This is a genomic window from Mediterraneibacter glycyrrhizinilyticus (assembly GCF_015560805.1).
Lineage (GTDB): Bacteria > Bacillota > Clostridia > Lachnospirales > Lachnospiraceae > Schaedlerella > Schaedlerella glycyrrhizinilytica_A.
The window spans coordinates 288,357-330,309 of record NZ_JADMSO010000003.1 but is presented as its reverse complement, the minus strand read 5'-3'; the positions used below and the strand labels follow the sequence as shown (position 1 = coordinate 330,309).

General features: G+C 46.1%; 44 protein-coding genes (1 of these 44 running past the window's edge). All 44 read right to left on the bottom strand.

Translation table 11 applies throughout. From position 1 onward, the window contains the following. Positions 1-184 precede the first annotated feature (184 nt). Positions 185-2,797: a cation-translocating P-type ATPase gene (locus I2H87_RS05200; protein ID WP_009266031.1), complete on the bottom strand. Its 2,613-nt coding sequence runs from the start codon at positions 2,795-2,797 to the stop codon at positions 185-187. Between the two features lie 292 nt (positions 2,798-3,089). Then, positions 3,090-4,424 (bottom strand): NADP-specific glutamate dehydrogenase, encoded by a 1,335-nt coding sequence (gdhA, locus tag I2H87_RS05195; protein ID WP_009266030.1) that lies wholly within the window; start codon positions 4,422-4,424, stop codon positions 3,090-3,092. 220 nt (positions 4,425-4,644) lie between these two features. Next, positions 4,645-4,821, bottom strand: a complete 177-nt coding sequence (rpsU, locus tag I2H87_RS05190) for a 30S ribosomal protein S21 (protein ID WP_004054229.1) — start codon at positions 4,819-4,821, stop codon at positions 4,645-4,647. A gap of 169 nt (positions 4,822-4,990) precedes the next feature. Further along, the gene (gene alaS / locus I2H87_RS05185) at positions 4,991-7,630 is read right to left on the bottom strand and encodes an alanine--tRNA ligase (RefSeq protein ID WP_195609465.1); all 2,640 of its coding nucleotides are present in this window, start codon (positions 7,628-7,630) and stop codon (positions 4,991-4,993) included. Positions 7,631-7,699: 69 nt separating this feature from the next. Further along, positions 7,700-9,211, bottom strand: a complete 1,512-nt coding sequence (locus I2H87_RS05180) for a 4Fe-4S dicluster domain-containing protein (protein WP_009266027.1) — start codon at positions 9,209-9,211, stop codon at positions 7,700-7,702. 24 nt (positions 9,212-9,235) lie between these two features. Beyond that, on the bottom strand, positions 9,236-11,707 hold the full coding sequence (locus I2H87_RS05175; RefSeq protein WP_195609464.1) for a homocysteine S-methyltransferase family protein: 2,472 nt from the start codon (positions 11,705-11,707) through the stop codon (positions 9,236-9,238). Next, complete coding sequence (locus tag I2H87_RS05170; protein WP_009266025.1) at positions 11,704-12,372, bottom strand: vitamin B12 dependent-methionine synthase activation domain-containing protein; 669 nt, start codon at positions 12,370-12,372, stop codon at positions 11,704-11,706. The genes I2H87_RS05175 and I2H87_RS05170 overlap by 4 nt, the downstream gene beginning before the upstream one ends. After that, on the bottom strand, positions 12,366-13,235 hold the full coding sequence (gene metF / locus I2H87_RS05165) for a methylenetetrahydrofolate reductase [NAD(P)H] (protein ID WP_009266024.1): 870 nt from the start codon (positions 13,233-13,235) through the stop codon (positions 12,366-12,368). The genes I2H87_RS05170 and metF overlap by 7 nt, the downstream gene beginning before the upstream one ends. Before the next feature lie 6 nt (positions 13,236-13,241). Next, positions 13,242-14,690, bottom strand: a complete 1,449-nt coding sequence (glgA, locus tag I2H87_RS05160; protein WP_009266023.1) for a glycogen synthase GlgA — start codon at positions 14,688-14,690, stop codon at positions 13,242-13,244. Positions 14,691-14,828: 138 nt separating this feature from the next. Beyond that, positions 14,829-15,620, bottom strand: a complete 792-nt coding sequence (spo0A, locus tag I2H87_RS05155; protein WP_009266022.1) for a sporulation transcription factor Spo0A — start codon at positions 15,618-15,620, stop codon at positions 14,829-14,831. A 259-nt stretch (positions 15,621-15,879) separates the two neighbouring features. Continuing rightward, positions 15,880-16,977 carry a SpoIVB peptidase gene (spoIVB, locus tag I2H87_RS05150; RefSeq protein ID WP_195609463.1) on the bottom strand — a complete coding sequence of 366 codons (1,098 nt, stop codon included), beginning with the start codon at positions 16,975-16,977 and terminating at the stop codon, positions 15,880-15,882. 198 nt (positions 16,978-17,175) lie between these two features. Further along, entirely contained in the window at positions 17,176-18,852 is a 1,677-nt protein-coding gene (gene recN, locus I2H87_RS05145) for a DNA repair protein RecN (RefSeq protein WP_022152248.1), read from the bottom strand. Positions 18,853-18,861: 9 nt separating this feature from the next. Beyond that, entirely contained in the window at positions 18,862-19,320 is a 459-nt protein-coding gene (gene argR, locus I2H87_RS05140) for an arginine repressor (protein ID WP_117549450.1), read from the bottom strand. 4 nt (positions 19,321-19,324) lie between these two features. Continuing rightward, positions 19,325-20,158 carry an NAD(+)/NADH kinase gene (locus I2H87_RS05135; RefSeq protein ID WP_022152246.1) on the bottom strand — a complete coding sequence of 278 codons (834 nt, stop codon included), beginning with the start codon at positions 20,156-20,158 and terminating at the stop codon, positions 19,325-19,327. Between the two features lie 42 nt (positions 20,159-20,200). Beyond that, positions 20,201-21,043 carry a TlyA family RNA methyltransferase gene (locus I2H87_RS05130; RefSeq protein ID WP_009266017.1) on the bottom strand — a complete coding sequence of 281 codons (843 nt, stop codon included), beginning with the start codon at positions 21,041-21,043 and terminating at the stop codon, positions 20,201-20,203. After that, positions 21,040-22,899, bottom strand: a complete 1,860-nt coding sequence (dxs, locus tag I2H87_RS05125) for a 1-deoxy-D-xylulose-5-phosphate synthase (RefSeq protein ID WP_195609462.1) — start codon at positions 22,897-22,899, stop codon at positions 21,040-21,042. Before dxs ends, I2H87_RS05130 begins: the two co-directional genes overlap by 4 nt. Before the next feature lie 29 nt (positions 22,900-22,928). Beyond that, on the bottom strand, positions 22,929-23,819 hold the full coding sequence (locus I2H87_RS05120) for a polyprenyl synthetase family protein (RefSeq protein ID WP_009266014.1): 891 nt from the start codon (positions 23,817-23,819) through the stop codon (positions 22,929-22,931). Next, positions 23,809-24,024, bottom strand: coding sequence for an exodeoxyribonuclease VII small subunit (gene xseB / locus I2H87_RS05115; protein ID WP_054703089.1), 216 nt, complete (start codon positions 24,022-24,024; stop codon positions 23,809-23,811). Before xseB ends, I2H87_RS05120 begins: the two co-directional genes overlap by 11 nt. Then, positions 24,012-25,220: an exodeoxyribonuclease VII large subunit gene (xseA, locus tag I2H87_RS05110; protein ID WP_117549441.1), complete on the bottom strand. Its 1,209-nt coding sequence runs from the start codon at positions 25,218-25,220 to the stop codon at positions 24,012-24,014. The genes xseB and xseA overlap by 13 nt, the downstream gene beginning before the upstream one ends. A 30-nt stretch (positions 25,221-25,250) precedes the next feature. Next, positions 25,251-25,649 carry a transcription antitermination factor NusB gene (gene nusB / locus I2H87_RS05105; protein ID WP_009266011.1) on the bottom strand — a complete coding sequence of 133 codons (399 nt, stop codon included), beginning with the start codon at positions 25,647-25,649 and terminating at the stop codon, positions 25,251-25,253. A gap of 99 nt (positions 25,650-25,748) precedes the next feature. Further along, positions 25,749-26,132: an Asp23/Gls24 family envelope stress response protein gene (locus I2H87_RS05100; RefSeq protein WP_009266010.1), complete on the bottom strand. Its 384-nt coding sequence runs from the start codon at positions 26,130-26,132 to the stop codon at positions 25,749-25,751. A 74-nt stretch (positions 26,133-26,206) separates the two neighbouring features. Continuing rightward, the gene (locus tag I2H87_RS05095; RefSeq protein ID WP_117549439.1) at positions 26,207-27,796 is read right to left on the bottom strand and encodes a peptide chain release factor 3; all 1,590 of its coding nucleotides are present in this window, start codon (positions 27,794-27,796) and stop codon (positions 26,207-26,209) included. A gap of 88 nt (positions 27,797-27,884) precedes the next feature. Then, entirely contained in the window at positions 27,885-28,496 is a 612-nt protein-coding gene (locus I2H87_RS05090; protein ID WP_195609461.1) for a SpoIIIAH-like family protein, read from the bottom strand. A gap of 29 nt (positions 28,497-28,525) precedes the next feature. Next, complete coding sequence (locus tag I2H87_RS14080; RefSeq protein ID WP_334299421.1) at positions 28,526-29,050, bottom strand: stage III sporulation protein AG; 525 nt, start codon at positions 29,048-29,050, stop codon at positions 28,526-28,528. Further along, positions 29,019-29,468 carry a stage III sporulation protein AF gene (locus I2H87_RS05080; protein ID WP_009266005.1) on the bottom strand — a complete coding sequence of 150 codons (450 nt, stop codon included), beginning with the start codon at positions 29,466-29,468 and terminating at the stop codon, positions 29,019-29,021. The genes I2H87_RS14080 and I2H87_RS05080 overlap by 32 nt, the downstream gene beginning before the upstream one ends. A 33-nt stretch (positions 29,469-29,501) precedes the next feature. Continuing rightward, the gene (locus I2H87_RS05075; protein ID WP_009266004.1) at positions 29,502-30,752 is read right to left on the bottom strand and encodes a stage III sporulation protein AE; all 1,251 of its coding nucleotides are present in this window, start codon (positions 30,750-30,752) and stop codon (positions 29,502-29,504) included. After that, on the bottom strand, positions 30,749-31,135 hold the full coding sequence (locus I2H87_RS05070; RefSeq protein WP_009266003.1) for a SpoIIIAC/SpoIIIAD family protein: 387 nt from the start codon (positions 31,133-31,135) through the stop codon (positions 30,749-30,751). The genes I2H87_RS05075 and I2H87_RS05070 overlap by 4 nt, the downstream gene beginning before the upstream one ends. A gap of 38 nt (positions 31,136-31,173) precedes the next feature. Next, positions 31,174-31,368 (bottom strand): stage III sporulation protein AC, encoded by a 195-nt coding sequence (gene spoIIIAC / locus I2H87_RS05065; protein WP_009266002.1) that lies wholly within the window; start codon positions 31,366-31,368, stop codon positions 31,174-31,176. Positions 31,369-31,377: 9 nt separating this feature from the next. Further along, complete coding sequence (locus tag I2H87_RS05060; RefSeq protein WP_243273878.1) at positions 31,378-31,896, bottom strand: stage III sporulation protein AB; 519 nt, start codon at positions 31,894-31,896, stop codon at positions 31,378-31,380. After that, positions 31,884-32,825: a stage III sporulation protein AA gene (gene spoIIIAA / locus I2H87_RS05055; protein WP_195609460.1), complete on the bottom strand. Its 942-nt coding sequence runs from the start codon at positions 32,823-32,825 to the stop codon at positions 31,884-31,886. Before spoIIIAA ends, I2H87_RS05060 begins: the two co-directional genes overlap by 13 nt. Before the next feature lie 134 nt (positions 32,826-32,959). Then, on the bottom strand, positions 32,960-34,345 hold the full coding sequence (locus I2H87_RS05050; protein ID WP_195609459.1) for an MATE family efflux transporter: 1,386 nt from the start codon (positions 34,343-34,345) through the stop codon (positions 32,960-32,962). Further along, positions 34,338-34,790 (bottom strand): MarR family winged helix-turn-helix transcriptional regulator, encoded by a 453-nt coding sequence (locus I2H87_RS05045; protein ID WP_195609458.1) that lies wholly within the window; start codon positions 34,788-34,790, stop codon positions 34,338-34,340. The genes I2H87_RS05050 and I2H87_RS05045 overlap by 8 nt, the downstream gene beginning before the upstream one ends. A 573-nt stretch (positions 34,791-35,363) precedes the next feature. Continuing rightward, positions 35,364-35,477: a ClbS/DfsB family four-helix bundle protein gene (locus I2H87_RS05040; protein ID WP_456299354.1), complete on the bottom strand. Its 114-nt coding sequence runs from the start codon at positions 35,475-35,477 to the stop codon at positions 35,364-35,366. A 162-nt stretch (positions 35,478-35,639) separates the two neighbouring features. After that, positions 35,640-36,059: a nuclear transport factor 2 family protein gene (locus I2H87_RS05035; RefSeq protein ID WP_195609457.1), complete on the bottom strand. Its 420-nt coding sequence runs from the start codon at positions 36,057-36,059 to the stop codon at positions 35,640-35,642. 32 nt (positions 36,060-36,091) lie between these two features. Next, entirely contained in the window at positions 36,092-36,454 is a 363-nt protein-coding gene (locus I2H87_RS05030; RefSeq protein ID WP_022152670.1) for a VOC family protein, read from the bottom strand. A gap of 95 nt (positions 36,455-36,549) precedes the next feature. Next, the gene (locus tag I2H87_RS05025; RefSeq protein WP_195609456.1) at positions 36,550-37,074 is read right to left on the bottom strand and encodes a transposase; all 525 of its coding nucleotides are present in this window, start codon (positions 37,072-37,074) and stop codon (positions 36,550-36,552) included. Between the two features lie 87 nt (positions 37,075-37,161). Beyond that, complete coding sequence (locus I2H87_RS05020; protein WP_243273877.1) at positions 37,162-37,938, bottom strand: hypothetical protein; 777 nt, start codon at positions 37,936-37,938, stop codon at positions 37,162-37,164. A 162-nt stretch (positions 37,939-38,100) separates the two neighbouring features. After that, positions 38,101-38,598, bottom strand: coding sequence for a P-loop NTPase family protein (locus tag I2H87_RS05015; protein WP_022152667.1), 498 nt, complete (start codon positions 38,596-38,598; stop codon positions 38,101-38,103). A 15-nt stretch (positions 38,599-38,613) separates the two neighbouring features. After that, complete coding sequence (locus I2H87_RS05010) at positions 38,614-39,144, bottom strand: ClbS/DfsB family four-helix bundle protein (RefSeq protein WP_009265992.1); 531 nt, start codon at positions 39,142-39,144, stop codon at positions 38,614-38,616. A gap of 16 nt (positions 39,145-39,160) precedes the next feature. Continuing rightward, positions 39,161-39,607 (bottom strand): GNAT family N-acetyltransferase, encoded by a 447-nt coding sequence (locus tag I2H87_RS05005; RefSeq protein WP_022152665.1) that lies wholly within the window; start codon positions 39,605-39,607, stop codon positions 39,161-39,163. A 166-nt stretch (positions 39,608-39,773) separates the two neighbouring features. Further along, positions 39,774-40,226 carry a GNAT family N-acetyltransferase gene (locus tag I2H87_RS05000; RefSeq protein WP_022152664.1) on the bottom strand — a complete coding sequence of 151 codons (453 nt, stop codon included), beginning with the start codon at positions 40,224-40,226 and terminating at the stop codon, positions 39,774-39,776. Positions 40,227-40,282: 56 nt separating this feature from the next. Further along, on the bottom strand, positions 40,283-40,885 hold the full coding sequence (locus tag I2H87_RS04995) for an alpha/beta hydrolase (protein ID WP_195609455.1): 603 nt from the start codon (positions 40,883-40,885) through the stop codon (positions 40,283-40,285). 66 nt (positions 40,886-40,951) lie between these two features. Further along, positions 40,952-41,095, bottom strand: a complete 144-nt coding sequence (locus I2H87_RS04990) for a hypothetical protein (RefSeq protein ID WP_009265986.1) — start codon at positions 41,093-41,095, stop codon at positions 40,952-40,954. 191 nt (positions 41,096-41,286) lie between these two features. Beyond that, on the bottom strand, positions 41,287-41,953 hold the final stretch of the coding sequence (locus I2H87_RS04985; RefSeq protein WP_117549413.1) for a polyribonucleotide nucleotidyltransferase. The gene runs 1,421 nt beyond the window's last position; 667 of the gene's 2,088 nt are visible here — the last part of the coding sequence; the start codon falls outside the window, past its right edge — the gene reads right to left on this strand; the stop codon is at positions 41,287-41,289.

Genomic DNA, 41,953 nt, shown 5'->3' with positions numbered 1-41,953 from the left:
AATGGTAATTTCAGCTGACGAGCTGTATAATTATCATTGGTATTTTGATTTAGTAGCATAATTCATTATACCAAAAAATCGCCCAGACCGTAAGGTCTGAGCGATTTTCTATTAGGGGAGTTTTTTTACAGCCCCTTATTTAGAACTATCTATTTCCCGATAGCCCCTTTTATTCACTTCATTTTTATATCCAGTGTAATTTCTGGTTGATCGCTTTGATAAACTGGATCACCGGAAGATTGACAAGCGCCAGACCATACACGGTCATCAGCTGTGTAAACGTCAATGTCTGTACCTGGAAAAGAGAATGCAGTCCCGGGATCATCATAACCGCTGTGATCAGCGCCAGACCGAGAACAAATGCTCCGATCAAGTAAATGTTGTTAAAGAAACGGTTTGTGAAAATAACCGGTTTATCTTCTTTACAGTTAAACCCATGCACAAGACGCGCCGTACATAATGTTCCGAACGCCATTGTACTTGCCAGCACAGCGTTTCCGCCCTGATATCCGATCATAAATGCGATCATCGTCGTCACACCGATCGAAAGACCGCCGATACCGATCCGTTTCAGGAAACTTGGCGTCAGAATCGACTCATTCATCGGTCTCGGTTTCTCATTCATCACATCCATCGAGTGCGGCTCCAGTCCCAATGCGATCGCCGGCAGACTATCTGTCAGCAAGTTGATGAACAACAGATGCACCGGTGCAAACGGTACCGGAAGACCTGCGATCGAAGCATACAATACTGCAAGGATCGCGCCGAAGTTACCGGAAAGAAGAAACAGGATCGCATTCTTGATATTCCGATATACATTCCGTCCGTTTTCAACGGCTTTTACGATCGTTGCAAAGTTATCGTCCGTCAGTACCATAGATGCAGCGTCTTTGGAAACTTCACTTCCGGTAATTCCCATTGCAACACCGATATCCGCCTGTTTCAACGCCGGTGCGTCATTGACGCCGTCCCCTGTCATGGAAACAATATTTCCTTTTTCCTGCCATGCACGCACGATCCGGATCTTATGTTCCGGTGACACACGCGCATACACGGAAATCTTCTCCACAAAGTTTTTCAGTTCTTCATCTGTCATCGAATCGATCTCAGCGCCCTCACATGCTTCGGACTCATCCTGAAGAATGCCGATTCGTTTTGCGATAGCTGCCGCTGTGACTTTATGATCTCCTGTGATCATGATCGGGCGGATTCCCGCACGCTTACATTCTTCAACTGCCGCTTTGGACTCCTCTCTCGGCGGATCCATCATATCGATCAGACCAAGGAAGATCAGTCCATCCTCATGATCCACTGTCAGTTCCAGATCAGCCGGAACTTCTTTATATGCAAACCCGAGCACTCGCAGACCCTCTCTTGAAAATTCCTGATTCTGCGCCTCGATCTTCTGCTTATCCGCTTCCGTGATCGAACGGATCTCTCCATTAATATGGATCCGGTCCATACGGTTTAGTAAGACATCAACCGCACCTTTGACGATCATCAGATGTCTGCCCTCGATCGTATGTTTCGTCGCCATCAATTTACGGTCACTGTCAAACGGATTTTCACTTTCCCGCGGATAACGTTCTCGAACATCCTGCGCCTCTACTCCGATCTTGCTTCCAAGATTGATCAAAGCGGTCTCCGTCGGATCTCCAACCTCCACCCCATCTACATTGGTAGAATCGTTGCAGAGAATGCTGCTGACAAGAAGCAGTCTCACATCATCATCTTTAGGATCGATCTTGTCTGCCGGAATTCTTGATTCATTGACATAATAATCTTCCACCGTCATCTTATTCTGGGTCAAAGTACCTGTTTTATCCGAACAGATGATCGATACGCTTCCCAGTCCCTCGACTGCCTGCAGTTTTCGGATGATCGCGTGTTCTTTTGCCATCTTCTGCGTGCCGAAAGAAAGTACGATCGTCACGATCGAACTGAGTGCTTCCGGGATTGCCGCAACTGCAAGTGCTACAGCAAACATAAATGCATCACCGATCTCACCGCCGCGGAATACATTGATACCAAACAGAATACCACAAAAGATCAGTATAATGATGGAAAGCTTCTGTCCAAACTGATCCAGATTGATCTGGAGTGGTGTTCTCTTTTCCGAAGTTGTCTTCAGAAGACTGGCAATTTTACCAACTTCTGTTTCCATTCCGATTCCGGTTACAAGGAATCTTCCTCGTCCGTAAGTTACAAAGCTTCCGGAATATACCATATTCACACGATCTCCGAGCGGTACTTCGCCTGAGATCGTATCGATCGTCTTTTCAACTCCGAGGCTTTCTCCTGTCAGCGCACTTTCGTCCACTTTCAGGCTGGCACATTCCAAAATCCGACCGTCCGCCGGGATATAATCTCCCGCATCTAAGATCACCACATCGCCGACCGTCACTTCTGATGACGGAACCGGTACGATATTTCCATCACGGAGCACTTTTGCCTCCGGTCCGGATAATTTCTTCAAACTGTCAAGAGACTGTTCTGCCTTTACGGTCTGTACGGTCCCAAGGATCGCATTCATTGTGATAACGATCAAAATAACAAGGGTACTCTCCATGTCTCCGAGAAAACCGGAAACGATCGCAGCAATGATCAGAATGATCACAAGGAAGTCTTTATACTGCTCCAGAAAAATCTGAAGCGTCGTTTTCTTTTTCCCCTCTACAAGTTCGTTCGGACCATACTTTTCCTGATGTTCCCGAATCTGATCCATTGTGAGCGGTTCCTGCGTTCCGTTGATTTCCTGTCTCACATCTTCTGCTGACATCTGATAATAATCACGCATATCAATTCCTCCTTCTTTTTTAGTATTGACATTTGTGCAATAAAAAAGCAAGACTTCTACTGCACATCAAATAATGCAGTAAAAGTCTCACTGTTTAATCACGATACGGATGCCTGGTCGCATCGTACTGACGACATCGTGCGCGCTTTATAAAAGCACCGTTACTCCCTTTTACTGAAAAATAACTATAAAGCATTTCACACAAATTGTCAATATATTTTCCTCAAAATACAAAAATACAAAAGCAACAGTTCAGCCACAGGACTGAACTGTTATAAGTCAAAACGGAAGCTTAAACGATTCCCTGTGCAGTCATCGCATCGACCACTTTCTCAAATCCGGCAATGTTTGCACCTACAACGTAGTTGCCTTTGAATCCATATTTTTCTGCCGCGTCAGCCATATTGTGGCAGATATTTACCATGATGCCTTTTAATTTTGCATCTACTTCTTCTGCAGACCAGCTTAAACGTTCGCTGTTCTGGGACATCTCCAATGCGGAAGTGGCAACACCGCCGGCATTGGCAGCTTTTCCCGGTGCGAACAGCACGCCGTTTGCCTGCAGATATTCCGTGGCTTCCATTGTAGTCGGCATATTTGCGCCCTCTGCAACGGCAATACATCCGTTTGCAACCAATGCTTTTGCATCCTCGAGATGCAGTTCGTTCTGTGTCGCACACGGAAGCGCAATATCCACTTTCACAGTCCATACGCCTCTTCCCTCATGGTATTCGGAATTCGGGCGGTAATTTTTGTATTCAGTCAGTCTTGCGCGTTTCACTTCTTTGATCTCTTTGAGCGCTGCAAGATCGATTCCCTCCGGATCATATACCCAGCCAGTAGAATCACTGACAGTCACAACTTTAGCGCCCAGTTCCTGTGCTTTCTCTGTTGCATAGATCGCAACATTTCCGGATCCGGAAACCGCAACGGTCTTGCCTGCGAGTTCGATTCCGTTTAATTTCAGCATCTCCTGTGTCAGATATAACAAACCATATCCTGTCGCCTGTGTACGGACGAGAGATCCACCGTAGGACAATCCTTTTCCTGTCAGAACTCCCTCATATACCCCACGGATCCTCTTATACTGACCATACATATATCCGATCTCTCTTGCGCCGGTTCCGATATCTCCTGCCGGCACGTCGGTATCTGCTCCGATATACTTATAAAGTTCTGTCATAAAGCTCTGGCAGAATGCCATCACTTCTCTGTCCGATTTTCCTTTCGGATCGAAATCAGAACCACCTTTTCCGCCTCCGATCGGAAGACCGGTCAGTGAATTCTTGAAAATCTGTTCAAATCCGAGGAACTTGATGATTCCTAAGTTTACGGACGGATGAAGGCGAAGACCTCCTTTATATGGTCCGATCGCACTGTTGAACTGTACACGGTAACCTGTGTTCACATGTACCTGTCCGTTATCATCAACCCACGGAACACGGAACTTGATCTGGCGTTCCGGCTCTACCAGCCTTTCAAGAAGCGCATCTTTGCGGAACTTCTCTTCATTCGCTTCGATCACAACACGCAGAGATTCCAGAACTTCTTTCACTGCCTGATGAAACTCCGGTTCAGCCGGGTTTTTCTTAACTACTAATTCAATGACTTCATCAACATATGACATAACATTTACCTCCTAAAAAATATTCGGGGCAGATAAATTCTCAATTTTTATCTACCCGTCTATTTTAAAAGTATATTTTCCGCTTGTCAATTAAAACTTTCAACATTTTACAGTTTTAGTGCTTTACAGTAGTAAAATACGGATTTCTACTCTATTTTCATCATTTTGCACAATTAAAAATAGAGTGTTGATAAATCAACACTCTATCAATCTGCACATATTAGTTATATTTGCGTTTTCTAGCAGCTTCAGACTTCTTTTTACGTCTTACGCTTGGCTTTTCATAGTGTTCTCTTTTACGAATCTCCTGCTGAATGCCAGCTTTTGCACAGTTTCTTTTGAATCTGCGTAAAGCACTATCCAACGTCTCGTTCTCTTTCACGATTACATTTGACATAGTCTCACACCTAACCTCCCCTCCAGCCTGGTATTGTGCATCATACGACTGTTCGGGTATATTTATTGCACTACAAATGATTATAACATATTTTTCCGTCACGTCAACTGTTTCCTGCGAAAAAATTGACGGAATCCTCTGTTTTTTAGAAGAATTTTTTAGAAGCCGTTTACGAAAGCTGTTCTTTCAGCACTTCTTCTGCTTTTGCAAGTGCATCCTTGATTCCTGCCGGATTCTTACCGCCGGCCTGGGCCATATTCGGACGTCCGCCGCCGCCTCCGCCGATGCATCCTGCGATCGCTTTGATCAGGTTGCCGGAATGGGCGCCTTTCTTCACAGCACCGTCTGTTGCCGTTACCATCAGGCTGACTTTTCCGTCCGCTTCTGAAGCAAGCACAACAACACCTTCACCTAACTTCTCTTTCATCTGATCTCCCAGATCCCGAAGCCCATTCATGTCAACTCCCGGGAGTTCTGCTGCTAAAAGTTTCAGATCGCCGATCTCCTGCACCTGATCCAGAATATCGCCTGCCGCTTCCTGTGCAAGTTTGCTCTTTAAGCTGTCCACTTCCGCATGCAGCGCTTTATTCTCGGAAAGCAGATGACCGATCTTTTCTCCAAGATTTTCCGGCGTTGCTTTGACAAGTTTTGCTGCCTCATGCATCTTTGCTTCCAGATTATCATAATAATGAAGAAGTCCTTTGGATGTCAATGCTTCAATTCGACGCACGCCTGCTGCCACACCGCTCTCTGAAATGATCTTGAGCGCCATGATCTCGGATGTATTTTTCACATGCGTACCACCGCAGAACTCGATGGAATATCCGCCCATGTTGACAACACGCACGATGTCGCCGTATTTCTCTCCGAACAATGCCTGCGCTCCGGTCTTTTTTGCTTCCTCGATCGGCATATTCTGGATATCTACATCCAAAGCTTTTGCAATGCTGTCGTTGACCAGCTTTTCCACCTCACGGATCTCTTCCGGTGTCATCGCCGAAAAATGAGTAAAGTCAAAACGGAGCCGGTCTTCATTGACACTGGATCCGGCCTGTTCTACATGACTGCCAAGTACGGTGCGGAGTGCTTTCTGGAGCAGATGCGTTGCGCTGTGATTTCTTGCGGAAAGTGCACGTTTCTCTGCATTCACTTCTAATTCTGCCGTATCGCCGACTTTGATCATGCCTTTTGTTACAACTCCCACATGACCGATCTTTCCGCCAAGCAGTCTGATCGTATCTTCTACACGGAACTCTCCATCTGCAGTGCGGATCACACCGGTATCGGCTTCCTGACCGCCGCTTGTCGCATAGAACGGCGTCTCCTTTACAAAGACCGTTCCTCGATCTCCATCGGAAAGCGCTTCTGTCACTTCCGTATCAGAAGTCAGCACGATGATCTCCGATTCACAGGATAATTTGTCATATCCGACAAATGTGCTTGTCACACTCGGGTCGATGGACTCATATACCGTCACATCCGCGCCCATATAGTTGGTCACTTCCCGCGCGTCTCTCGCTGTCTTTCTCTGGATCTCCATTGCCGCATGGAAGCCCTCTTCATCTGCTTCAAGCCCTTTTTCTTCCAGGATCTCCTTTGTCAGATCCAACGGGAATCCATACGTATCATACAATTTGAACGCCGCTTCGCCGGACAATACTTTCTCGCCGGATTTTTCCATCTCTTCGATCAGATCCGAAAGAATGCCAAGTCCCTGATCGATCGTCTTATTAAACTGTTCTTCCTCTTTTGCGATCACTTTTAAAATAAAATCACGTTTCTCTTCCAATTCCGGATATCCGTCTTTGGAACCTGCGATCACAGTTTCTGCCAGTGTCGGCAGGAAATTCCCCTCGATTCCGAGCAGTCTTCCGTGGCGACATGCACGGCGCAGAAGCCGGCGAAGCACATAGCCTCTTCCCTCGTTGGATGGCATGATCCCGTCCGAGATCATAAATGTCACAGAACGGACATGGTCGGTGATCACGCGCAAAGACACATCTGTATTGTAGTCCTCTCCGTATTCCTTGCCTGCAAGTCTGCTGACATGATCGCGGAGTGCTTTGATCGTATCCACATCAAAAATAGAATCCACATCCTGTACAACCGAAGCCAGACGCTCCAGTCCCATTCCTGTATCAATGTTCTTCTGTTCCAGTTCACTATAATGTCCGTTGCCGTCATTGTCAAACTGGGTGAATACGTTGTTCCAGATCTCCATATAACGGTCGCACTCGCATCCCACGGTACAGTCCGGACTTCCGCATCCGTATTTCTCGCCTCTGTCATAATAAATCTCAGAACACGGTCCGCATGGTCCGGAACCATGCTCCCAGAAGTTATCCTCTTTTCCAAAACGAAAGATCCGCTCTGCCGGGATTCCCATCTCCTTATTCCAGATCTCGAACGCTTCCTCATCTTCTTCATAGACAGACGGATACAGTCTGTCTGCATCCAGACCTACAACTTCGGTCAGAAATTCCCATGACCACGCGATCGCTTCTCTCTTGAAATAATCTCCGAAAGAGAAGTTTCCGAGCATCTCAAAAAATGTACCGTGACGTGCAGTCTTACCTACATTTTCAATATCTCCGGTACGGATACATTTCTGACAGGTCGTCACCCGTCTTCTCGGCGGGATCTCCTGTCCTGTAAAATATGGTTTTAACGGAGCCATTCCCGAATTGATGAGCAAAAGACTTTTGTCATTGTGCGGTACGAGTGAGAAACTCTTCATCGCCAAATGTTCTTTGCTCTCAAAAAATTCCAAAAACATTTTTCTAAGCTGGTTTACTCCATATGCCTGCATGATTTTTCTTCCTCCTGAATTTTGCCTAAACTTTATCTTAGCATAGCTCTTTCCAATTGTAAAGAAATGTTATTTCAATTCAATTTCTTCGAGCTCTTTCGCCGGAATTGCCGTGGAAGAATTTTTGACATAGTTGGCAAGCAGCTTCTTCGCTTTCGCTACCGGGATGTTGGTTCCCGCACCTGCGATACAACCGCCCGGACATCCCATTCCCTCGATCAGGCATCCGTTCATCTTTCCGGCTTTCGCAAGCGTTAATATCTTCCGGCACTCGGCAAGTCCCTCGGCATGCTCGATGTTCACCTGTACATCCGGATAATATTCGTTCACACATTTTTCGATCGCCTCGGCAACTCCGCCGGCACATCCGTAACCACGTCCGGCTCCGGTCGCATCATGGAACGAAGACTCTGCCTCATATTTGCTCAGGTCGATCTCTTTCGCGTCGAACATCGCCTGCAGTTCCTCATAAGTCACAACAAAATCCACATCGCTTCGCACGGTTCTTCTCGACGCTTCCAGCTTCTTCGCCGCGCAAGGTCCGATAAAGACGACTTTTGCATTCGGATGTTCTTTCTTGATCGTCCGGGCCGTCGCAACCATCGGCGTCAATTCCTGTGAAATCTGGTCGATCATTTCCGGAAAGAACTTCTTCGCCATCATTGCCCAGGACGGACAGCAGGATGTCAGAAGAAACGGCAGCTCTCCGCTCACAACTTTATCTACATAATGATGCGCTTCCGCGATCGCTCCGATATCCGCTCCGAGCGCCACCTCATATACCTCTGAAAATCCCAGTTCCTGAAGCGCCGCTTTGATATTACGCGGCGTGATATTATCTCCGAACTGTCCGACAAATGCCGGTGCGATCTCGGCTACGATCTGATCCCCTTCCGTCAGCGCTCGCGCCAGCTGAAAGATCTGTGATTTATCCGAAATTGCCCCGAACGGACAACTCACCATACACATACCGCAGGAAACACATTTTTCCGGATCGATATAGGCACGACCGTATTGATCCGATACGATCGCTCCGACGCCGCACGCACTTTTACATGGACGTTCCTTTTTTGCGATCGCGTCATATGGACAGACCGATTTACATTTTCCGCACTTGATACATTTTGTCTGATCGATATAAGACTTCCCGTTCACAAAGGAAATCGCATCTTTCGGGCAGACTTCCTGACATGGGTGTGCAAGACATCCTTTACACATATTGCTTACTTCGTAGCCTCTTTCCTCGCAGCTTTCACACGCCGACGGGATCACCTGCATCAGCGGCGGCTCATAATATTTTTCGGAAATATTACTTGCCTCCACACCGGCTGTCAGGTGCACCGGCTTATTCTCCGGGCGCAGTGACAATCCCATCGCAAGACGGAGCCGTTCTCTTACGATCGCTCTGGAACGGTATGTACTTTCTCTGTATTTCTCCGTATCGTCATTGACGATCTCATATGGGATCGCTTCCATATCATCCAGAAGTGTCTCTGCATTCGCTTTAAATCCCAGTTCTGCTACCTTTGTAAACACCTGTCTGCGGATCTGGCGTACCGGTGTCTGCAATCCTCTCATCATTTTGTTCTCCTCCTGTTTTTCGCTCTACTTAAGCAGTTCCTGCGCATAATATACCGATTTCATCGCGTCTTTTCCATAAAAGTCCGCCCCGATCATATCGGCGTATTCCTGATTCAGAACCGCACCGCCGACCATAATTTTACACTCCGGCAGTTCTTTTTTCAAGAGCCGTATCGTCTCTTCCATACTCGCCACGGTTGTCGTCATCAATGCGCTCAGTCCGACAAGCCGGACTTCCTGTTCTTTTGCCGTTTGCAGGATCAATTCCGGAGCTACGTCTTTTCCGAGATCGATCACGTCGAAACTGTAATTTTCAAGCAATACTTTCACAATATTTTTTCCGATATCATGAATGTCCCCTTTCACGGTCGCAAGAATGATCTTTTCTTTTTTCTCCGTGCCGGACTCTTCCGAAGCGATCTTGACTTTCAGCACTTCAAACGCTGCTTTCGCCGCGTCAGCACTCATCAGAAGCTGCGGTAGAAAGACTGTACCCTCTTCAAATCCTTTTCCCACATGATCCAGAGCCGGAATCAGATAGGTATTGATAATCTCCAATGGCTGTTCTGTCTTCAACAATGCATCCGCCATCTGCGGCGCTTCTTCTTTCAGCCCGCGTTCGATCGCGGTTTTCAGCGTGAGTTCTCCCGACAGCATTTCCGCACCTTTCTCTCCGCCGGGCACTGCGTTTCCTAAAGATTTCGCTGTTTCCTGTGTCATCGCTTTTTGCGCTGCTTCTCTTTGCGCGGCTTCTTTTTGTGCTGCTGCCTTTGCACCGTATTTTGCGACATAACGGCTGCAGTTCTCATCCAGCCCCATCAGCGCATGATACGCATCGTAGGACTGCATCATATCTTCCGAGGAGGGATTGATGATTCCCGCACTCAGCCCGTTATATAACGCCAGCGTATAAAAGTTCGCATTGATCACCGGACGGAACGGAAGCCCAAAAGAAATATTGGACACCCCAAGTACAGTATGTACTCCTAGTTCTCTGCGCACCCGCCGCAGTGCTTCCAAAGTAACGATCGCTCCCTGCGGTTCCGAACTGACCGTCATCGCCAGCACATCGATCACGATATCTTTCTTCTCAATACCATATTTTTCCGCTTCTTTCAGTATTCTCTCCGCGATCTCCACTCTGCCGTCCGCCGTCTCCGGAATCCCAGTCTCGTCCAGTGTCAGACCTACTACAACGCCGCCGTATTTCTGGATCAGAGGAAATACCGCATCCATCGACTCCTGTTTTCCGCTGACCGAATTCACCATCGGTTTTCCATTGTAAACACGAAGCGCCTCTTCCATCGCCCGTGGATCGACCGTATCGATCTGAAGCGGAAGACTTGTCACGCCCTGCAGAGCCGTCACCGCTTCTTTCATCATGGAAACCTCGTCAATGTCCGGAAGCCCCACATTGACATCCAGAATATGCGCGCCGTTGTCCTCCTGACGGATTCCCTCTCTTAAGATATAATCCATATCCCGCTCCACAAGCGCCTGTTTAAACTTCTTCTTTCCGGTCGGATTGATACGCTCCCCTATGATCTTCGATTCCTCTCCGAAGATCACGGTCTTTCCGTAAGAAGAAACCATCGTCAGATTTTTCTTCCCGGCAGGTTCATAAGGGATTTCAAGACATACCGCTGTCATGGCACGGATATGTTCCGGCGTTGTTCCGCAGCATCCGCCGATCACTGCCGCTCCGCTTCCGGCGATCTTTCGCATCGTCTGTGCAAATGCGTCCGGTTCCACATCAAATACAGTCTCTCCATCCCGCTGTTTTGGAAGTCCCGCATTCGGTTTCACAATGACCGGCGTGGAAGAATACCGCTGGAGTTCCTCAAGGATTGGAATCATCTGCTCCGGTCCCATTCCGCAGTTGATTCCAAGCGCATCTACACGCAATCCCTCCAAAAGACTGACAAAGGCAGGAACATCCGCTCCGGTCAAAAGCTTCTTCCGTTCGTCAAACACCGCGGTCACAAATACCGGAAGATTGGTATTCTCTTTCGCTGCAAGGACAGCAGCCTTGATTTCATATGTATCACTCATCGTTTCAATGTGGATCAGGTCTGCCCCTGCTTCCTCACCGTACTGCATTACTTCCCGGAATGCTTCATATGCCTCCTCAAACGCAAGGTCTCCCATTGGCTTTAAAAGCTTTCCGGTCGGTCCCACATCCAGCGCCACGTATACATTCCTGCCGCCCGCGCTCCGCCGCACCGCTTCTTTTCCGTGTGCGACAGCAGTCTTGGTGATTTCTTCCAAAGAATACACGCCATCGTGGAATTTCAGCGCATTGGCTCCGAATGTATTTGTCAATATGATATCGCTTCCCGCTTCAATATATGCCTGATGGATCGAGATCACCTCTTCGGAATGTTCCAGATTCCAGATTTCCGGGAGTTCTCCGGCTTTCAGTCCTTTTTCCTGCAGCAACGTTCCCATTCCGCCATCAAAAAATAATCGTTTTTCTCTCAAGTCTTCTCTTATCATGTTGTATTCCTTCTATATATACAGTCTTGTTTCTCACAGGCTTCACAGCCTTTTGTATGACATCGGATGTCCGACGTCCCCGCACCGATCACGGCAGTTACCGATTTTGTCGGACTCATCATATAACTGTCCGTCATTGTAAGCCCGATCGTTTTCGCACAATCCAAAATCTGCATCACACTTTTCTGATGTTCCATTGAAAAGTCACCATATCCGGGACTAAACCTCGGACGCAGAAAATATCCCCCACTTCGCAGCTCTTCTGCGATCGTCTCCTGACACATGTCGCAATACTCTTCCAGAAGCGCGGCAGCACAAGCCTGCAGAACAACGGCATCTGCCATGTCTGTCAATGATTTCCGCCGGATCAGCTGATCCACGCCGATTCCGAGCGTTGCACCAAACAGAACGATTTTCTCACACCCCCGCAAGTTACGTCCCAGACTTTTACTTGTTACATGCACATTTCCAAAGCAGACGTGTTCCGGATCGATCCACTCTAAATCAAAGAAGCGATAGATGGATTTTCGATTCACCACCGACTGCAGATCAGAAAATGATCGGTCAATCAGGGCTGATGTCTGTTCATCTACCGCATGTCTTCCATATCCGAGATAACGAACTGCTTCCCTTTTCAGCATTTCTTTGTTCCCGGTTTCTAGCATTGGATCACCTCGGAGAGGTTTTCCATGATCTTTGCCGCAATATGCGGCTTGTTCATCGAATAAATGTGAATATTCTTCACCCCGTTTGCAAGCAGATCGATGATCTGGTCTGTCGCATACGCGATTCCTGCCTGCTCCATCGCTTTCGGATGGTCTCCAAAACGATCCAGCATCGCGAGAAAACGTCTCGGGAACACAGTGCCGGACAATTCCTGACTCCGCTTCATCTGCGCCGCGCTTGTGATCGGCATGATCCCCGGAAGTACCGGAACAGTGATCCCCGCCTCCCGGATCCGATAAAGAAAATTATAATGGATATCGTTGTCAAAAAACATCTGGGTTGTCAGAAAATCAACGCCGCTGTCCACTTTCTGCTTCAAAAACTTGATATCATCCTCTTTGTGTTCATTTTCCACATGTCCCTCCGGATAACAGGCTGCTCCGATGCAAAAGTCGCCCGATCGCCGAATCGCCTCTACCAGTTCGTACGCATAGTGATACCGGTCTTCCGATGGAAAGACCATTCCCTCCGGAATGTCTCCCCGAAGCGCCAGGATGTTCTCGATCCCCAACGCTTTTAAATTCTCGATCACAGTCTGCACTTCTGCTTTTGTTGAGGATGCGCAAGTCAGATGGGCAAGACTCTCCACTCCCAGTTCATCCCGAATATACGAAGCGATCTTCGCCGTATTCTTGCTTGTGCCGCCGCCTGCTCCATAAGTCACGCTGATATAAGATGGATGCAGTCCCGCGATCTGCTCTGTGGCGCTGCGCACTTTCTCATATCCTGCGTCTGTCTTCGGTGGAAACACCTCAAAAGAAATATGTATTTTGTCTTCAAGTAGTCTGTCAATTATCTTCATCTTGTCTTATTCTCCAATCAAGCTTTTGTATAGATTCTGGTACTGTCCCGCAGAATTCTTCCATGAAAAATCTGCATTCATCGCCCGTTCCACGATCTTGTTCCAATCCCGTTTTTTATCATAGTAGATCTTCTCGGCATAACGGACGGTATTCAGCATCTCATGCGCATTGTAATTTGCAAAACTAAATCCCGTTCCGGTCTTTTCAAATTCATTATAAGGCTCTACCGTGTCTTTTAATCCTCCGGTCTCACGGACGATCGGGATCGTTCCGTAACGGAGGCTCATCAACTGGCTGAGTCCGCATGGTTCAAACAGAGACGGCATCAAGAACGCATCCACGGAAGCGTAGATCTTATGTGAAAGTTCATCCGAGTAAAAGATGTTCGCAGACACTTTTCCGGAATACTTCCACGCAAAATGCCGGAACATGTTCTCATATTTTGCATCTCCGGTTCCAAGTACCACGATCTGAACCGCATCCTGACACAATTCATCCATCACATAATCAACCAGATCAAATCCTTTCTGATCGGTCAGTCTCGAAATCATCCCGATCATCATCACTTTCGGATTCTTCTCAAGTCCAAGTTCTTCCTGCAGCGCTGCTTTGTTGACCGGTTTGTTCTTCCGGAAATTTTCCACAGAGAAGTTCTTCACGATCTTTCCGTCTTTGGACGGGCTCCACTGTTCATAATCCAGGCCATTGACGATCCCGCACAGATCATTTGCCCGGGCATTCATCAGTCCGTCCAGTGCTTCCCCATAAAATGGTGTTTTGATCTCCTCCGCATACGTCTGGCTCACGGTCGTCACCTTATCCGCATAAACGATGCCGCCTTTCAAAAGGTTGGCATCTTTGTATGCTTCCATTTTGTCCGGTACAAAATAATAATCCGGAAGTCCGGTGATCTGACGCACCGTCTCTTTATCCCATACGCCCTGGAATTTCAGGTTATGTATTGTCATCACAGTCTTGATGCCGCGGTAATATTCACCGAGATAGCGAAAATTATCCAGATAAACCGGGATCAGTCCGGTCTGCCAATCATGACAGTGGATCAATTCCGGACGGAAACCGATCACCGGCAGGATGCTCAAAACCGCTTTTGAGAAAAACGCAAATTTCTCGATATTCCATCTCGGATCTCCGTCATAAGGTGCAAAGCCGTTGAAATAATATTCATTGTCAATAAAATAAAACGTAATCCCATCATATTCACATGTTAAAATTCCAACATAACGGTCTTCCCCCGCAAGATTCATATAGAAATGATCGACATACTGCATCATGTCTTTCCACTTCTGGTACATGCAGTTATACTTTGGCAGGACAACCCGGACATCGTATGACGATTTATCAAAATACTTCGGCAGAGAACCGACCACATCCGCAAGACCACCGGTTTTTATAAACGGGACACATTCTGAAGAAGCAAATAAAATATTTTTCATAAGACAAACCCTCCACTTTCTTATTTCTCCAGCAATCATTCTTGTCTGTTATTATACCTCATTTTCAGGTACTTGAAAAGAATTAATTCCCATCCGCTCACGTTATTCTGCCGATGTCGTGCTCGGGAACGCATTCGGTCAGCGGTGTTTGTACTCCAACTGGATCGTATCCGCGATCAGTGCGATAAACTCGGAATTTGTCGGTTTTCCTTTTCCATTGCTGACTGTATATCCGAACAACTCATCCAACGTATCCAGTTTCCCTCTGCTCCATGCGACTTCGATGGCATGGCGGATCGCCCGTTCCACCCGGCTCGATGTTGTCTGATACTTTTTCGCTACCGTAGGATATAAGATCTTCGTGATCGCATTCAGCACATCCATATCTTCGACCGCCATCATGATCGCATCCCGAAGATAATGATATCCTTTGATATGCGCCGGGATCCCGATCTCATGTAGCATATCGGTCACACGGTTCTCCAGACTTTCCTCCCTCTTCGCCGGGTTATGATCCAACACATCCTCCGTTCTTCTGTCATGGCTTCTGTACACTTTCCTGACTGTTTTTATCCGGTCCAAAAGTACTTCGTTATTAAATGGTTTCATAATATAGTAATTCGCACCCTTATTAAAGGCGTCTTCCGTAATCCTCTCCTGACCGACCGCTGTTACGACAATAAAATAGGGCTGCTTCATCATCGTTTTGTCATGGCTGACATGATCCATCACCGTCAGACCGTCCATTTTCGGCATGATCAGATCCAACAGGACAACATCCGGCTGTTTGTTCTTGATGATCCGATACATTTCTTCCCCATTTTTCGCCTTGCCAACTACATGAAGTTCTTTATCCATGTTGATCACTTCTTCCAACATATCCAAAATTCTTTCATTATCGTCAGCGATCGCCACATTTAACTGCTCCATTTTTATACTCTCTCCTCCCAATTGAATAGCAGTTTGATTCGAGAACCGCCACCTAGCTTATTATATCGGTCTCCCTGAAAGGAAGCAAGGGGATCTTTGCGCCCCTTTTCGACAGAAAGCCCCCGAAATCAAATGCTTTCGACGATTTCAAAGAAAAAGGTCTTTTCTTTTTTCATCCGCCCGCCTTTGATCTGTATAAAAATGCATTATTTTGTAAATCGATTCTTTCCAGTTTTTGTCAGTTTTCCCACAGATCTTATCAACTTTCCTGACCGTCACATACCGTCTCCAGCATCGTCTCCGCAAAAATCCCGTATCCTTTTGTCGGATCGTTGACAAACACATGGGTTACCGCGCCGATCAGTTTTCCATCCTGAAGAATCGGAGATCCTGACATTCCCTGAATGATCCCGCCGGTTTCATCCATCAATTCCGGATCCGTCACTTCAAGAACGATCCCTTTATTTTCCTCTTTCGCATTGGGATCCACCTCCGTGATCTGAATGCCATATTCCCGCACCTCCTCACCAAGACAGCAGCGGATCGTCGCATCTCCCGTATGGATTTCCTCTTTTTCCGCCACCTGAACGGGAATCTGTTCCTCAAATAAAGCGTCAATTTCTTCGATCGTCCCATAAATTCCCATTTCCGTATTTTTTTCGACAGTCCCCAGACGGTTGTAGCGGTTGTACACGATCATTCCCTCCATACTGCCCGGCATACCGTTTTCTCCTTTCAGAATGGACCGGATACTCGTCTTATAAAGGCTTCCTCCTCCGATATCCATCAACACACTTGTATCTGCATCGTGGATTCCATGTCCCAAAGCGCCAAATTTACTGTTTCCGGTCAAAAATGTGATCGTTCCCAATCCCTGTACATTATCCCGGATCCAGATTCCAAGTTTATGATCCGATCCCGCACATTTCACAGCATCCATTTTAACCTCCAGCTCTTCCGTACCGCGCCGCAGTTTTAACACGACTTCCTCCTGCTTCAAATCTGCCAGTTCTTCTGTCAGATCTTTTTTACATTCCACTGCACGCTCATTGATCCCGACAATGTAATCGCCGGCATGTACAAGGTGTCTCGCGGGTTCATATTTCTCACCGTCCTCGCCCTCGATCTCCTGGGTATCCAACACAAGGATCCCATCCGTCTCCATATAAATCCCCACCGGCATTCCGCCCACCAGAACCGTATTTTCTCCGGTGCTCCCGGTGCTGACCGCTTCCTCATTCCGTTTATCCTCGCGCCCATTGCTTTGCATGGCCGAAAAGAAAACACCGACCAAAAGAGTTACAAAAACTGCCGTTTTCTTCCAACACTTTCCTCTTCCGTTCTTCAAATCTGTCACATCCTTTCTCCCGAATACGATAATCACCGGAAGTGCCAAAAGGCACATTCCGGGATTGTAAGCAGTCGCCAAGGTCCCGGGCAAGCCCGGACTTTGGCTCGTCGCCTATGCAAAAAACGAACATCGGCACAGGCAAAAATGCTGTACATTTGATGTTCGTTTTTAGTATGTGACAGATTCTTTTATTTCACACTGGAATTATATTTCACGCGTTGCCAATTCTTTCATCTCACGCGCGCTTTCCAGTATATTTTTTGTGATTTTTGCGCCGCCGAGTAGCCTTGCCAGCTCCTGTACAGACTCTTCTTCTTCCAAAATATGGATCTGCGTGCGGGTAGACGATGCATTCGCCGCTTTTTCAATCGCATAATGCGCGTCCGCCATCGCCGCGATCTGGGCAAGATGCGTAATACAGAGTACCTGACGCGACTCTCCGATCAAATGCATCTTTTCCGCTACTTTTCCGGCTGTGATCCCACTGATCCCGGTATCGATTTCATCGAAGATCAACGTCGGCGTATCTTCCTTATCCGCAACAACCGTTTTGATCACAAGCATGATCCTGGAAAGTTCTCCCCCGGAAGCCGCCGTCCCCATCGGTCGGAGCGCTTCCCCCGGATTGGTGGACAAATAAAATTCCGCATCGTCGATCCCGCCCGCGCTGCGCTCTTTCAATTCCGAGAACCGCATCTCAAATCGGGTATCCAGAAAATTCAGATCCAAAAGCCCTTTTTTGATCTTTTCTACAAATGGAACCGCCGCCTTTTTCCGCGCTTCACTTAATTTCTTCGCACAGGAATCATACGTCTCTTTTGCTTTTTTGACCTCCCGAAACAATTCCTGCATATATTGTTCATAATCTTCAAGTTCTGTTAGTCTCTGCTTTCTCTTCTCACAATATGCGAGGATCTCACTGACAGAATTGCCATATTTTGACTTTAAATGATTGATCTCATTCAGTCTGCTTTCCGTTTCGTAAAATTCTTCATCGGAAAATTCAAATGTTTTCGCATACTCGGAAAGTTCACGGTTAAAGTCATTCAGAAGATCGTCAATTTCCGACAATTGCGCGTATAGCTGCCCGCCCTGCCCGTCACACTCCGCGACGTCCTGCAACGCACGGATCGCGCGGCTTAACAGATCGCTGGCGTTGGACGAACTGTCTTCGCTCGTATAGCGGTAAGCTTCCGCAATCCCCTCGGTGATCCGCTTTCCGTCCAGCATCCTGCGATACGTCTGTTCCAATTCTTCGTCTTCCCCGTCAGAAAGACCGGCTTCTTCAATCTCGCCGACTTCGAACTGTGCGAGAGACAATTCCCGTTTTTGTTCCTGTTCGTCCAGTCTGGACTCTTCCAGCTTTTTCGACAAACGCTGATATTCCCGATATGCCGTTTCCGTCTGTTCTTTCCATTTTTTCACGGCATCTCCCGCATAAAGATCAAGAAATGCGAGATGATTTTTCTTGTGCAGCAAAGACTGGTGCTCATGCTGACCATGAATGTCGATCAGCAGGCTTGCCACATCTTTTAGAAGCCCCATGCTGACCGTTTCTCCATTGATCTTGCTCGTACTTCTCCCTGTCAACAGCTTCCGGCTCAGAACGATCCGTCCGTCTTCCGGATAGACATCCATCGACTCAAGCTGTTCCAAAAGCGCGCCCTCGATCCCTGAAAATGTCAGTTCCACCAGTCCGAATTTTGCTCCTGTCCGCAGCAGATCCGCTGAATATTTGCCGCCCAGCGCCAGATTCACCGATCCGAGCAGGATTGATTTTCCCGCGCCGGTCTCGCCGGTCAGGATATTGAGTCCCGGACAGAATTCCACCTCGATCTCATCGATCAGCGCCAGATTTTTTACATGAAGATTCTCTAACATATTTGATTCCTATTTTCCTTTTGACACAATTTTCCGTATCTTGTCCATAACGACTGCCGTATCTTCCACAGTGCGGATCGCGCACATGATTGTATCGTCCCCGGCGATACATCCGACCACTTCGCTCCAGTCCATCGCATCCACGGCAGCCGCAACTGCCATTGCCATTCCCGAAACAGTCTTGATCACAAGAATATTCTGTGCCATATCCATCGATACATACCCATCCTGCAGTACGCGGACGTACTTTTCACTCATTCCGCCCTCATCCGGACGCAGCACGACATATTTCTGTCTGCCGCCGTCCGAGGCAACCTTTGTCAGCTTCAGATCCCGGATATCACGGGAGATCGTTGCCTGTGTCACTTTAAACCCTGCATTATTCAGACGGTCCGCCAGTTCCTCCTGAGTCTCAATATTATATTGACTGATAAGTTCGATAATTTTTGCATGACGACTGACTTTCATAATTTTAGTTTCCTTTCATTTTCTCCCGCATCGTTTTCATAAAACTTTCTTTACTCAATTTCACAAGCCGGACTGTCTCCCGCGCTTTGTTGATCCGCACGCGGTCATTGCTGTGCAGACGTTCGGTATCCGCCCCGTCAAATGTAACGAGGGCATGTTCCTCTCTGCCGTAGCGTCCCTCACAGACTTCAATCTCGATCGTATCCTCCGCTGACAATACAATACTGCTCGCATTCAAAGCATGCGAACAGATCGGCGTGATCACGAACATGCTCGCCGTCGGTTCTACGACCGGTCCTCCCGCGGAAAGATTATATCCGGTCGATCCGGTCGGTGTGGAGACGATGATCCCGTCCGCCAGATAACTGTTCAGCAGCGTTCCATTCACATAGACTCTGAAATGAACGACCCGCAGTCCTCCGTCCCGGGTGATCACAACGTCATTCATCGCCACATGACCGACGCATCCGTTGATACTGCCGTACATCATCATCCGCTGTTCAATATCCGGTTTTTCAGAAAACAACTGATCCAGCGCTCTTCTGCAGTTCGGCAGTTCTACCTCGGTCAGATAACCGAGCGTTCCCATATTGACCCCGATCAGCGGAATATGATATTCTTTCAGTTCCCGCGCCGCGCGGATCAATGTACCGTCTCCGCCCAGAACGATCGCGCACTCAATTCCCTCCGGCACAGTTCCGGGAACGATGTGCCCCTCCGTATCTTTCGTCGCCACAATGCATTCTTTCCCGTTTTCTTCTATATAAGTCTGAATCTCCTGTGTGATCTGATAACCGATGTCTTTCAGTTCATTTGCTATAATGTAAAAACGATCCATACTGTTTCCTCTTGTCCTGCTTTGTAAAATCTGTCTTTTCCGTTAGGACGGCAGTGCCGCTCCCTTTTCATGCGCCAACGTTTCAAACGCACGGTCTGTTACCTTTTCCAGCTCCTGTTTCATCTCATCGGAGATCTCCGGAGCCATGCCTGCTCCGTGTTTTTTCAAATGGATCAGATATTCGATATTGCCCTCCGGTCCGCGGATCGGCGAGAAGTCGATATTTTTGATCTCAAATCCGATGCTCTGCGCATACTGAGCCACTTTTTCGATTACTTCCCGATGGGTGCTCTTCTCACGCACGACGCCTTTTTTCCCCACTTTTTCTCTTCCCGCCTCAAACTGCGGTTTGATCAGCGCCACGATCTCTCCGTCCGGCGTCAGATAATTCCGGATCGGCTCCAGTACTTTTGTCAGTGAGATAAAGGAGACGTCGATCGAAGAAAATGCGATCGGCTCTCCGATATCCTCCGGCGTCACATATCGGATATTCGTCTTTTCCATACAGACAACACGTGGATCCTGACGCAGCTTCCAGTCAAGCTGCCCCCTGCCCACGTCGATGGCAAACACTTTCACCGCTCCGTTCTGCAGCATACAGTCGGTAAATCCTCCGGTGGACGATCCCACATCGGTGCAGACTTTCCCATCCACGGTTACATCAAAATTGGCAAGCGCTTTTTCCAGCTTTAATCCGCCTCTGCTGACATATGGAAGTGTATGTCCTTTGATCTCGATCTGTACCTCATCCGAAAATGTCGTCCCAGCCTTGTCTTCCCGCTGTCCGTCTACGAATACATTTCCCGACATGATCACTGCTTTCGCTTTCTCTCTGGATCCCACCAGATTTCTTTTTACAAGCAATACATCCAAACGCTCTTTCATCTGCACTCCTCTTCAATCTGCTTTATCAGCCTGTCTTTTTCCATTCCGATCATACTGCGAAGACTTCCGATATCGCCGTGTTCCACAAACTGATCCGGAATACCGACAGGACGTACTTTCATCGGAAGTCCGCGTCCGGCAACATACGCCAATACCTGCTCCCCATATCCGCCTGTCTCTATATTCTCTTCGAGTATCATCACATACCGATGCTTTACGGAAAGTTTCTCCAGCATCTCGGTATCCAACGGCTTTACAAACCGCGCATTGACAAGGGAACAGGAGTACCCCTTTTCTTTCAGCCCGCTGCGCACCGCCTCTGCAAGCTCTGCCATATGCCCGACAAATAAAACCGCAAGATCCGATTCCTCATAGATCATCTCGCTCTTACCATATACGATCGGTTCCCGGAATTTTTCCAGTCCCTCATATGCCTCTCCTCTCGGATAACGCAGCGCGATCGGATGCGGATACCCGATTCCGAACCGCACCATATCTGCCATCTCCCAGCGGTTTTTCGGCGACATGACCGTCATATTCGGGATCATGGACAAAAACGACAGATCAAAAATCCCCTGATGAGTCTCCCCGTCGCTTCCTACAAGTCCCGCCCGGTCCACTGCAAACATCACAGGAAGATCCTGCAGGCAGACATCGTGAATGATCTGGTCATACGCCCGCTGTAAAAAAGAAGAATACACTGCCACGACCGGCTTCATGCCTCCTGCTGCCAGACCTGCGGCAAATGTCACCGCATGCTCTTCCGCGATCCCCACATCAAAAAAACGATGCGGATACCGTCCCGCAAATCTCGCAAGTCCGGTTCCGTCTGCCATCGCAGCCGTGATCGCCGCCACATCTTCCCGCTCCTTTGCCGCACTGCAGAGCACTTTGGAGAACACATCGGTATAACTGTCTTTTCCCTTGCTCCCTTTCGTCTCTCCGGTCTCTGCGTCAAACGGTCCGACCCCATGGAACCGGGACGGTTCTTCTTCCGCCGGAACATATCCTTTTCCCTTTTTCGTCCTCACATGGACCAGCACCGCATGATTGACCCGCTTCGCCTCCTGAAGCGTCTTATAAAGCTGCCGGATATCATGTCCGTCCACCGGTCCTAAGTAAGTGATCCCCATATCTTCAAAAAGCATGCCCGGCACGAAAAGCTGTTTGATCCCGCTTTTTGTCTTGCGGATCTGATCCACGATCTTTTCTCCCTGAACCGGTATCCGTTTCAGCTTGTCTTCCACGCCTTTTTTCAGCTCGGTATAAGCTTCCGCTGTCCGCAGTCCGTTCAGATACCGGGACATTCCGCCTACATTTTCCGAAATAGACATATTATTGTCATTCAAAATGATGATAAAATTACTCTTCAGCCGCGCCGCATTGTTCAGCGCCTCAAATGCCATACCGCCTGTCATCGAACCGTCGCCGATCACAGAGACAACGTTATACTTCTCTCCTTTGATATCCCGCGCCGCCGCATAACCGAGCCCTGCCGAGATCGAGGTGGAACTGTGTCCTGTATTGAACGCATCGCAGGAACTTTCTTTTCGCTTCGGAAATCCGCTCATGCCGCCGTACTGGCGCAGAGTTTCAAATCCATCCCGCCGTCCCGTCAGAAGCTTATGTGTATATGCCTGATGTCCTACATCCCAGATCAGTTTGTCTTTCGGAAGATCCAGTGCGAGATGCAACGCGATCGTCAATTCTACAACACCCAGATTCGATGCCAGATGACCGCCCGTCTCGCTGACATGCTCGATCAGGAACTGACGGATCTCATCCGCCAGAGGCTTCAGTTCTTCCGGCTTCAGTTCTTTGATGTCGTTCTCTTTTTGAATTTTTTCTAAAACCATACAGCCATCCCCTTTTGTTCTTTCTTCACCTATTTTTCGCGGTGGATCAATGACAAAAGTAATTCCTCCAAAAACGGATCTGCCGGTTTGAGTCCCCGCAGTTCCTCCACTGCCTCTTTGGAGAGACGTTCCACTTCCGCCCTCGATGCTTCCAGACCTTTCCATGTAACATACGTTGTCTTTTCGTTTTTCTCGTCACTGTGGATCGGCTTTCCGAGAACTTCCTGACTGCCCGTCACATCCAGGATATCATCCTGGATCTGAAATGCCAGTCCGACTTTTTTCGCAATCCGTTCCACACTTGCCGTCTGTGCTTCGTCCGCTCCGGCAAGTACCGCGCCGATCATCATCGCGCTTTCAATCAATGCGCCCGTTTTCAATTCGTAAATAAACAACAGTTTTTCACCGGAGATCGCTTCTCCCGCCGCTTTGACGTCCACGACCTGACCGCCGATCATTCCGTAGATCCCGGCTTTCTTCGCAAGGATCTGCATTGCTTTTCCGACTCTCAAAAAGTCCGTATCTTCCAGATCGAACGCCTGTGATGCAGTCTCAAACGCATAATTCAGCAGGGCATCGCCTGCAAGGATCCCCATATCTTCCCCGTATACGACGTGGGTCGTCTTTCTGCCGCGCCGGTATTCGTCGTTATCCATTGCCGGAAGGTCATCATGTACGAGTGAATATGTGTGGATCATCTCCATCGCAGCCATGAACGGTTCCACAACCGATCCTTTCCCTCCAAACAAACGGTACGTCTCCCACATCAACATCGGACGGAGCCGCTTTCCGCCTGCAAGCAGACTGTACTCCATCGCTTCCATGATCAGGCGCTGCTCTCCTTTTGCTTCCGGGAGAAAGCGCCTCAAAATCTGCTCGATCTGTTCTGTTCTCTGCTTCTGTTCTTCTCTAAAATTCATGTAATTCTCCGTTCTCATCCAATGCCAGGACGCTTTTTTCAACCGTATCGATCGTTTCCGAGCACTGTTTTAACAATGTAACGCCTTTTTTATAAAGTCCGAAAGATTCTTCCAATGTTGTCTCACCTTGTTCCAGTTCATCTACTACACGTTCCAGAGACGTGAACAACTCATCAAGCGTCGGACTTTTTTTCATCTCTTCCATCCGTCTTCCACCTCTACGATACGGGCTTTGATCTTTCCGTCTGTTACATAAACGGAAATTTCCTGCCCGTCTTTCACCTGCTGCACCGACCGGACGTTCTCTCCGTCCGCCAGTTCCGTATAAGAATATCCCTGACTCAGCTTTTTCAGCGGAGACAGACCGTCGATCTGCTCCGTATAAATTGCCAGCCGATGCTTATTCTCCTCCAAAAGCATCTGCATCCGATCCCGCAGACGGTTCTCCAATTCCTGTAAAATCTGTCGGTTTTCATTCAGCTTTTGCTGCGGATGCGTATGTTTCAGACGCAGTTCCAACTGTTCCAGTCTTCTGCGCTCCAGCATAGTCTTTAAACGCATCTGCCTGCGCATCCGACTTAAAAACGCTTCCATCTGTTCCGAAACCTGCCGATGATCATACACCGCAAGTTCCGCCGCCGCTGACGGTGTCGGTGCCCGCAGATCCGCCACATAATCTGAAATCAATGTGTCTGTCTCATGTCCCACTGCCGAGATCACAGGAACCCGGCATTCAAAAATCGCGCGCGCCACCTTTTCTTCATTAAATGCCCATAGATCCTCGATGGAACCGCCTCCGCGGCCGACGATCATCACATCCACATTCTGCTTTTCCAACATCCGGATCCCACGGACGATACTGTCCGCCGCTCCCTCTCCCTGTACAAGCGCGGGATAGAGGATCAGCTGCACATAAGGGTTTCTTCTGGATGCGATCTGGATGATATCGCGTACCGCCGCTCCCGTCGGCGCCGTCACGATCCCGACTGTTTTGGCAAACTTTGGAATCGGCTGTTTATATTCCTCTGCAAACATGCCCATCTCTTCCAGTTCCTGCTTCAGCGCTTCAAACTTCTCATAAAGAAGTCCTGCGCCCTCAAGGATGATCTCATTTGCATAGAGCTGATATTTCCCATCACGCTCGTATACATTGACGGAACCAAGCACGACGACTTTCTGCCCCTCCCGCATACGAAAAGAAAGCCCGGACCGCGCGCTTGCAAACATAATGCAGGCAATCGTACCGGACTCGTCTTTCAATGAAAAATAGATGTGACCGGAAGCGTGGTACTTGCAGTTCGACACCTCGCCTTTTACATAGATCCGGTTCAACATGAAATCCTGAGTGAACATATTCTTGATATACAGGTTTACCTGCTTCACCGTGTAGACATTGCGCATACGCTCCTGCCTCCTGTTTTCTTCCGATGCTTATTCTGCAAGACGCGCGAGCACTCCGTTGACAAATGCAGGTCCGCTCTCGCCGCTGAACCGCTTCGCCAGTTCCACTGCCTCGTTGATCGCCACGCCTACCGGAACGTCTTCGTCCCACTTCATCTCATATACTGCAAGACGCAGGATTGCCAGATCCGCTTTGTTCATCCGCTTTGTCTTCCAGTCTTTGCTCTTCTCATCGATCAGCGCGTCGATCTCGCTGATCTTCTCCAATACCGCTTTGTACTTTGTCTCGATATATGTTCTATCCTGATCTGTCGCACGTTCCAGACTGTCCATATACAATTCAAAATGCTCCGGCATATCCGCCGGCTCGTTAAATTCTATCTGAAATACCATCTTAAAAACGTGTTCCCGAAGTTCTGATCTTATCATAATGGCTCCTTTCTGTTGTCCTTTTCTTTTGTAAAGCAAAAAGGATGTCTCACGACATCCTTTATTATACTACATGTATACTGCTCTTTGCAACGAAAACTATTCCCGGTTCTCCATCTCCACGCCTGCGACACGGATATTGATATCCGCAACTTCCAGTCCGGTCATGTTCTCGATCGCCGTCTTCACACGATCCTGCACCTTTGCAGTCACATCCATGATGCTGTAATTATACTTCAGGTTCAGCGCAAGAGATACGGTCACAACACCCTCCAGCACATCCACTTTCACGCCTTTGGAAAGGTTCTTCATACCAAGGCGGCTGACCAGCTCGTTGGTAATGTTGCCCGCCATCGATGCAACGCCGTCTACTTCTGTCGCAGCAAGCGCGGCAATGATCGCAACGACTTCATCCGCGATCTGCACTTCTCCCATACTGTTGTCATTCTGTATCGTATATGTGGTTCTTTCGTCCTTTGCCATCTTCACAACCTCCAATTTGGTCTAATCTCTTTTTGTATTATAACAAATATCCCTCTGTTTGCAAAGGGAAATTATTATCTTCCAAATTCCGAAAGTTTCAGTCCCTCATTTCTCTCCAGCGTCATCCGGATGCTCCACTCATGCACAAACAAAAGGAGCGGACGGTCTTTCAGATCCTTGATCTTCTTCATATCCGAAGTTCCGCTTAAGCGGTCCATGTCGATCTCGTCGTTTTCGATCCAGCGGATATGCTCGTACGGCAGATTTTCCAGACGGATCTCCACATTGTATTCATTTTCCAGACGGTACTTCAACACGTCAAACTGCAACACGCCGACCACGCCGACGATGATCTCTTCCATACCGGTATTGTATTCCTGGAAAATCTGGATCGCGCCCTCCTGGGCAATCTGATTGATCCCTTTGACAAACTGTTTCCGCTTCATCGTATCGACCTGACGCACTCTCGCAAAATGTTCCGGCGCAAACGTCGGGATCCCCTCGTAAGCGTACTTCTCTTTCGAGGTTGTCAATGTATCTCCGATGGAGAAAATTCCCGGATCAAAAATACCGATGATGTCTCCGCCACACGCCGATTCTATGATCTTACGTTCACTTGCCATCATCTGCTGCGGCTGGGAAAGACGCACATCTTTTCCGCCCTGAATGTGATAAGCCGACATCCCCGCCTCGAATTTTCCGGAACAGATCCGCATGAACGCGATCCGGTCACGATGCGCCTTGTTCATATTGGCCTGGATCTTGAACACAAACGCCGAGAAATCATTTTCTTTCATCGGATCGATCAGTCCGTGATCCGACATTCTCGGCAGCGGTGAGCTTGTCATCACAAGAAAATGCTTCAGAAATGTCTCCACACCGAAGTTCGTCAGCGCCGACCCGAAAAACACCGGAGACAGTTCGCCTTTTGAGACGAGTTCCTGATCAAATTCGGCCGCCGCTCCGTCCAGTAGTTCGATTTCCTCTTCAAGAAGCGCTTTTGCATCTTCTCCGATCACTTCGGAAAGCATCGGATCCTCTTCCGAGATCGTCTGTACCGCGCCCATCTTTGTTCCTTTTTGGGTATCGGAGAACAGCTCCACTTCTTTTTTCTGACGGTCGTATACTCCTTTGAACGCTTTACCGGAACCGATCGGCCAGTTCACCGGACAAGTTGCGATCCCAAGCTCTTTCTCAATATCGTCCAGAAGTTCAAATGTATCCATCGCATCCCGGTCCATCTTATTGATAAACGTAAAGATCGGAATATGGCGCATGACGCAGACTTTGAACAGCTTTCTCGTCTGCGCCTCCACACCCTTGGACGCGTCGATCACCATGACCGCGGAATCCGCCGCCATCAGCGTCCGGTAAGTATCCTCCGAGAAATCCTGATGCCCCGGTGTATCCAGGATATTGATGCAGAATCCCCCGTAATTAAACTGCAGGACCGAAGACGTTACCGAGATACCTCTCTCTTTCTCGATCTCCATCCAGTCCGAAACCGCATGCTTTGCAGTCGCCTTTCCTTTGACCGATCCCGCCTGGTTGATCGCGCCTCCATACAACAGGAACTTCTCGGTCAGCGTTGTTTTTCCGGCATCCGGATGGGAAATGATCGCAAACGTCCGCCGCTTTTTTATTTCATTTGTAATATCAGACATAATTCCATATCTCCTCGTATTTCTGGTTCCTCTTCACATAACCGGAATCCATTTTACCATAACCGTTCACTGCCTGCAATCTTTTGTTTTATTCGTGGATCGGTGTGATCACGATATTTTCCGGTGCAATCTCCGTTTTCCGTGTCACGATGTCCTCGATCTGCGCCCGGTTGGCATCCGTTAATTCTTCCGCATTCACAACAATGTCCGCGGAATCTTCGGTCAGATTGACCACAGACTCGGAAAATCCTTTGGACGCCATCAATGTCTCGATCGCCAATTCCTGCTCGGCGATCTGCGTCATCCGCACCATCTGTTCCACTGCGCTCTGCTTTTCTTCCTCGCTGATATTTGTGTTGTCGATCAGCGCCTGCAAGGTTTCCTTATTCTGCGCGCGCACCTGTTCTCTTGACACTTTCGCCTGCGCAACGGTACTGTCCGCTCCGCCGTTTGTCAGGACTGCCTCCCCCGGTGTTCCCTCGACTTCGGAATCCGTGCTTGCGATCTCGGTACTTTCCGTCTCCAGATCTTCCTCTGAAATATCCAGAAGCTCCTGATTGACCATCTCTGTATTTGCCTCTGCGCTGCTGTTTGGATCATCGCTGAATAATTTTCCCGAATAATTCAGATATCCGGCTATGGCGATCATCACCGCCAGGGTCGTAATAATGATCTGGTTTTTCTTAAATAAATGTTTCACGAAAGTTCCTCCTTTTCCATCACCTTTTTTCATGATCCTGCTGTTGTCCTTTTCATTATTTTTATCTTATGCGCTTCGATCCCAAATAATGCCTGGATCGCTTCCGTGATATTTTGCACGACGACCGGATGATCTCCCCCCTCCGCGATCACAGCAACGCCCTCCACCTCCGGCAGCATCTCCCGGCTCACATAGGGCGTCTGGCTTCCGTCCTCACGCTGCTCATAAATACTGGTTTTTTCCGTCTCCCCCTCTTTTTCCACCCGCGTTCCGCCTGCCGAATCTTCTTCCGTCGTTGTCCTGCTATTGGAAATCTGATCCTTTTCGATGACTTTCTGCCCGGATGATTTCAAGGTGATCACCACTTCCGTCTTTCCGACCCCCTCCACACATTCCAGTGCATCCGCCACCCGTTTTTCCAGATACGCCTCATACTGCCCCACCAAAGTCTCTTCCGCTCCTGTCCCATTTCCACTACGGATTCCCACAGATGTCTCCCTTTTTGTTTCTTCCTGTTCCTTGTCACTCTCCCTGGGTACCGGGATCGCGATCACCAGCAGCAACAGTCCGATCAGCAGAATCACCAGCAGCTGTTGTTTCCCCGGACGTTTCTCCTCCGTATGTATCCACGTCAAAATCCGATCTCTGATTTTCTCCAATTTCGATTTCCTCCACACCGTCCGTTTCCTTTTCCAGAAACTCGAACACATCCGCCTCTTCAAAATATTCCCTGCTCTCCATGATTTCCTGACGGATCAATTCCGATTCATGATTTCGATATTTTGTTTGAAAAGTCCCCAAACTCCCTGTCACCTGTAAAGGCGGCGTCAGGATCAAAAGGATCAGCACGATCCCCGCAAAAAAACGGACATATTTCCTGTAAGCCTCCCTCGGCAGCACCTCCAGCGCCGCCGTGACGATCACAAGATAAAATGCCAGGTTTTTCATCCACTCATACATCGCATCCAACATCGCTTCGTACCTCTTTTCCCGCCATTTTCTTTCTTAAGATGTCGCCGCTGCCGCCACCGCGATCGTCAGAAGAAACAGAACAAGCACCGTGCACAATACTTTCAGCAGCAATTCATAGCCCGAACTGACGCTGCTGATGCATCCGGTGATACGTTTGTCCGAAACCGGCTGTACGAGCGCAGCCGCAAGCTTATAGAAAAAAGTAAGGACTGCCATCTGGACAACCGGGACGAGACATCCTGCGAGCAGGATCACCGCCCCTGCCATTCCGATCCCGTTTTTGATCAGCACGGTTGTCCCAAGTACAACGTCTGTCATACTGCCGAATGTATTTCCGATCCCAGGGATCGCTTCCACTGTCTTCGTCACAGCGCTTCGTTTCAGTCCGTCGATCGCCGGTCCCAGAAGCCCCTGCACCACATTGATCCCGACTACCAGTGCCAGCAACGTTTTCAAAATCCATAAGATCAGCTTTTTCAGTAGTTCTCCCAGCTCCGTCAGCAGATCCTCCCCCAACATATAATTCATCACCTGCACCATAATATATACATGGATCATCGGAAGCAAAAATTTCAGGATCAGGACTTCCACGAGATAGATCAGGATCAGAACCAGATTGTAGAACATCAGCGCGCTGCTGCTTCCCGACGCAAAGGCAACCGCCAGAAAATATCCCGGGCAAAGCACACGCATAAAATCCACCAGAACTTCTACCCTGTTTTCTATCCCTGACATCGCCACACGAAATGTATTGAGACAAAGTGTGATCAGCAGCATATATAAGACGTAAAAGCTGATCCTGGATATCTGTTTATTTTGCAGCGCACTGGCAAAATTAGAAAAAAGCGCCGCCGTGACCGCCAGCAAAAGCATCGAGACCAACTGCTTTTTATTACTGCGGAATTCAAAGGAAAACTGGTCATAAAGATACTGTTTCGCCATTTCCCACGCCGTTTCAAACTCCCCCGACAAGAGCGGATCCAATACATCCCGAAATGTACGTTTCTCCCCCGGCAGTATTTGCTCCATCCCCTCATCCATTTCTGTAAAATCAAATGCCTCCAGAAGCCGTTCCTGCATCTCCTCCCACAATTCCGGATCTGAGTGTCCCAGAGAGCTCTCTTTATCGCTCCGCGATACCGAGACCGTCTCTCCGGTCGCATAGCCGGTCTCTTCCGACGCATGACAGGTCCGTCCCGATATGCAGACACTCAGACAGACCAAAATGAAAACACGCCAAGTCCAAAGAATCCGTCTCACTTGCACTCCCCCGTCGCGTCTCATACGAGAAACTCCTGTATCGTCTCCAGAAGCGCCAAAAGGATCGGCATTCCCATCGCAAGGATCGTCAGCTTGCTGAACACTTCGATCTGCACTGCGATCGTCTGATATCCGGTATCCTTGCAGATGCTCGATGAAAATTCCGAAATATAAGTGATGCCGATCATTTTCAGCATCGTGGACAGATATCCGGTATCCACACTGATATAACGGCTGATCTCATCGATCGTCCGCACAAAAATTTCCAAACGGTCCACGATACAAAGAAACAGAACAATGCTCACCGCCACACTCATATAAATCCCATATTCTGTTTTCCCGCCTTTGAACTGGATCGCAAGCAGCGCTCCCAGCACGCCGATCATTCCGATCTGTACCATATTCATGACCGTATCCTCCATCTATTTTCCGACCGGATTTTCGTTTACAGTGAAAACATCCGCTGTACGGATTCAAATAATTCATAGATAAAAGGCAGCACCCAGGTAAGGACAAGGATCAATCCCGCAAGACTTACCAAAAATGCCTGCTCATCTCTCCCGCTATGCTTCAGCACCTGACTTAAGATCGATACGAGAATCCCAACCGCAGCGATTTTAAAGATTAAATTGATACTCATGCCTCCTCCTTAGATCAAAATGACGATCAAAAAAATGCCTCCCATCACTCCCAGACAGTTTCCGATCCGTTTTTTTGCACTCAAACTTTCCCGTACCTTTTCGATCTCCAGCTCCAACCGTTCCACATAAAGTTTTAAATGCAGGCTTTCCGATGTGCTGTCCATTCTTCCGAGACAGCTCCCTAGTTCTTTTAGCTGGATCACATGCTCGCTTTTTAAATGAAGTGTATGCAGATCCCGGTCAATGGAGCGCATCCAGATTTTAAAGAATTCGTCTTCTTTTCGACGTTCCACCTGCCGCTCCAATCCATGAAGCCATCCTTTGTAAGGTTCTCTCACCCGCACTGCCGCCTGCCCGAACACTTCGCCAAGCGGCGCTTTCGTGTACTCAAGTTCCCCTTTCAGCATATAGATGATATGCCGGATATAAAGCAGTTTTTCCAAATAATCCTGCTGCTCCATGCCATAGAGAAATCCGGCGCCGCTCGTCGCCGTCAGTACAAGAATGGAGCCGATCATTTTCCACATAGCCGGATCCCCCGCTCATCGTAAATCCCCCGCACGGTTCCGGGCTTTCCCTCATGATCCAGCACAATATACCGCTCAAACCGCCTTTGTTCGATCAATTCTTTTACGCCCGGTCTCTCCGAAATTTCTTCCAGATCACTTCCGTGTACGCTGGCGATCAGTTTGCAACCGCAGTGCATCGCATATTCCAGCGCCCGTATCTCCTCTTCACCGCCAATCTCGTCGATCGCAAGCACCCGGGGCGCCATAGAACGGATCAAAAGGATCATCCCCTCCGCTTTCGGACAGCAATCCAGAATATCGGTCCGCATCCCGATGTCATTCTGCGCGATTCCGAGATAACATCCACCTAACTCGGAACGCTCGTCCACCACCCCCACCGTACAGCCTTTGACATACGCATTTCCATCCGAAATCTGACGGATCATATCCCGGATCAATGTCGTTTTACCGCAGCACGGCGGAGAAATGATCAGCGTATGACACACTTCCCTGTTCTTTGTTATGTACCGCATCACCGGATCCGCACATCCGATCACCTCATGCGCCGCCCGGATATTCACCGAAGAAATATACTGCATATTTTTGATCTTATTTCCCTCCACGATCACTTTTCCACTCACGCCGATGCGATGCCCTCCCTCAATCGTAAGAAATCCCTGTCTTAATTCCGTTTCGTATGCATACAGAGAATAACGGCTGATGTAATCCATCGTTTCTCTGATTTCTTCTTTCGTCACCAGATACGGCGCGCCGTCCTCTCCCGACAGGATCCGCTCCGTGTTTTCGCAGATGACCAAAAGCGGCTTCCCGACGCGGAGCCGGATCTCCTGCAGTCTGGAAAAATCCAAGGATTCTCTTTCCAGGATTTTCCGGATACTTCCCGCCAGTATCTGATAAATCTGCTGCTGTTTTCTTTCTTCATTCATCTTGTCCACCTCTTTAACCAATATATGAATGAGTTTCGGAAATATACATAGATTTATCAGATTCTGTTTGCACGGATAAAAAAAGAAAACTGCCACATGAATTTTCATGTGACAGCCTTCAGCTTTTCCATATTCTATTGTTCCTGCTTTGGTTTTCTTCTCTCCATTTCCGCAAGCACTTTCCGGAACTGGAAGAAGAACAATACTGCGGTAAATGACACCGCCAAAAAATCGGCGATCGGCTCCGCCAGATAAACCGCCATCGTCTGATTGGATTTCCAGATCTGCGGTACAATATAAATCAGAGGAAGCAGCAAGATGAACTTTCGCATCACCGCCACGATGATCGAAGATTTCGCATTTCCGATGGACATAAATGTCATCTGACATGCCATCTGGATTCCGAACAAAAGCATACAAGCCATATAGATCCGGAGTGCGGTTCTTGTAAATTCGATCAATGCCGCATCTGCCGTAAACATTGCCGCAAACATCTGCGGGAACAACATAACAAGCACCCACAACAGAGTCGCATAAAGCAGACTGGATTTCAAAAGCAGCCAGAATGCGCCTTTGACACGCTCTCTGTTCCCTGCCCCGTAATTATAACTGATGATTGGCTGAGCTCCCTGCCCAAGTCCCTGAAGCGGCAGCATCGCAAACTGCATCACGCTGGTCAGGATCGTCATCGCACCAACCGCTATATCTCCGCCGTATTTTAAAAGAGACGAGTTAAAGCACACAGAGATCACGCTCTCGCTTGCCTGCATAATGAAGACAGCGGAACCAAGAGCCAGACACGGAACGATCACCGAACGGCTCAGTCCCATATTTTCTTTTTTGATCCGCAGTGTCGTCTTCTTTCCAAATAAAAATGTCAGCACCCAGATACAGGAACATGCCTGCGAAAGAATCGTTGCAAGCGCAGCTCCGCGCACTCCCATTCCAAAGCCAAAGATAAAGATCGGATCCAGAACGATGTTGATCACCGCCCCGATGAGAACCGAAAGCATTCCCGTCTTTGTAAATCCCTGGGCCGTGATAAACGCGTTCATTCCAAGTGTCAGCTGTACAAAAACAGTTCCGATCGAATAAATGTTCATATACTGTACGGCATATTCGATCGTATTTCCGCTGGCTCCGAATGCAAGAAGCATATTCCGGTTCCAGAGCAAAAGGATCGCCGTCAAAACTGCGGAGACGATCAGCTGTGTCGTAAAACAGTTTCCCAACGTCTTCTCCGCTTTTTCTTTCTCTCCTTTTCCCATGAAGATCGAAGCACGCGGTGCACCGCCGTTGCCTACAAGCGCCGCAAATGCAGACACGATCATGATCAGCGGCATACAGACTCCAACGCCGGTCAGCGCGAGTGCCCCGACATCCGGAATATGTCCGATATACATACGGTCTACGATATTATAAAGCATATTGATCAGCTGTGCCGCAACTGTCGGAAGCGCCAGCCGCATCAAAAGCTTTCCAAGTGGTTCTTTTGCCAGGAAATCTTTCTCATTATTCATTCTCCATTCTCCTTTTCATCGTGTTCTTTGTGTTCTCCACCATTCGGTCATTTAACTCTATGTACAACCTACGCTCTTCTTCTGAAAAGCCACGAAACAACTCTTCTTCAAATTCATTCTGTCTTTTTTCGATCAGGTCCGTGATCGGTTTTGCCGATGCCAACAACGACAAATGGATCTTTCTCCGATCCTTATGATCCTGTTCTCTTTCAAGCAGTCCTTTTCGGATCAGATTTTCCACTGCAAGAGACACATTTCCTTTGGAAAGTCTCCGCAGCTCCACAATGTCCCCTGCCGTATCTTTTCCCGGATTATTGTGCAGAAAACTGATGATCTTTCCTTCGATCAATGTCAGCTGATACTTGCCGCAGACCATTTTGATCATACCGTCATGCAGTTTCGTCATTCCCTGAACGGTCATCAGAAAATCTGTTGTTCCAGCCATACAATCCCGCCTCCTGTCCAGTTTGTTTCTTTTAAAACAGTTCTTTTCAGAACCTTTATCATTATAACGCTTTATCGAAGAATGTCAAGTAAAAACCACAGCTTTTCTAACCTTTTCTAACAATCAAAAAGAGACAGATTAACAAAATCATCTGCCCCTGTCTTGTATACTTCAAATGCAAATTAATTGTTCACCAAACGAACCGGAAGTTTATTTACTACTCCATATCATTTGACCACCCAAATAAACATTTTCTATTCCGTCTATGTCGATAGATGTTTGATATTGACCACTTGAAAACAGAAAAGATACAGGTACTTTTTTTGCACTTATGAGCACCTTATTTTCCTCTTGTTCAATTTTCCAACCTCTGAGGGCAACCGCAGAATCCGTTGCGGATACTTGTAGCTCCAAGGTTGTACTGTTTTGTGTGACACTATATGTCAATTGGTTTCCAGCAATCGTTTCTCCTATTACAAATAAATTTAGCAAAAAACACAATATAATAATTCCTAAAATTGCAATGCCTATCCCTATTTTTTCTTCACAATATGTCCCTCCATCAATTCCGATTTACAATGCTGTCTTTTTCCATTTTCTGATCTTCGTTCTGAAAGTTCCGAAAGGAGCAACCGTATTGACGTGAATGAACTTGTAAATTCCATGTTTCTTATCCTCTTCCCTCACAACTTGTCTATTTTTCACGAAAGATCACATGGATCAGAATATAAATCATCAGAGATACCGCCAAATACACCACTGCCGCCAGTAAGATCCATTCCATCTCTCCCATCTTTACAGCCTCCTTTCATCCCTTTTCAGCTTTTTATTTCCTCTGCTCTTTTGCTCCTAAAACCAACTTATTTTTTCATCTCTGAACTCTGGTGTTTCACCGTGTTCATAAGGATCATAGCGATTCAGATTGCATCCAAATTCTTTTAATGATTTTATTTTTTGCTCCTCCGCCCATACGATCAAGGAAACTCCGTCAAATTCCTCCACAGTTCCATCCTTCATTTTATTTTTGAAATACCATTCTACAACGGTTTGATCTCCTTTATGAAAAAACTGTTTAATATTCCATACCAGAACTTTTCCCCGCGTATTCCATTCATGAAACCAATGTTTTACCATTTTACGGTTATGATATTTCGGTCCCCAGCTTTCGACATACGTTACATCCTCCTCAAAAATATCGTCGATGCCTAAATCTTGTTTGGTAAGCCACATTTCAAACCACAGATAGATGATCCGCTCTCGCTCTTCCACAATGGCAGCACCTCGCTTTCTCCATTCTTACATTACATCGGTGTCCCAACTTCGATCAAGTTGCCGTCCGGATCATAAAAACGGATTACTTTTTGCCCCCAGCTATGTGTGATCAGTTTATTCACATATTGGATTGATGGATAAGACTGTTCCAGTTTTTCAATAAATGCTTCTATATTTTCTTCCTCAAAGTACAATTCACAGGCATTGTTTTGCTGAACAATCTCTTTTCCCAGAAATTTTTTCCAGATTTTCTCATCTTGAAGCACAAGCCCCTCCGTCAAAATCATGTTGCCGTTATTGTCAAGCACCAGATCTAGCCCAAACAAGTCTTTGTAAAACTGTCTTGATTTTTCTATATCTTTAACAACGATTAAAACATTCTTTAATTTCATTACATGCTACCTCGCAAATATAAATTCTTTTTTCGCTAGACAAACTGAAAGTTGTCGCTAACAACGAAAGGAATATCTTTTATTATACTGTAATCTCACTTTTTATCAAATCTGCAATACATTACAAAGTTTTTTACAGAAAAATGCTTGGGATTAAGATATTTAACTCCAGCATCTATCAGTTCAAATTTTTCATAATCAAACGCAAGTTTTTCATTATTCAAAAAATCGTCATCTATCCAGAAAGCAGGTAAAATATGCTCACAATAATCAGAGTATCTTCTGCACTCAATACATTCTTCATCTAAAGAATCTACGCCGACATAATGAATATCATAATCTACAGTATCGTTTATAAATTTTTCAAGGAAACTGTTCAAAACAAAGGCTACTCTATCATCACAATAAACATAACCAATTAAATTCTTATCTGTTATTTCCACACATTCATTATATCTGTCTATTGTTGAGTCATAGTATATAGCATACCAATATGCTTCTGGATTTCCCGCCTGTGAAAGAAAATAATTTCCAATAATGGCTTCCAAATGTCCACATAATGAAATCCATTGATGGTTTGTACTACTACCTATCGAAAAAATACCACTAATATCCGTCATTTCATCACGCTCTCTATTGTATATCTTCAAATATAATTTTGTTCACACAAATTCTAATTTACACATATGAAATATAGGCTTATAATCTTACCATTCATTTATGGCATACAAAATAGCAAGTCTTACATTTTTTAACAACTCAGAAGATAGAGTTTCGTATTCTTCAGATAACCCTTTTTTGTGAGCCATATATGCTGGGCTATCATTCCACGAACCCATTGCTCCAAAAACATCCGAAATACTTGCAGCTTCGAACATTTGAAGATTTTGCTGTGGAATTGGTGGTAAACTCAAACCATACTTTTCATCTGGATATTCGCTACAGCCATCTAAAAGGTTTATAGCAGAAGTAAAAATATTAGCAAAATTTTCACACTCAATTTTTTTAGCCAATTCTTTAATCGATAATAATACATCTCGAAATGAGTTAATGTTATTCTCAAAATATGGTTTTTTTGATGGTGGATTAGTCCACTCATGCTCTGAATATAGAATATTCCATTTTTTTTGCATAGAGTCAAATTGCCAATCAGCAGTAAAGTATGTTACTTTTCCGCTTTTGTAAAAACACAAAATGGAACTTTCTGTTGTATTTGAAAATCCTAAAAATTGTCTATCCTTTACTGAATATGGACATAGCAACTTTATATCCTGTATCCCATTTTTCTTTATTTGTTCAAACCACAATGAAACATTAGAAGCGGTATATTTTTCTGTCCTTAAAAATTTCTTTTGAGGTAAAAAGATAAATTCAATTTTATTCTCATATTCTAATTGAGAAAATCTAATTGGTTCTGATAATTGCAACGCTTTTTTGCTCGTCGCTACAATAGATGCAATTTGAAACATTTGTCCATTCATCATTTCGCCTCCTCTTAATATGAATAATACTGTTCTTTCAAAACTTCCAATTTTTCTGTTTCCATCCCGACCTCATCTTCTTGCCCTGCGGACAAGAAGCATCTCTCGCTTTGCTCAGTCTATTCTCGTTCTTATAACTCTTTTTATACCGGCAGACTCTAGTATTCAGCCAAACGTTTTTGCTAAATACTCATCTATTTCCGCTCTTGAATGAAAGACATAGATGTTTTTTTGATTTTTATATTTTCCCAACAATTCATATACGATCGGCAATTCATGTTTGGGGAAATCAAGAATCCATTGTCTAAATTCGTCATCAAATTTTGTTTCTATCCATGGCATATCTACACGTTGTTTACCTATACGTGATTTTGCTCCAGCCAGACACTCCTCTACCGGAAGATCCAGTAAAAATATAGTTTCACATGCTTGAATGCGCATTTCAAGTGTTCTTCCATAGTTGCCGTCAATAATCCATTCGCTTCCCGAAATTATTTCTTTTAATTTGTCGTCAAACGTATTTCTGTCGACATTTGTTTTGTCCGGCTTATGCCATAACATATCAAGATAATATAAAGGTAAGTGAGTTTTATCACTTAATCTTCTTGCGAATGTACTTTTTCCCGCACCCGGACAGCCGATTATGATTACCTTTTGAAACATAAAAACCTCTTTTTATCAATCGGAATAAACCAATGCAATCTTTTTCCATTTTCTGATCTTTGTTCTGAAAGTTCCGAAAGGGGCGACCGTATTGATGTGAATAAACTTGTAAACTTCCCACACCGCTGTTTTTGTGGCATCATCCGCCCACTTTCTCATATGTGGCTGAAACAACTCTTGCTCGCTCATTGAATCGATCATTGTATGGATCGCTGTAATATTTTCTTTCAATCTATCTTTCAATTCCGTTAACGATAAATGTGAATATGTATCTGTAAACCATTGATATAAATCCCCCAGCTGATTCCATTTAAACATTTCGGACGGTGTTTTCACTTCAATCCCATGCTTCTCCTCATCTTCCCATTTTAAAACTAACGTTGTCCATCCAACTTGATAAGCAAGATTTTCTGCCGGAGTTCTGTCCACTTCCATTACTCTCTTATCTTTTAAAGATTCCGGAATATTATCAAATTCGGAAATATACTTTTCAAAACTTTTATCTATCTCATTTTTTAGCTCCGCTTTATCCTGATATGTTCTCAAATTATTTCCTCCCCGCTTATCTCTTTAACACAAATTCCTGAACGGGACTTCCAAATTCTTCTGTTAACTTTCCCTCGACAAACCCCATACGCTTATAGAATGCTCTCGCAGCAATTCCTTCCGGCACACCGTCACGATAAGTCGTAACAAATATGTCTTTTGAGGAATCCAGTTTCGTGAACATATAAGACAACATTTTTTCAGCAATATGCCGTCTGCGGTATTCAGCCGCAACTGCCAAAAAACATAACTCACTGTTTTCATTTGAGAATAATAGAATGCCGACTATTTTTCCTTTTTCTTTTGCACAAATTGCAGAATTTCTGTTCATAAAGTCCAAAACAATATTTCTATGTTCATTCAAGGCTTCCTCCGTCTCAAGCCCCGGAAATGAATCCCTCACTTTTTCTACAAGGTTCATCCAATGATCAATATCCTGTTCGGTTCCAAGCTGAATTATCATTACTTTCACTCCTCAAATTCTACAAATAGGGATGCTAAACTGCTATCGTTTCATCCTACACATCTTTAATTCTTCAAAAAACACATCTTTATTTCTTACATTAAATCCCCTCCATCTTTCAACTCAATAACTTCCTATTTTATTCTCGACTAAACAAACTGGAATTTTATCTATGGATATACATTCTTGTCATATCAGGCTCATTGTCCCCTTGAACCATACACAAAAATTCCCAACCATATCTTTCATAAAAACTTGTGTGGTCTGTAATCAAATAGATAGGAGTAATTCCTTTGGACTTCATATCTTTCACAACAATATGAAGTAATTGTCCTGCAATTCCTTGACAACGATATTCCTTGTCTGTATATACCGCACATACATTTGGCGTAAGGTCTTTCCTGTCATGAAAATCATTTTCGATTACTCCAAGACCACCTACAATCCGTTCTTTATCTAAGCAAAGATACCAACCATATTCTGTTTCATGATTAAGATAGGCTTCCATACATTCAAGATAGGCTTCTCGTGGCACTTCCCATTTATCATGAAACCATGTGGCTGCTTCTTCTTTTAATTCGGGTTTTTGTCTTAAAGTAACATAAGTATATTCTTTCATATTTGCCTCTCAACTTCTAATTTTTCTATTTTATTCTCAACTAAACGAATTGAATTTTATTTGGCAGATTTGATTATCCACTCATCAAGAAATTTCATTTGTTCTTCCGTATGAAACCAATGCTCTCCATTTTTCATGATAGAAAGTGTTGAAGTAGTTCTTTGTACAAATTCCAATATCGTTCCATAGGGGATGAGATTATCTTTTTCACCATACAAAATGTGCGTTGGGATTTTCCATATAATAGGATTTTCTCTTACATAGCAAAGATAATCCCATGAAATGGTCTCTCCAAAAGTTGTCTGAATTTCTTTTTTCTCTTTGAGTTCATCTTCTGTAACATTTGCCCAAATCATCATATCAGCAATAAGCCTTTCCATATCTACAACAGGCGAAATAAAATATGCTTTCTCTATTTGCTGATTTGATAAGGCATTGATAGCAAAATACGCTCCAATGCTATTAGCGATTATTTCAACAGACCTGTAGTTTCTACATATCGAATTAAAAAATAATGAAAATTCTTCTTTTGCTTCCCACGGAAACTGTGCAGTATAGTCAAGACCAATCACATCACAATCACTAAAGAGCGATTTGTAATGAATAGCTTCTTCAGCATTTCCACCTTTTCCATGTATATAAATAATTGCTTTATCCACAATAGTTATCCTCCACAACTTCCTGTTTTTCTATTTTATTCTCAACTAAATGAACTGGAATTTATTTTACTTACATTCCATAAATCCTATGATTGAAAAAATCAATCCTACAATTCCAATCCCAATAGAGAGTAGCTCTATTCCTGATGAACAAAGAGAAATTACGATAGCAAAGAGTAGTATTGCGATACCTAATCCAATTTTTTTCATTGTAAATCCCTCCTTTGAAATTTCTAATTGAACAAAATCGCTATCTTTACTAAAGATTATATCATTAGAAAATTATGTAGTCATTCTTTTTCAAACGCTATTTTTAATGAAAAGTATCTTTTTTCATAAAAAAAGACCCGGCACAGAAATCTTCACATTCTTTCTGTACTGAGTCTTTTTATTATGATTTATTATTCAGCCACATCTCTCATGCTGAAGCTGAATCTTCCCATCTTGTCTTTTCCGAGACATACAACTTTCACAACATCCCCGAGCTTCAGAACGTCTTCCACCTTGTTCACTCTTTCTTTAGAGATCTTGGAAATATGCACCATTCCCTCTTTTCCCGGAGCAAACTCAACGAATGCACCAAATTCTTTGATGCTGATCACTTTTCCCTCGAATACCTGACCAGCCTCAAAATCTGTCACGATCGTTGTGATCAGTTTGGCAGCTTTTTCCATGCTCTCTTTCTCAGTTCCGCAGATCGATACTGCTCCGTCGTCCTCGATGTCGATCTTCACGCCGGTCTGTTCGATGATCGCATTGATGGTCTTTCCTCTCTGACCAACGACATCACCGATCTTCTGCGGATCGATCTGCATCTGGATGATCTTCGGCGCATACTCTCCGACTTCTGTTCTCGGTTCTGCGATCGCTTTGTTCATCACTTCATCGAGAATATAGGTTCTCGCTTTTTTCGTTGCAGCGATCGCCTCTTCAATGATCGGTCTTGTCAATCCGTGGATCTTAATATCCATCTGGATCGCCGTGATTCCTTTGTGTGTACCTGCCACTTTAAAGTCCATATCTCCAAAGAAATCTTCCAATCCCTGAATATCAGTCAATACAAGATAA

What these genes read in the sequence shown, in the direction of transcription:
- I2H87_RS05200 (WP_009266031.1), bottom strand. Translation starts at nt 2,797, where the DNA reads ATGCGTGATTATTATCAGATGTCAGCAGAAGATGTGAGACAGGAAATC.
- gdhA (WP_009266030.1), bottom strand. Translation starts at nt 4,424, where the DNA reads ATGTCATATGTTGATGAAGTCATTGAATTAGTAGTTAAGAAAAACCCG.
- rpsU (WP_004054229.1), bottom strand. Translation starts at nt 4,821, where the DNA reads ATGTCAAATGTAATCGTGAAAGAGAACGAGACGTTGGATAGTGCTTTA.
- alaS (WP_195609465.1), bottom strand. Translation starts at nt 7,630, where the DNA reads ATGCAGGCATATGGAGTAAACCAGCTTAGAAAAATGTTTTTGGAATTT.
- I2H87_RS05180 (WP_009266027.1), bottom strand. Translation starts at nt 9,211, where the DNA reads ATGATGAGAGGATTGCAGACACCGGTACGCCAGATCCGCAGACAGGTG.
- I2H87_RS05175 (WP_195609464.1), bottom strand. Translation starts at nt 11,707, where the DNA reads ATGATAAGAGAAGACTTGAGAGAAAAACGATTATTTTTTGATGGCGGA.
- I2H87_RS05170 (WP_009266025.1), bottom strand. Translation starts at nt 12,372, where the DNA reads ATGCTAGAAACCGGGAACAAAGAAATGCTGAAAAGGGAAGCAGTTCGT.
- metF (WP_009266024.1), bottom strand. Translation starts at nt 13,235, where the DNA reads ATGAAGATAATTGACAGACTACTTGAAGACAAAATACATATTTCTTTT.
- glgA (WP_009266023.1), bottom strand. Translation starts at nt 14,690, where the DNA reads ATGAAAAATATTTTATTTGCTTCTTCAGAATGTGTCCCGTTTATAAAA.
- spo0A (WP_009266022.1), bottom strand. Translation starts at nt 15,620, where the DNA reads ATGGAGCAGTTAAATGTGGCGATCGCTGACGATAATGAAAGAATTTTG.
- recN (WP_022152248.1), bottom strand. Translation starts at nt 18,852, where the DNA reads ATGTTAGAGAATCTTCATGTAAAAAATCTGGCGCTGATCGATGAGATC.
- argR (WP_117549450.1), bottom strand. Translation starts at nt 19,320, where the DNA reads ATGAAAGTCAGTCGTCATGCAAAAATTATCGAACTTATCAGTCAATAT.
- I2H87_RS05135 (WP_022152246.1), bottom strand. Translation starts at nt 20,158, where the DNA reads ATGGATCGTTTTTACATTATAGCAAATGAACTGAAAGACATCGGTTAT.
- I2H87_RS05130 (WP_009266017.1), bottom strand. Translation starts at nt 21,043, where the DNA reads ATGAAAGAGCGTTTGGATGTATTGCTTGTAAAAAGAAATCTGGTGGGA.
- dxs (WP_195609462.1), bottom strand. Translation starts at nt 22,899, where the DNA reads ATGGTTTTAGAAAAAATTCAAAAAGAGAACGACATCAAAGAACTGAAG.
- I2H87_RS05120 (WP_009266014.1), bottom strand. Translation starts at nt 23,819, where the DNA reads ATGAATTTTAGAGAAGAACAGAAGCAGAGAACAGAACAGATCGAGCAG.
- xseB (WP_054703089.1), bottom strand. Translation starts at nt 24,024, where the DNA reads ATGGAAGAGATGAAAAAAAGTCCGACGCTTGATGAGTTGTTCACGTCT.
- xseA (WP_117549441.1), bottom strand. Translation starts at nt 25,220, where the DNA reads ATGCGCAATGTCTACACGGTGAAGCAGGTAAACCTGTATATCAAGAAT.
- nusB (WP_009266011.1), bottom strand. Translation starts at nt 25,649, where the DNA reads ATGATAAGATCAGAACTTCGGGAACACGTTTTTAAGATGGTATTTCAG.
- I2H87_RS05100 (WP_009266010.1), bottom strand. Translation starts at nt 26,132, where the DNA reads ATGGCAAAGGACGAAAGAACCACATATACGATACAGAATGACAACAGT.
- I2H87_RS05095 (WP_117549439.1), bottom strand. Translation starts at nt 27,796, where the DNA reads ATGTCTGATATTACAAATGAAATAAAAAAGCGGCGGACGTTTGCGATC.
- I2H87_RS05080 (WP_009266005.1), bottom strand. Translation starts at nt 29,468, where the DNA reads ATGTTGGATGCGATGTATGAGTGGATGAAAAACCTGGCATTTTATCTT.
- I2H87_RS05075 (WP_009266004.1), bottom strand. Translation starts at nt 30,752, where the DNA reads ATGAGACGCGACGGGGGAGTGCAAGTGAGACGGATTCTTTGGACTTGG.
- I2H87_RS05070 (WP_009266003.1), bottom strand. Translation starts at nt 31,135, where the DNA reads ATGAATATGGTACAGATCGGAATGATCGGCGTGCTGGGAGCGCTGCTT.
- spoIIIAC (WP_009266002.1), bottom strand. Translation starts at nt 31,368, where the DNA reads ATGAGTATCAATTTAATCTTTAAAATCGCTGCGGTTGGGATTCTCGTA.
- I2H87_RS05060 (WP_243273878.1), bottom strand. Translation starts at nt 31,896, where the DNA reads ATGTGGAAAATGATCGGCTCCATTCTTGTACTGACGGCGACGAGCGGC.
- spoIIIAA (WP_195609460.1), bottom strand. Translation starts at nt 32,825, where the DNA reads ATGAATGAAGAAAGAAAACAGCAGCAGATTTATCAGATACTGGCGGGA.
- I2H87_RS05050 (WP_195609459.1), bottom strand. Translation starts at nt 34,345, where the DNA reads ATGAATAATGAGAAAGATTTCCTGGCAAAAGAACCACTTGGAAAGCTT.
- I2H87_RS05045 (WP_195609458.1), bottom strand. Translation starts at nt 34,790, where the DNA reads ATGGCTGGAACAACAGATTTTCTGATGACCGTTCAGGGAATGACGAAA.
- I2H87_RS05030 (WP_022152670.1), bottom strand. Translation starts at nt 36,454, where the DNA reads ATGAAATTAAAGAATGTTTTAATCGTTGTTAAAGATATAGAAAAATCA.
- I2H87_RS05025 (WP_195609456.1), bottom strand. Translation starts at nt 37,074, where the DNA reads ATGACGGATATTAGTGGTATTTTTTCGATAGGTAGTAGTACAAACCAT.
- I2H87_RS05020 (WP_243273877.1), bottom strand. Translation starts at nt 37,938, where the DNA reads ATGATGAATGGACAAATGTTTCAAATTGCATCTATTGTAGCGACGAGC.
- I2H87_RS05015 (WP_022152667.1), bottom strand. Translation starts at nt 38,598, where the DNA reads ATGTTTCAAAAGGTAATCATAATCGGCTGTCCGGGTGCGGGAAAAAGT.
- I2H87_RS05005 (WP_022152665.1), bottom strand. Translation starts at nt 39,607, where the DNA reads ATGATAATTCAGCTTGGAACCGAACAGGATATTGATCATTGGATGAAC.
- I2H87_RS05000 (WP_022152664.1), bottom strand. Translation starts at nt 40,226, where the DNA reads ATGAAAGAATATACTTATGTTACTTTAAGACAAAAACCCGAATTAAAA.
- I2H87_RS04990 (WP_009265986.1), bottom strand. Translation starts at nt 41,095, where the DNA reads ATGAAAAAAATTGGATTAGGTATCGCAATACTACTCTTTGCTATCGTA.